The organism is candidate division Zixibacteria bacterium HGW-Zixibacteria-1 (assembly GCA_002838945.1).
Lineage (GTDB): Bacteria > Zixibacteria > MSB-5A5 > GN15 > PGXB01 > PGXB01.
On record PGXB01000020.1, the window covers coordinates 1 to 57,671 of the forward strand.

At 48.7% G+C, this 57,671-nt stretch carries 53 protein-coding genes (1 of these 53 running past the window's edge); 12 read left to right on the forward strand and 41 right to left on the reverse strand.

What is annotated here, in order from left to right; translation table 11 throughout:
• Window positions 1-79 precede the first annotated feature (79 nt).
• From CVT49_08915 to CVT49_08940, 6 genes are all read right to left on the reverse strand, one after another.
• A complete protein-coding gene (locus CVT49_08915; protein PKK83312.1) occupies window positions 80-520 on the reverse strand; it encodes a hypothetical protein in 441 nt (146 codons plus the stop codon).
• 3 nt (window positions 521-523) lie between these two features.
• Entirely contained in the window at window positions 524-715 is a 192-nt protein-coding gene (locus CVT49_08920; GenBank protein PKK83313.1) for a hypothetical protein, read from the reverse strand.
• Between the two features lie 5 nt (window positions 716-720).
• Complete coding sequence (locus CVT49_08925) at window positions 721-912, reverse strand: hypothetical protein (protein ID PKK83314.1); 192 nt, start codon at window positions 910-912, stop codon at window positions 721-723.
• 236 nt (window positions 913-1,148) lie between these two features.
• Complete coding sequence (locus tag CVT49_08930) at window positions 1,149-1,706, reverse strand: fumarate hydratase (GenBank protein PKK83315.1); 558 nt, start codon at window positions 1,704-1,706, stop codon at window positions 1,149-1,151.
• Window positions 1,707-1,735: 29 nt separating this feature from the next.
• Entirely contained in the window at window positions 1,736-2,578 is an 843-nt protein-coding gene (locus CVT49_08935; protein ID PKK83316.1) for a fumarate hydratase, read from the reverse strand.
• A 53-nt stretch (window positions 2,579-2,631) separates the two neighbouring features.
• Window positions 2,632-3,942, reverse strand: a complete 1,311-nt coding sequence (locus tag CVT49_08940) for a hypothetical protein (protein ID PKK83317.1) — start codon at window positions 3,940-3,942, stop codon at window positions 2,632-2,634.
• 111 nt (window positions 3,943-4,053) lie between these two features.
• Between CVT49_08940 and CVT49_08945 the strand changes: the two genes are divergently transcribed.
• From CVT49_08945 to CVT49_08960, 4 genes are all read left to right on the forward strand, one after another.
• Complete coding sequence (locus tag CVT49_08945; GenBank protein ID PKK83318.1) at window positions 4,054-4,980, forward strand: EamA family transporter; 927 nt, start codon at window positions 4,054-4,056, stop codon at window positions 4,978-4,980.
• Between the two features lie 281 nt (window positions 4,981-5,261).
• Complete coding sequence (locus tag CVT49_08950) at window positions 5,262-6,308, forward strand: hypothetical protein (protein PKK83319.1); 1,047 nt, start codon at window positions 5,262-5,264, stop codon at window positions 6,306-6,308.
• Window positions 6,309-6,472: 164 nt separating this feature from the next.
• The gene (locus tag CVT49_08955) at window positions 6,473-9,082 is read left to right on the forward strand and encodes a hypothetical protein (protein ID PKK83320.1); all 2,610 of its coding nucleotides are present in this window, start codon (window positions 6,473-6,475) and stop codon (window positions 9,080-9,082) included.
• A gap of 317 nt (window positions 9,083-9,399) precedes the next feature.
• Window positions 9,400-11,412 carry a hypothetical protein gene (locus CVT49_08960; protein ID PKK83321.1) on the forward strand — a complete coding sequence of 671 codons (2,013 nt, stop codon included), beginning with the start codon at window positions 9,400-9,402 and terminating at the stop codon, window positions 11,410-11,412.
• Window positions 11,413-11,434: 22 nt separating this feature from the next.
• On the opposite strand, the gene CVT49_08965 is transcribed toward CVT49_08960, so the two are convergent.
• The 14 genes from CVT49_08965 to CVT49_09030 form a co-directional block, all read right to left on the reverse strand.
• The gene (locus tag CVT49_08965) at window positions 11,435-12,487 is read right to left on the reverse strand and encodes a hypothetical protein (protein ID PKK83322.1); all 1,053 of its coding nucleotides are present in this window, start codon (window positions 12,485-12,487) and stop codon (window positions 11,435-11,437) included.
• A gap of 273 nt (window positions 12,488-12,760) precedes the next feature.
• Window positions 12,761-13,012, reverse strand: coding sequence for a 50S ribosomal protein L27 (locus CVT49_08970; GenBank protein PKK83323.1), 252 nt, complete (start codon window positions 13,010-13,012; stop codon window positions 12,761-12,763).
• A 98-nt stretch (window positions 13,013-13,110) separates the two neighbouring features.
• Entirely contained in the window at window positions 13,111-15,570 is a 2,460-nt protein-coding gene (locus CVT49_08975) for a hypothetical protein (protein PKK83324.1), read from the reverse strand.
• Between the two features lie 62 nt (window positions 15,571-15,632).
• A complete protein-coding gene (locus CVT49_08980) occupies window positions 15,633-16,676 on the reverse strand; it encodes a protein arginine kinase (protein ID PKK83325.1) in 1,044 nt (347 codons plus the stop codon).
• Between the two features lie 5 nt (window positions 16,677-16,681).
• On the reverse strand, window positions 16,682-17,200 hold the full coding sequence (locus tag CVT49_08985) for a hypothetical protein (GenBank protein ID PKK83326.1): 519 nt from the start codon (window positions 17,198-17,200) through the stop codon (window positions 16,682-16,684).
• A 9-nt stretch (window positions 17,201-17,209) separates the two neighbouring features.
• Window positions 17,210-17,911 carry a lipoprotein-releasing system ATP-binding protein LolD gene (locus CVT49_08990; protein PKK83327.1) on the reverse strand — a complete coding sequence of 234 codons (702 nt, stop codon included), beginning with the start codon at window positions 17,909-17,911 and terminating at the stop codon, window positions 17,210-17,212.
• Window positions 17,912-18,009: 98 nt separating this feature from the next.
• Complete coding sequence (locus tag CVT49_08995; protein PKK83328.1) at window positions 18,010-19,314, reverse strand: hypothetical protein; 1,305 nt, start codon at window positions 19,312-19,314, stop codon at window positions 18,010-18,012.
• A gap of 8 nt (window positions 19,315-19,322) precedes the next feature.
• The gene (gene lysS / locus CVT49_09000) at window positions 19,323-20,882 is read right to left on the reverse strand and encodes a lysine--tRNA ligase (protein ID PKK83329.1); all 1,560 of its coding nucleotides are present in this window, start codon (window positions 20,880-20,882) and stop codon (window positions 19,323-19,325) included.
• A 13-nt stretch (window positions 20,883-20,895) separates the two neighbouring features.
• Window positions 20,896-21,414, reverse strand: a complete 519-nt coding sequence (locus CVT49_09005) for a pantetheine-phosphate adenylyltransferase (GenBank protein PKK83330.1) — start codon at window positions 21,412-21,414, stop codon at window positions 20,896-20,898.
• On the reverse strand, window positions 21,398-21,940 hold the full coding sequence (gene rsmD, locus CVT49_09010; protein ID PKK83331.1) for a 16S rRNA (guanine(966)-N(2))-methyltransferase RsmD: 543 nt from the start codon (window positions 21,938-21,940) through the stop codon (window positions 21,398-21,400). Before rsmD ends, CVT49_09005 begins: the two co-directional genes overlap by 17 nt.
• Window positions 21,941-21,943: 3 nt before the next feature.
• Window positions 21,944-22,795 (reverse strand): hypothetical protein, encoded by an 852-nt coding sequence (locus tag CVT49_09015; GenBank protein PKK83332.1) that lies wholly within the window; start codon window positions 22,793-22,795, stop codon window positions 21,944-21,946.
• On the reverse strand, window positions 22,789-23,160 hold the full coding sequence (locus tag CVT49_09020; GenBank protein ID PKK83333.1) for a hypothetical protein: 372 nt from the start codon (window positions 23,158-23,160) through the stop codon (window positions 22,789-22,791). Before CVT49_09020 ends, CVT49_09015 begins: the two co-directional genes overlap by 7 nt.
• A 55-nt stretch (window positions 23,161-23,215) precedes the next feature.
• The gene (locus CVT49_09025) at window positions 23,216-24,754 is read right to left on the reverse strand and encodes a hypothetical protein (GenBank protein ID PKK83334.1); all 1,539 of its coding nucleotides are present in this window, start codon (window positions 24,752-24,754) and stop codon (window positions 23,216-23,218) included.
• Window positions 24,755-24,759: 5 nt separating this feature from the next.
• Complete coding sequence (locus CVT49_09030) at window positions 24,760-25,626, reverse strand: hypothetical protein (GenBank protein PKK83335.1); 867 nt, start codon at window positions 25,624-25,626, stop codon at window positions 24,760-24,762.
• Between the two features lie 117 nt (window positions 25,627-25,743).
• Here CVT49_09030 and CVT49_09035 point away from each other — a divergent pair, with 117 nt between their 5' ends.
• Window positions 25,744-26,223, forward strand: a complete 480-nt coding sequence (locus CVT49_09035) for a hypothetical protein (GenBank protein PKK83336.1) — start codon at window positions 25,744-25,746, stop codon at window positions 26,221-26,223.
• A gap of 45 nt (window positions 26,224-26,268) precedes the next feature.
• Here the strand turns inward: CVT49_09035 and CVT49_09040 are convergent, their stop codons facing one another.
• On the reverse strand, window positions 26,269-29,034 hold the full coding sequence (locus tag CVT49_09040; GenBank protein PKK83337.1) for a hypothetical protein: 2,766 nt from the start codon (window positions 29,032-29,034) through the stop codon (window positions 26,269-26,271).
• A gap of 162 nt (window positions 29,035-29,196) precedes the next feature.
• Between CVT49_09040 and CVT49_09045 the strand changes: the two genes are divergently transcribed.
• The gene (locus CVT49_09045; GenBank protein ID PKK83338.1) at window positions 29,197-29,460 is read left to right on the forward strand and encodes a hypothetical protein; all 264 of its coding nucleotides are present in this window, start codon (window positions 29,197-29,199) and stop codon (window positions 29,458-29,460) included.
• Between the two features lie 3 nt (window positions 29,461-29,463).
• Here CVT49_09045 and CVT49_09050 read toward each other — a convergent pair whose 3' ends face one another.
• The 4 genes from CVT49_09050 to CVT49_09065 all read right to left on the reverse strand — a co-directional run bounded on the left by CVT49_09050 (window position 29,464) and on the right by CVT49_09065 (window position 36,089).
• Window positions 29,464-31,404 carry a hypothetical protein gene (locus tag CVT49_09050; GenBank protein ID PKK83339.1) on the reverse strand — a complete coding sequence of 647 codons (1,941 nt, stop codon included), beginning with the start codon at window positions 31,402-31,404 and terminating at the stop codon, window positions 29,464-29,466.
• A complete protein-coding gene (locus tag CVT49_09055; protein PKK83340.1) occupies window positions 31,301-34,717 on the reverse strand; it encodes a hypothetical protein in 3,417 nt (1,138 codons plus the stop codon). The genes CVT49_09050 and CVT49_09055 overlap by 104 nt, the downstream gene beginning before the upstream one ends.
• Before the next feature lie 13 nt (window positions 34,718-34,730).
• Window positions 34,731-35,399: a hypothetical protein gene (locus CVT49_09060; GenBank protein ID PKK83341.1), complete on the reverse strand. Its 669-nt coding sequence runs from the start codon at window positions 35,397-35,399 to the stop codon at window positions 34,731-34,733.
• Between the two features lie 300 nt (window positions 35,400-35,699).
• Window positions 35,700-36,089 carry a hypothetical protein gene (locus tag CVT49_09065; protein PKK83342.1) on the reverse strand — a complete coding sequence of 130 codons (390 nt, stop codon included), beginning with the start codon at window positions 36,087-36,089 and terminating at the stop codon, window positions 35,700-35,702.
• 136 nt (window positions 36,090-36,225) lie between these two features.
• On the opposite strand from CVT49_09065, the gene CVT49_09070 reads away from it, so the two are divergent.
• Genes CVT49_09070 through CVT49_09090 form a run of 5 tightly spaced genes read left to right on the forward strand, consistent with a single transcriptional unit; the run spans window position 36,226 to window position 40,811 of the window.
• A complete protein-coding gene (locus CVT49_09070; protein ID PKK83343.1) occupies window positions 36,226-36,462 on the forward strand; it encodes a hypothetical protein in 237 nt (78 codons plus the stop codon).
• A gap of 5 nt (window positions 36,463-36,467) precedes the next feature.
• Window positions 36,468-38,207, forward strand: coding sequence for a hypothetical protein (locus CVT49_09075; GenBank protein ID PKK83344.1), 1,740 nt, complete (start codon window positions 36,468-36,470; stop codon window positions 38,205-38,207).
• 41 nt (window positions 38,208-38,248) lie between these two features.
• Complete coding sequence (locus CVT49_09080) at window positions 38,249-38,428, forward strand: hypothetical protein (GenBank protein ID PKK83345.1); 180 nt, start codon at window positions 38,249-38,251, stop codon at window positions 38,426-38,428.
• A gap of 3 nt (window positions 38,429-38,431) precedes the next feature.
• The gene (locus tag CVT49_09085; GenBank protein PKK83346.1) at window positions 38,432-39,553 is read left to right on the forward strand and encodes a hypothetical protein; all 1,122 of its coding nucleotides are present in this window, start codon (window positions 38,432-38,434) and stop codon (window positions 39,551-39,553) included.
• Between the two features lie 49 nt (window positions 39,554-39,602).
• Window positions 39,603-40,811 carry a diaminopropionate ammonia-lyase gene (locus CVT49_09090; GenBank protein ID PKK83347.1) on the forward strand — a complete coding sequence of 403 codons (1,209 nt, stop codon included), beginning with the start codon at window positions 39,603-39,605 and terminating at the stop codon, window positions 40,809-40,811.
• Window positions 40,812-40,897: 86 nt separating this feature from the next.
• Here the strand turns inward: CVT49_09090 and CVT49_09095 are convergent, their stop codons facing one another.
• The 8 genes from CVT49_09095 to CVT49_09130 form a co-directional block, all read right to left on the reverse strand.
• Window positions 40,898-41,230: a DUF2914 domain-containing protein gene (locus tag CVT49_09095; protein PKK83367.1), complete on the reverse strand. Its 333-nt coding sequence runs from the start codon at window positions 41,228-41,230 to the stop codon at window positions 40,898-40,900.
• Window positions 41,231-41,491: 261 nt separating this feature from the next.
• Window positions 41,492-42,658: a hypothetical protein gene (locus CVT49_09100; protein ID PKK83348.1), complete on the reverse strand. Its 1,167-nt coding sequence runs from the start codon at window positions 42,656-42,658 to the stop codon at window positions 41,492-41,494.
• 24 nt (window positions 42,659-42,682) lie between these two features.
• Window positions 42,683-43,111, reverse strand: a complete 429-nt coding sequence (locus tag CVT49_09105) for a hypothetical protein (protein PKK83349.1) — start codon at window positions 43,109-43,111, stop codon at window positions 42,683-42,685.
• Complete coding sequence (locus CVT49_09110) at window positions 43,102-44,094, reverse strand: hypothetical protein (protein ID PKK83350.1); 993 nt, start codon at window positions 44,092-44,094, stop codon at window positions 43,102-43,104. The genes CVT49_09105 and CVT49_09110 overlap by 10 nt, the downstream gene beginning before the upstream one ends.
• A 67-nt stretch (window positions 44,095-44,161) precedes the next feature.
• Window positions 44,162-45,604, reverse strand: a complete 1,443-nt coding sequence (locus tag CVT49_09115; GenBank protein PKK83351.1) for a hypothetical protein — start codon at window positions 45,602-45,604, stop codon at window positions 44,162-44,164.
• A 115-nt stretch (window positions 45,605-45,719) separates the two neighbouring features.
• Window positions 45,720-46,649, reverse strand: coding sequence for an SPFH/Band 7/PHB domain protein (locus CVT49_09120; protein ID PKK83368.1), 930 nt, complete (start codon window positions 46,647-46,649; stop codon window positions 45,720-45,722).
• A gap of 51 nt (window positions 46,650-46,700) precedes the next feature.
• Window positions 46,701-47,132: a hypothetical protein gene (locus tag CVT49_09125; GenBank protein ID PKK83352.1), complete on the reverse strand. Its 432-nt coding sequence runs from the start codon at window positions 47,130-47,132 to the stop codon at window positions 46,701-46,703.
• A 213-nt stretch (window positions 47,133-47,345) separates the two neighbouring features.
• A complete protein-coding gene (locus CVT49_09130; GenBank protein PKK83353.1) occupies window positions 47,346-48,974 on the reverse strand; it encodes a site-specific DNA-methyltransferase in 1,629 nt (542 codons plus the stop codon).
• Between the two features lie 55 nt (window positions 48,975-49,029).
• Between CVT49_09130 and CVT49_09135 the strand changes: the two genes are divergently transcribed.
• Window positions 49,030-49,809, forward strand: coding sequence for a hypothetical protein (locus CVT49_09135; GenBank protein PKK83354.1), 780 nt, complete (start codon window positions 49,030-49,032; stop codon window positions 49,807-49,809).
• On the opposite strand, the gene CVT49_09140 is transcribed toward CVT49_09135, so the two are convergent.
• From CVT49_09140 to CVT49_09175, 8 genes are all read right to left on the reverse strand, one after another.
• Window positions 49,806-50,357, reverse strand: a complete 552-nt coding sequence (locus tag CVT49_09140; protein PKK83355.1) for a hypothetical protein — start codon at window positions 50,355-50,357, stop codon at window positions 49,806-49,808. The genes CVT49_09135 and CVT49_09140 overlap by 4 nt on opposite strands.
• Before the next feature lie 38 nt (window positions 50,358-50,395).
• Window positions 50,396-50,587: an FmdB family transcriptional regulator gene (locus CVT49_09145; protein PKK83356.1), complete on the reverse strand. Its 192-nt coding sequence runs from the start codon at window positions 50,585-50,587 to the stop codon at window positions 50,396-50,398.
• A gap of 176 nt (window positions 50,588-50,763) precedes the next feature.
• The gene (locus CVT49_09150; protein PKK83357.1) at window positions 50,764-51,150 is read right to left on the reverse strand and encodes a hypothetical protein; all 387 of its coding nucleotides are present in this window, start codon (window positions 51,148-51,150) and stop codon (window positions 50,764-50,766) included.
• A 2-nt stretch (window positions 51,151-51,152) separates the two neighbouring features.
• A complete protein-coding gene (locus CVT49_09155) occupies window positions 51,153-51,572 on the reverse strand; it encodes an osmotically inducible protein OsmC (GenBank protein ID PKK83358.1) in 420 nt (139 codons plus the stop codon).
• A 108-nt stretch (window positions 51,573-51,680) separates the two neighbouring features.
• Complete coding sequence (locus CVT49_09160) at window positions 51,681-53,837, reverse strand: thioredoxin domain-containing protein (GenBank protein PKK83359.1); 2,157 nt, start codon at window positions 53,835-53,837, stop codon at window positions 51,681-51,683.
• Window positions 53,838-53,892: 55 nt separating this feature from the next.
• Window positions 53,893-55,377 (reverse strand): hypothetical protein, encoded by a 1,485-nt coding sequence (locus tag CVT49_09165; protein ID PKK83360.1) that lies wholly within the window; start codon window positions 55,375-55,377, stop codon window positions 53,893-53,895.
• Entirely contained in the window at window positions 55,378-56,973 is a 1,596-nt protein-coding gene (locus tag CVT49_09170) for a sugar transferase (protein PKK83361.1), read from the reverse strand.
• Between the two features lie 15 nt (window positions 56,974-56,988).
• Window positions 56,989-57,671 carry the 3' portion of a hypothetical protein gene (locus tag CVT49_09175; GenBank protein ID PKK83362.1) on the reverse strand. It continues 448 nt past the right edge of the window, so the window shows 683 of its 1,131 coding nt (coding positions 449-1,131); its start codon lies off the right edge, out of view — the gene reads right to left on this strand; its stop codon occupies window positions 56,989-56,991.

Below are 57,671 nucleotides of genomic sequence, written 5' to 3' on the forward strand. Positions count from 1 at the left end.
CGTCATTCGAGCCTGGGTTTTAAAAATCCAGTTGACTTCGAACGGGCGGCTACCCTATCTTAACTATGTGTCCATTTTTTTAGGGGAAGACCAAATCGATATCATCTATTGTTATATGTTCGGTCTTTGTCCTATCACGTGGCAGCTTAACCTGAATAATTTCGCGTGGCATTGGATTTCTTTTTGTAGCTATCTGGGATATTTTGCTAGGTGTTTCTGTCAACCTTAAAATCTGTTCCTTATGTGCGGCAATATGCGAAAGTTTCTCGTATCCGATCTCTTCATCTACTCTGACCTGTTTTATAATTTGGCTTTTGACCAACTTTATTCCTTCTTCAAGAATTCTCTTACGTGGCAAATCTGTCAATTTCATCAATTCAGTAACACTTTTTGCGTTCTTTTTACCAAAGTAAATTTGACGGAATACTAACGTTCTTTGTGGCGATCGGGACAACGACTTTGCGACCCCCGTTATTATTTCTTCCCTATTTGATGAAAGGTCCACAACCTGTTGTGGCATAACTTATTTCTTCCTTTTTGATTCACCCAATATTTGACTTACACGCCCTTGACTTATACCCATTGCCTTTCCAATTAATGTAACATTGACGCCGGCATTTTTTAATTGCAGAGCCAGGAGGTGCTTAATTGCCTCCAGTTCTTTCTTTAAATCTTGAAAGTTTTTTAAAATTTCTTTGGCATCTTTTTCTTCCATTTTAATCAACTCCTCTTTAATTTCTTCATGGGCATCATATGCCTAATCGTGCTTGCATCAATTTCCAGTATATCGCCCAATAGACTGGAATCGACACCATCTCTTATTAAAATCACCATTAACAGTTTTCTTATCTTCATCAACTCCTCCAGCTCTTTTGCAACTTTTTTCTCATTTCCTTTTTTTACTTTTACCATCTAAACCTCCAATCATATTTGGCGTTTGAGAATTATCTAAGTCCAATTCTATTCGCATCTATGAACCAATTGCGCAACCGACTATAAAAATATATAGATACATTATTCCTTAATCAACAAAAAATTTAACAAAATAGGCAGGATCGATTTCCCTCCGTTGACGGGATTGCGGATCCTGCCCTATTCATTAGATTCCCGTCTGCACGGGAATGACAAACTTGGATTTTTATAAAACGCTACTTCTTCCCGTACTTGGCGATGCCCTCTTTGTACAGGTTGCCGCCGTGGCAGTCGAGGGCTACGATGGCCGGGAAATCTTTCACGGTCAGCTTGCGGATCGCTTCGGCGCCAAGGTCATCATAGGCGATAACTTCAGCGGCGGTGATCGATTTCGAAATCAGCGCTCCGGCGCCGCCAACGGCGGCAAAATAGACCGCTTTGTGTTTTTTCATCGCCTCGACCACTTCGGCGCTCATCTCGCCCTTGCCGATCATCCCCTTTTGGCCGACGCCGATCACTTTGGGGGTATAGGCGTTCATGCGGTATGATGTCGTCGGGCCGGCCGAGCCGATCACCTGGCCCGGTTTGGGCGGGGTCGGACCGGCAAAATAAATAATCTGACCGGTGACGTCGAACGGAAGTTTCTCGCCCTTGTCGATCAGATCGACCAACCGCTTGTGGGCGGCATCACGGGCGGTGTAGATGGTCCCGGTTATCAGGACATTATCGCCGATTTTCAAATCCTTGACCACTTTATCGGTCAGCGGCGTGGTGATATATATTTTCTCTGACATAGTCTGTATCTCCAAATCTTTACTGGCTGTTAAAGGATCACTTCTTTATGCCGCGCGGCATGGCACTGCGTATTGACCGCGACCGGCAGGCTGGCGATATGGCACGGGTGCACCTCGACATGCACGTCGAGCGCGGTGGTCGTTCCACCCAGTCCCTGCGGGCCGACACCCAGCTTGTTGATTTTTTCCAGAAGTTCCAGCTCGAGATCGGCATAGAATTTATTGGGATGGCGGTCGCCGACTTTGCGAAGCAGTGATTTTTTGGCAATCATGGCGCATTTTTCGAAAGTGCCGCCAATGCCGACGCCGACAATGACCGGCGGGCAGGGATTACCGCCGGAACGGAGAACGCGATCGATCACGAATTCCTTTACGCCCTGAATACCGTCGGATGGTTTCATCATTCTCACTTCGGACATATTTTCCGAGCCGCCCCCCTTGGGCGCTATCGTAATTTTCATTTTGTCGCCGGGAACGATCTGCGTATGAATGACGGCCGGGGTGTTGTCGCCGGTGTTCTTGCGCTCGATCGGATCACTCAGCACCGATTTGCGCAGGTAGCCGTCCTTGTAGCCGCGGCGGATGCCTTCGTTGAGGGCATCTTCATAATTGCCGACGACGATGTGCACATCCTGCCCCAGTTCCACGAACAGCACGGCATAACCGGTATCCTGGCACATCGGGGCTTTTTCGTCATAGGCAATTTTGGCATTGTCGATAATCTGCTGCAGAATATCTTTTCCAACCGGGGACGCTTCCACTTTTTTGGCAGACACCAGCGAATTAATCACATCCTCGCCAAGATCGGTGGCGGCATCCATAGTCAGTTTCCTTACCGCATCGATAATCGTGTCGGTCTTAATCTCACGCATATACTTTCTCCATTATTCTTAGTACACAAGCAATATTGCATTCATATATTATTTTACACGCCGGAGCGTAATTGTTCACTGTACTTTTCAATATTTTTGATTCTCTTGCTTAAAGCCGGATGATCATAGAACCAGAATTCGATAAAAGCGGGCGGTTCCGGATCGCTCAGGTTGTAGGCGGTCAGTTTCTCGAAAGTAATCCGGGCCTCATCGACCGTCACCCCGGCCAGGCGAAAGCCATATTCATCGGCATTGTATTCATGAAAACGGCTGATGCCGTTGGTGACCGGGTTTAGTAAAAAGCTGAAGACAATAATAAATAAAAATAATAACGGCAGGCTGGAAACACTGCCGAACCGGTCAAAACCGAATCGCCGGCTGTTCTTTCGAATTAGGCCCGGCAACAGCCTGTTCGCCAGATATGCTGCGACAAATATTATTATGATGGCGATAAGAAGACCCTTCCAGATATGAAGCATCTTGTAATGCCCGATTTCATGGCCCATGACATATTTCAACTCACCGGTGGTCAGGGCATTGATCATATTGTCATATAGGACAATCCGCTGCGTCGCAAACATCCCGGTAAAATAAGCATTGAGTTTGTTCGACTGTTTTGAAGCATCGACCTCATAAACATCGGGATCTTTGATGCCGGCCCGATTCGCCAGTTGGATCATCTCCGTCTCAAGATTCTTATCCTTGAGCGGTTCGAATTTGTTGAACATCGGTGAGATGACAACCGGGACGATGACAATCAGCAAGACGGCGAAGGGGACGGCAAGGATGGAAAAATAAAGCCACCATCGCCTTGATTTGTTGATAAGCCAATACAAAACCGAGACTATGATGAAAATCAGGACAAAGGCAACCGCCTGTGATTTCAGGCCGTCAATGAGCCATTCGGAGAAGGTTTGATTGGAAAAACCATAATTATGCTCGACGGAAAACTCGATATAGTAGCTGACCGGGAAATAGATGATGTACATGACGATCATGAAAAAGAGGACATAAAAGAAATATGTAAAAAACTTCTTCCGCGAGATTGCCTCGGCCCATCGGCGCATCCGGCCCGAAAGTCCGGAATACAATATGGCCAGGAGGACAATGATATCAAAAAAGAAGCTTATAAAGCGCCAGATATTCTTGTGAAGGGAGTATGAGGCCAGGAGCTCTTTCCTTTCCGGTGACATCGGGTAAACCGGCTCGGATGATTCGGCCGTGGTCGTGATTTCGGCAGCAGCCGGGTTGGCGACAGCCGATGAGTCGATATTTTGGGTTTCCGGTCTTTCTTCGGTTCCAGTGGCCGGCCCTGCCCCCAGGAAGACCAATAACAATAAAGCTGCAAATACGACGATTTTCATGGCATTGACTCCTCGAATTTAACAAAGCGATAATAGTCAATGGAGGGCATAAAGTCAACCGGGTGTCGGGCCGAATAATATTGTCCTCATCAGGAAATTCTCTTTTCTTTTTTGGGGCAAACATTATATTGGGCCATGAAATACACCGGTGAATTCGCCGCCCTGACCACAGCCGTGCTGTGGTCGTTTACTTCGATCTTTTTCACGTCAGCCGGCCGAAGAATCGGCTCCCTGCACCTGAACAAATTCCGAATTCCTTTTGCCGCCGTCTTTCTGGCCATAATGCTTTTGATAACCAGCGGCCGGCTTCTGCCCGGCGGCATCAGCGGTCAATCATATATGTATCTGATTGTGAGCGGCATAATCGGGCTCTCGCTTGGCGATCTCTGCCTTTTTTCGGCCTTTATCTCGATCGGAACCAGGATGACACTGCTGGTTTTCTCGGTCTCTCCCATCATAACGGCCGTCATTGCCTGGTTTTTGATCGGTGAAACACTGGGATTTTACCCTATAGCCGGCATTGTTCTGACTATTTCGGGAATCGCCTGGGTAACGGCTGAAAGACAGCCGGTCAATAACCGTTCGATACAATCGGACGGGAAAAAGGGATTTGGAATCTTAATGGCGGTTTGCGGGGCGGCCGGCCAGGCTATCGGCCTGGTTTTGGCCAAAGCCGGGATGGCCGGGACATTGGATCCGCTTCCGGCGACTTTTATCCAGATGATAGCCGCGACCGGGGCAATCTGGCTGATTGGGATGTTTCGGGGTGATAATATCGAAACGATTAAAAAAGCACGCGATCGTCGTGCCATGCTTCTGGCGCTGGGCGGATCGATTTGCGGCCCGTTTCTTGGGGTCTGGCTGTCGCTGGTGGCCATAAAATACACAGCAACCGGCATTGCGGCGGCTATCATGGCGACCGTTCCGGTTTTGGTTATCCCTTTGGTAATCTTAATATACCATGAAAAGGTAACTATCCGGGCGGTCCTCGGGGCGGTCATTACGACGGCCGGAGTAGCCCTTCTTTTTCTTACATGATTTTTTTGTATAGAAGACTATATTTATCCAATTTATCCATCAGGTTTTTCCAACAATCCGTATAAATAAATGAAGTCACCTAGACTTCCTTTAGCTTGCCTCTCTAGTCAACATGGCCGCCGGTTTTCCGGCGGCCTTTTGCATTGTCTTCGTTCGTAATCGAACAAAATCCACTATTCCGACCAATCGAAATTGGTAATATCAATTATTTACTTTTGATGAAATCATATCCCGGGCGTCCTATTCTTAGACATTGAAATTTTCATTTTCCGGGAGACAATATGCAGTTCGTTAAACGACTTATTGTTATCCCCTCATTGATGTTTGCACTCATGCTTATCCTGACAGCCTCGGGATCGAGCCGCGAAGCTCTTGATGCCGCTGATGCGTTCACATCGGTCGGCAAATATATGACCGATGTCCCTTATGTAACCGTGGGGGTGCATAATGTCGGGAAGATCGGCCTGACCATTACGAATCAGGGCAGTTTTGGCACCGGTTTCATCGATCGTGGCGGCAATGTCAATGATCCCCTGACCGGATTTCGAGCGCCTTCCTGCACTTATCCTTTTCCCGGCAACCAGCAATATCTCTTTGCCGGGGCCTTCTGGATCGGGGCCGTTGTCGGCCGGGATACACTGGTTTCGACCGGAGCGGAGGGATGGATATTTATCCGCAAGATGTGGCGCGACACCGCGAGAATCCATAAGATATATCCCGACCAGCCGCCGCCGGGAACTCTCGATCTTGATTCGGCAGCGGTTTATTTTCCCGATGATCTGACACCGGAGGGAGAGCTAAAATATTATGAATACGAGTTTGTGCTGGATAATATTCTTCCATCGCAATTGTATTATGTTTCGGTGACCGCTTTTGACTATGGCGCCCCCGGAAGCGGGCTGATGTCACTGGAAAGCAGCCCGACCAAGAATATGGTGGCCGAATATGCGCAAAATCAAACAAGCAAGGTCGAGTCGGAAGGATTAAGTGTTATAGTGTATCCAAACCCTTACCGTATTGACGGCAATTATCGAAGCGCTGGCGGGGGCTTTTTCGAGGGGCGCGGACAGGAGACATTGCCCGATGACCGGGTCAGGGCCGTTCACTTTACCAATCTGCCGCATAAATGCACTATCAGGATTTTCACGATCGACGGGGATCTGGTTCGGGAGATTGATCACGATTATCCGCCCGACAGCCCACAAAGTATGCATGATATCCGGGATATAGTCACCCGCAACACCCAGTCTCCTGTTTCGGGAATATACTATTACTCGGTTGAATCGGAATACGGGAGCCAGATCGGCAAAATGGTGCTGATAATGTGAAGGATTAATATCATATTATAAAATGACTTCCTGTCGAAAAAGGCGGCCCGGGGCCGTCTTTTTCATTTAACTGTCACTCATAAGTTGACATCTCTCAACAAAAAGTATATTTATAAGGGACGAGCTTGTTGCAATAACCCATCTTATGAGGCAGCCGAAAGAATATGTCTCATCTGCAAAATAAGGCGCTGTTAATATTACTGCTTTTGCTGATATCCATACTCGATTTTTCAGCGGTCTCGGCCAGAAATCTTTACCGAACGGAAAGGCCGACTGCTCCGACTACCCCGGTCGGGAAAACGGCTCTGGATGCACCGTACGTATCTTACGCCATACATGATATAAATAAACTTGGCCTGACAATTACTAACATCGGAAGTATCGGGACCGGTTTTATCGGTGAGGAAGTGGTCGGCGCCGCGGCGCCATCGGGAATATACCTGTATCCGGGACGTCTGAAGCACATCTTCGGCGGCGCTTTCTGGATCGGGGCGGTGGTCGGGCGCGATACGCTGGTTTCGGTCGGTGCCGACGGCTGGCAGCTTACCCGCGAGATGTTCCCCGATCCATATCCCCGGGGGGAAATCAAAGAAGCATCCATTCTAAATACGGACGATGTTGAGGCGCTCTCGGAGCAGGATTTTATCGCCATTTACACCGATACCCTGACCAATCCATCCTATGTGGAAATCGATCCGACCGACGGGCGGCCCCATATCCCGATCAATGTCGAAATCAGCCAGCGTTCGTACGCCTGGAGTTATGCCTATGCGGAAGACTTTATTCTGTTTGATTACTCTATTAAAAATATCGGATATCGGGAAATAAAGAAAGCGTATCTCGGCATATACCTCGACGCCGAGGTTACGCCGCGCAGCGGCAATTATGATGATTTTACCGATGATATCTGCGGTTTTCGGCGTTATGCCGCCTCCGATCAGGGATGCGGCTTTATCGATACGGTCAATATCGCCTGGCTGGCCGACAATGACGGCCGCTCGGCGCCGCCGCCGGCCTGTCCCGGTGGGTTTGAGCTGACCTCGGTGACCGGTATCAGGGTGGTCCGAACACCTTCCGATTCGCTCAAGTACTCCTTCAACTGGTGGATATCCAATCCTGATGCCTCGCTCGATTTCGGCCCGCGACGGATAGGCACGCCGAATGATCCGTTTCGCGATTTCGGCGGGTTTCTCGGCACTCCCGAGGGGGATAAAAATAAATATTATGTGCTGAGGCACGAAGAGTTCGATTATGATCAGCTTTTCAGCGCCGTCGATCAAACGGCCGCCGGCTGGCTGCCGCCATCGGCGCAGGCTCCCGATTTTTCCAATGGTTATGACACCCGCTTTTTGCTGTCATTCGGGCCGTTCGATATCAGCCCGGGCGAGGTGCTTCCGGTCAGTTTTGCCTATGTCGCCGGTGCTAATTTTCACCGCCGCTGCGAAGATTGGGACCAGTATTATCAGCCGTACAATCCGCAGCCATATTCTGACCGGCTTGACTTCACCGACTTTGCCAAGAATGCCATGTGGGCGTCGTGGATCTATGACAACCCCGGCTATGACAGCGACGGCAACGGCTACTTTGGGAAGTACCGTATTTGCGTCTATGACTCAACATTTGTTTTTGATACGGTGTCGATCGATCCGGTTGTGATTGAAACGACCATGGTCTATACCCAGGCCGATACGCTCTGGTATGAAGGTGACGGTGTTCCCGATTTTCGCGGGGCGGCTCCTCCCCCGCCGCCGGTGCTTCGGGTTATGCCGAGTATCGATGAGTTCAATCGCGGGGAATTGCGGGTCCGCTGGAACGGGCTTCGATCGGAAACCGAAAAAGATATCTTCAGCCGGGTGGCCGACTTCGAAGGGTATCGTGTCTATATATCGCTGTCGCAACTGCAATCCGACTTTGTTCTGGTTTCATCGTACGACCGGGATGATTACAACAAATATATCTGGAACGAATCACGCGGCATCTGGGAACTGCGCAACCCGCCTTTTACACTTGATTCACTCCGGGCGCTGTACGGCAGTAATCTCGACCCCACGAGCTTTTCGATCGATCACCGGTTTTACTGGATGGATTCGATCTTTTATTTTGCGGCGCAGGACTGGAACCAGTCGGAATTGAGAGATACGATGGGTATCTACAAGCGGTTTCCGGATCAACCCCCGCCCAGTACACTCATTGTCGATTCGGCGGCGATATATTACCCTGAGGAGTTGACCGAAGACAGCCTGTTAAAATATTATGAGTACGAATATGTTTTCAGAAACCTGCTGCCGTCACAACTGTACTATGTATCGGTGACCGCTTTCGACTATGGTTCACCGACCAGCGGCCTGCTGTCGCTCGAATCGAGCCCGTCGGTGAATATGGTGGCCGAATATGCCCAGAACCGAACCGGTATCGTCGAGGCGGAAGGGCTGAATGTCATTGTTTATCCCAATCCTTATCGTATCGACGGCAATTACCGTTCGGCCGAAGGAGGCGGTTTTGAGGGGCGCGGACAGGAAAGTATGCCGGACGATCGGGTCCGGGCGATTCATTTTACGAATTTGCCGCATAAATGCACTATCAGGATTTTCACCATCGATGGCGATCTGGTTCGCCAGATCGATCATGATTACCCGCCAGACAGTCCGCAGAGCATGCATGACATCTGGGATATGATTACCCGGAACACGCAGGTGCCGGTTTCGGGGATTTATTACTACTCAGTCGAGTCGGAGTACGGCAATCAGGTGGGCAAGATAGTGATTATTATGTAGAGGCGCTGTCGGGGAAATAATCTGCCTTGACAAAGCCCGGGACATCTGTATATTTATGTTATAAATCAGGTTTTTACCTGTCTGGGTTCTGAGCATATCAAAAAGAGCACATCGGAGAAGCCAGGGGACTATGCTCACGATACCATAATATGATGCTCGGAGAAACCATAAACATTGTAATAGTGATTTGAAATCTTATTGGGAAATTACTGGCTTCAGTCGACACTTTTACGGGAGAAATCGGGGATTTTCAGAGCACATCCCTAATGTCGACTTTACACATTAAGAACCTTTACTCTGAACAAGGAGGAAAATCAATGAAAACTCAATTAATGGGCTGTCCTCCATGTGCATTAGCGCTCATTTTCGCCTTAGCTTTTCCGCCGGCTCATGCCGAAATAGCATTATATTGGAATACCGGCGATATCGGTCAGGTCCAAGATATAATAGTAGCGGATGCAAACATGGACGGGGTGAAGGAAACAATTGTTGGTTGCCAGCTTGGATATACCGGAGTAAGCCCTTTTAGGGTCTTTAATGGGGTAAGTAAAATCTTGGATACCTCAATTATGCTCGATACTGGATACCCAAACAAAATTCAAGTGACGGACATAGATGGAGACGGCGACACAGAAATCATCGTCGGATCGACTACTTCTTGGGAGGAAGGCGCAGAGGGACATATATATATTTACGATGGAAGCACTTATAGCTTGGAGTGGAAAAGTGAAAACATTGGTACTGTGGTGAGTCTCCATGTAGCAGATTTTGATCTTGACGGTGTCAATGAGATATTCGCAGGGATATGGAGGGCAGCGGTTCAGCAGGATTTCGGCAGGATTCTTATTTTTGATGGGATTAGTCATGCCATCGAATTTGACACTACATTAGAAACCCACTATTTTTTCAGTGAGGGTTCCACAGTCTGCGACTTGGATAATGACTCAGCTCTGGAAATAATCTTTGTGGAAACCGATGTTGCTGTCTCCGACAGTTCCAAAGTATTTATGGTGGACAGAACACCCAATTCGGTAGAATGGAAGTTGGGAGCATCAAGTGTATTTCGGGGAACCGCATGCGGTGATGTGGATAATGATAATCAGATTGAATTCGTTATTTGCCATACGACCGGAACCTCCCCGACAGATATTAGACAGGTTAAGGTATTCGACAGTAATTGGGTAGAAGAATGGTCTTATGATTTTTCTGATGAGCCTTTCTGGGGGCCGACAACATTGGCAATGGGAAATGTAGATGGAGATCAGATACCCGAGATAGCAGTTGCCGTCACCACTATGACATTTGGTGGCTATGCTTGCTTAATAGACAGACAGACGGATTCAATTATTTGGTCTACAGGTCCGGGCGGGAGCATCGACGTAGTCACATTTGCAGACGTAAATAACGACGGATGGCTGGAGTTATGCATTGGGTACACAACATCCTTTAGCAGCGGTTATATGGAGGTATATGAGATTCTGGATTTGGATGATGATGGTATCCCCAATACCACTGACAATTGCCCGATGATGTCCAATCCCGACCAGATTGATACTGACACTGACGGTAAGGGCGATGCCTGTGATAATTGTCCGAATATTGGCAATGCTGATCAGATGAACTCCGATAATGACAGTTATGGCGATATTTGTGACAATTGTCCAACTGCAAATAATCAGGGTCAGGAAGATAGTGATGATGATACATTTGGTGATGCTTGCGATAATTGTCCCAATATCGCAAACAGCGGGCAAGAGGATTCCGATAGCGATAACAAAGGCAATTTATGCGACAACTGCCCCGATCAATATAACCCATTGCAGGAGGATTATGACCTTGACGGTATCGGCGATTCGTGCGACCCCTGCAATAATTTCATGTTCACCATGGAGTCACCGGGCGACACAGTGCTGGTTCAATTCCTACACGAATTCAGCTACTATCCGACAATCACTGACCCGGATGATGCCAGCCACAGTGTTATATATCCAGAAATGCCCCACTGGTGCACAGTTATCAATGATACACTAAAAGGAACCGCCCCCGATACCGCTTTTGTCGAACCGGTCACGGTTATTGCTATGGATGCCTGCAATGTGGACACGCTGTTGTTTGTCACGGTCATTTATCTCTGCGGCGATGCCAACGGTGACGGATTTATGAATATTCTGGATATTACGTTTCTTATAAATTACCTGTATCGAAGCGGCGCGGCCCCTGACCCGATTGAATCAGGCGACGGCGACGGCGGCGGATCGATCAACCTGCTGGATATTGTTTACCTGATAAACTATCTCTACAAAGGAGGCCCGGCGCCGAATTGCCCATAGAAACAGAGCGCGACCTGACTCGCTATAGTTTTACCAGAAGCGATTCAGAGCAAAAACCGGGACCGAGGGCGGATATGATGCCGTAGCCCGGATTTCTCAGACCGTGCTTTTCAAGATATCGCGCGATGACGAAAAGCACGGTCACCGAGGACATGTTGCCGTAGTCATGCAAAATATCGCGGGAGAGGGCAAAGCTGTCGCCATTGACGTGGTACGCCGTTTCGTAGGCTTCGACCACTTTCATTCCGCCCGGATGATATAAATAATATAAGATATCTTCTTTGGACAGGCCGCATTCGGACAGAAAAGTATCCATCTCGGTCGCGGCATTGGCCAGGATTATGTCGGGAATACGTTTGTCAAAAACCACCTGCATGCCGCGTGAGACGATATTCCAGCCCATCACGCTCAGCGAATCAGGATAAAAGGTCGAGCGCGTCGAGACGATTTCGAGGCCATCGCTTTTGACATTGTCACCGGACACCAACGCAGCCGCGGCCCCTTCGCCGAATAAAGCACAGGCAACCAGATTACTTTTTGAAAAATCATCACTATTGAAGGTAAGGCCGCACAATTCGACCGCGACCAGAAGGACGCGATGATCCGGATGTCCCAGCAAATAATGGTAGGCATGCGACAAGCCGGCGGCACCGCCGGCGCATCCCAGGCCCCAGATCGGCGTGCGGCGGATATTGTGGCGCAGGCCCAGGACATTAATGAGCCGCGCATCAATCGAAGGTGTCGCCAGCCTGGTCGTATTTATGTAGATGATGTAATCAATCTGATCGGCATTAGTTCCTGTCATTTCCATGACTTTGCGGGCGGCTTTCGCGCCCAGATCGGTCGCGGATTCGATATAGATATTATTTTTTTCGGCAATATCATGTTCCTGCTCAAACCATTGGCTGGGGACGGAGAAATATCGGGTCCCGATTCCGGCATTGTCAAAAAGAGGCATAAGCCGGTCAACATCGGTTCGGTGTGTCCCGAACAGCCGCATTGTAAAGGCTTTGGCTTCGTTTTGAGCGATACTATATGGCGGCACGGCGGTCGCAATGGCTGAAATTCTTGGCATATTTCTATCCGGTAAAGGTTTAAGCTTATAACATTGAAAGTCGCTAATATGTTCAATTCGATCAGAGTCGGGCCTACGACCGGAAATTACTTTTGGCGAGCATGGATTTTTTGGAAACAATTTGTAAGATATCGGTTAATGGATAAACGTTATAAATGAAGCATGCCCGCCTCCATTAGGTCCGCTTCTCCGGAGGCGGATCAGGGCATAGCGCAAAAAAGCCCGCATCTTTAATGATGCGGGCTGGTTTTTTGACAGGGCCTGAAGCCGGTCTTATTCAAAGACGGAAACGAATTTCTTGTCGCGTCCCTTCTGCTGGAATTTAACCACGCCGGTGGCCTTGGCATACAGCGTGTCATCCTTGCCGCGGCCGACATTGAGGCCGGGGTGGAACTTGGTGCCGCACTGACGGACAATAATCGTTCCAGCGGTGACCGCTTCGCCGGAATAGGCTTTGACGCCGCGCCGCTGGCCGTGGCTGTCGCGGCCGTTGCGGGAGGAACCTACGCCTTTTTTGTGAGCCATAACACTACCTCTTATCTCAAAACATTATATTCAAAATTACGGCCCGGCTTTCACCGGGCCGTGTATTATAATAATTATTTTCAAAAAAGCAAGCGTTTTTAATTGCGGACCTGCTGCGGTTTTTCTTCAGCGGCCGGCTTCTCATTGAAGGTGAAAAGCAGTTTTTCTTCATCGGCGCTGATATACAGGTTGCAATCGCCCGCGTACTGGCCGCGCAGAAGTTCTTCAGCCAACGGATCTTCCAGGTATTTCTGGATCGCCCGCCGGAGCGGTCTGGCACCCAGCATCGGCTCGTAGCCCCTGGTCGACAGGAAGGTTACGGCCTCTTCGGACAGCGTGAAACTTATTCCCTTCTCCGCCAAGCGCTTAGCGACATCGGCAGTAAGGATCGCAACGATTTCCTTGATATGATCGATGCTCAGTGAGTGGAAAATGACGCTTTCATCGATGCGGTTAAGCAGTTCCGGGTTGAACAGCTTTTTCAGCTCCTCGATCACTTTCTTCTTCATCGAATCATGTGAGGATTCTTCCGCTTCGGAGCCAAAGCCCATGGTCTTGCCGTCCTTGATCCTTCTGGTTCCGATATTCGAGGTCATAATGACCACGGTATTGCGGAAATCGACCTTGCGGCCGAAGGAATCGGTCAGCGAGCCGTCGTCCATAAGCTGGAGCAGGATATTGAAGACATCCGGATGCGCCTTTTCGATTTCATCGAGCAAAACCACCGAATACGGCCGGCGTCTGACTTTCTCGGTCAACTGGCCGCCCTCCTCATAGCCGACATATCCCGGAGGAGCGCCGATCAGTCTTGAGACGGCAAACTTCTCCATGTATTCGGACATATCGATACGAATCAGCGATTCGGCATCTTCAAAAATGAATTCCGCCAGCACTCTCGCCAGCTCGGTTTTGCCGACACCGGTCGGACCCAGAAAGATAAATGATCCGATCGGGCGTCGCGGATCGCCGAGCCCGGCCCGGGCGCGGCGGATGGCGCGTGTGACGGTGTTGATTGCCTCATCCTGGCCGATAATGCGCTTGCGCAATTCATCTTCCATACGGAGAAGACGTTTCGATTCTTTTTCTTCGAGGCGGAAGAGCGGAATACCGGTCATCTGCGATACGATATGGGCAATATCATCTTCCTGCAGGACGATTTTTTTCTCTTCCCGTTTCTGGTCCCATTCCTTTTTCAAATCCTGAAGTTTTTCTTTTTTGAATTTCAATTCGTCACGCAGTTGGGCCGCAGTTTCGAAGGCCTGATTCTTGACCGCCTTTTCTTTTTCTTCCTGCAGCCTGGAAATTTCATTTTCGATATCATTGAACAAATCCGGTTTGGCAAAAGTGGCCAGGTGCGCGCGGCTGCCGGCCTCATCGATAACATCGATTGCCTTATCGGGCTGAAAACGGCCGCTGATATAGCGATTGGACAGCTTCACCGCCGCCGTAATCGCTTCGTCGGAAATGGTCAATTTATGATGCTCTTCATATTTGGGCTTGAGACCCTGCAAAATCCTGATGGTATTTTCTTCGCCCGGCTGCTCGACCATAATGGTCTGGAAGCGGCGTTCGAGGGCGCCATCCTTTTCGATATATTTTCTGTATTCATTCAAAGTTGTCGCACCGATACACTGCAGTTCGCCGCGTGAAAGAGCCGGCTTGAAAATATTGCTGGCATCAAGCGAACCTTCGGCGCCGCCGGCGCCGACGATGGTATGCAGTTCATCGATGAAAATAATGACATCTTTGGAATTGATGATTTCAGTCATAACCGCTTTGAGACGTTCTTCGAACTGCCCGCGGTACTTGGTTCCGGCAACAAGCGACGCCATATCAAGCGTCACCAGCCGTTTGTTATCGAGTGTCTGCGGAACCTTGCCCTCGACAATGCGCTGGGCCAGCCCCTCGGCGATGGCAGTCTTGCCGACACCGGGTTCGCCGATAAGAACCGGATTGTTCTTCTTGCGGCGGGATAGAATCTGGCTGACACGCTCGATTTCATCGGCCCGCCCGATAATCGGGTCAAGCCGGCCGCGGCGCGCCAATTCGGTCAGATCGCGGCCATAATGGTCAAGAGCCGGGGTCTTTGATTTTTTGCGTTTGCGCTTGAATGAAGATGGTTTGCCGGTCTGGACATTTTTCAGCTCTTCATAGACTTCCTTATAGTCGATTTCATACATCGAAAGGACCTGTGCGGCAACCCCTTCTTCATCCTTCAGAAGCGCCAGAAGGATATGTTCGGTGTCAATATCTTTGGATTTAAGCGCCCGTGCTTCCTGCCCGGAGACTTCCAGGGTCTTCTTAGCCCGCGCCGTCAGGGGCAACTGGCCCATGGTCATGGTCCCGCCCGCAGGCTGAACGACTTCCTCGATGGAAGTTTTGAGATCCGTGGTTTCCAGTCCCAGATTATTTATGATCTCAACCGCCCGACCTTCACCAAGCCTGATTAATCCCAGCAGGAGATGCTCGGTCCCGATATAGTCATGCCGAAGCCTTGCAGCTTCTTCCCTGGCAAATTCTATGGCCTTCCGGGCTAATTCCGTAAACATCTCATTCATTTTTTATTACCTTTCTATTATTTTCCTACTCTGTAACGCTTCTTCAGGATTATTTGTGCCTTTTATTTTAATTTTTCTCTTACCATTTCCGCCCTGATTACATCACGCTGATCCTGCGACATCTCTTTACCGTAATATTTCTGGAGATGAGCCGGTTGAGATAAAAGCAGGATTTCATTTATCATTGATATCTTGACACGGTCAATAACGTTCAGGGCTATTCCCAGCCTGACGGCCGAAAGCAGATTCATGACCTCTTCGGACGTCAGCACCCGGGCATTTCTTAAAATTCCATAAGCGCGCCAGATTTTATCGCTGATATGATCCGGAGCCTCACTCATAAGTCTTTCGCGTGCATGAGCTTCTTCGGCGATAATCGAGCGCGTGACGCTCGCAATCATCTGCAGTGTTTCCGTCTCGGACACGCCCAGCGTATTTTGATTCGAAACCTGGAAAAGATTCCCCAGAACGTCACTTCCTTCGCCATAAAAACCACGAACAATAACGCCCATTTTGGTAATTTTTGATATAACCCGGTCAATTTCCTTGGTTATTACCAGGCCGGGCAGATGAATCAAAACCGAGGCTCTGAGGCCGGTGCCGACATTGGTGGGGCAGGCGGTCAAAAAGCCAAAATCGGAATCATAATCGAATTCAAGGTGCCGGCCGATTTCATTATCGTAATTTCCCGCAATTTCAAACGGGCTGTCCGGGTTGAGACCGGCAGACAGGGCCTGAATCCGCAGATGATCCTCCTCATTAATCATGATGGAAATCTGCTCGTCAGCACTGATAAAGAGGGCCCGTGATTTATCATCCTGCATAAAGCCGGGCGACATCAGATGTCGCTCCACCAGGAAATCACGATCCAGCGGAGTCAGGTCGCTTCCGCGCAACAGGCTGCCTTTGGAGAGCAAATCGGACCGCTCGACCGCCGATTCGAAATAGCCGACCACCTTTTCCCTGGTGGCGGAATCGGCCGACGACGGATAAATACACCCGGCGACATTTCGGGCCAGGCGGACTCTTGATGACAACACAACCATGTTATCATCACCTTTTCCGGAGAGCCACCCGGTTAAATTTTTGGCCATGTCTTCAAACATTGCGCTCACTCTTCATCCTTTGTAATCAAATGAGCCTCGCGGACCGCTTTTAATTTATCCCGTAGATCGGCGGCGCGTTCGAAATCTTCACTTTCGATGGCCTTTTTGAGCATTTCTTCCAGTCTTTCTTCTTCCCTGACGGGAATCGGTTCGCCCTCACCGGCGACAGGCATCTTACCTTTATGGAGCGAAGAGCCGTGAATCTTGCGCATAATCGGCTCGAGGCGTGAACGAAAAGCACTGTAACATTCACCGCAGCCGAAGCGGCCCTGATGGGCGAACTGTTCGAAAGTCAAACCACATCGTGAGCATGTGATATCGGGAATATCGCCCGGTTTCTGGGGCGATTGCTGTATCAAGCCCGATATCAGATCGCTTAGTGGAAACGGGACATTATCCAGCGGCGAATGAAAGCCTCTTTTGGCGGCACAATCCTTGCACAACGAAACAACCAATTTTTCGTTATTTATAATTTGCGTGAGATGGACCGTAGCCGTCTGCTTTTTACAATCCTGACACACCATAATTTTATCCTAACTTTCGGCGACCTCGCTGACAAGGCCGTTTTCTAATTTTACAACTCGGCGGCACTTTTTGGCCAAATCAATATTGTGCGTGGCGATGAGGAAGGTGATACCCCTGGTCTGGTTGAGATGGGCCAGCAGTTCATGAAGTTTTTCACCGGTTTTTATATCCAGATTACCCGAAGGTTCGTCGGCGATAACGATTTCCGGCTTGTTGGCCAGGGCCCGGGCCACCGCCACCCGCTGCTGCTCACCGCCCGACATCTGGTTGGGCATATGATTCATCCGGCCGGTCAGCCCGACATCGGCCAGCAATTCTCTGGCAATATCGGCGGCTTCCGAACGACTTTTATCGGCGATCAGGCTCGGCATCATGACATTCTCAAGCGCCGTAAAATCCTCGAGAAGATACTGCTGCTGAAAGACAAAGCCGATGTGGATATTACGAAACCTCGCCAGTTCCGATTCGCTCTTGTCTCCCAGCGTTTCGCCGTTCACTTCCACCATACCCTGAGTGGGCCGATCCAGGCCTCCAAGGACATGCAACAAGGTCGATTTCCCGACACCTGATTCACCCACGACCGCAAGCATATCACCCCTAACCACTTCCAGATCAATGCCTCTCAAGACTTCTAAAATACCTTCAGTGGTTTTAAAGTTTCGGTGGATATTCCGGGCCGCGAGGAGATGGTTTTTGCCGGTTGCTTCCAATTCAAATATTCTCCCTATCCCAAAGTCAATCTATTAGTATATAACTATTTTCGCCAAAATCGTCAAATAATTTAGGCCGCGCGATTATTTCGCATTATTTACTTACGCAGTACATCTATTACGGATTGATTCGAGGCTCTGACAGCCGGATATAAGGCGGCCAGAAAACAGATAATAATTGTAATGCCTCCGGACAGAAGAAAATCAAAGGGGTTGACTTGGATGGGGAGGTAATTTATGAAGTAAAGGTCGCCCGGAAGCGAAATCAGAGCATATTTGTTTTGAATCCAGGCGGCGACCAAAGCTATTGTCCAGCCAAGGAATATGCCGATAAACCCAATCACCAGACCGTCATAGACAAAAATCCGGCGAATCGATCCGGCGGTCGAACCGAGCGTTTTTAAAATACCGATTTCCGTGCGTTTTTCCATCGCCAGCATCACCAGCGTCGAAATAATCGAAAAAGCGGCCACCAGAACAATCAGAATAAAGCCGATAAACAGCAGTTTTTTCTCAAGAGAGATCCAGGTGAAAAGATTTTTATGCAATTCGTTCCAGGGAACGATTTGAAAATTAAATCCGACCGCGGCCGATATAGCCGGCGCAACCTGCTCGGCCAGATAGATATCGGTTAATTTAAGATGCACCGCCGTCACTTCGTCGTGCATCTTGAAGAGATCCTGCGCGGCCGTCAATGAAATATAGCCAAGCTGGGCATCAAATTCGTACATTCCGGTTTCAAAGACACCGGTTACATAAAACTTGGCCACGCGGGGCCGGGTATTGCGGCGCAAGTCCTCGCCCCTTAATGAATACAACACGATCGGATCGCCCACAGTGACACCCAGCCGGTCGGCGAGAGTCACACCCATTATTATACCATAGGCTTTTTCGGTGCTGTCGAAAGCCGGGATTTCAAAATTGTATTCACCGCGTTTGATATCATCGGCGATATTGGCGGTTCGCCTTTCCATTTCAGGGTCGATCCCCCTGATCACGATACCATCGCCGGCCTCTTCCGATGAAATCGCCGCCTTGTAATAGATAAACGGCGAAGCGGCGACAACATCATCGATGGCTTCGACTTTTTCGATTATCTCCCGGTAATCGGTCATGGTCATAGAATTGCGGGGGAAGATCGTTATATGCGAGGTCGTTCCGAGCAGGCGGGTTCGCAATTCGGTTTCGAAACCATTATGCATCGACATGACGAAACAAACCACGGCCACTCCGAGCGTTACACCGAGAGAGGTGATCCAAGTCGAGACTGAGGTAAAAAATCGGCCGGAGCGCAGGTACCGGCCGGCTATATATCGTTCGTATTTCATTCGCTTTTTATTATACTCTTCGCGTGTCAGATCACAATTCCCCGATTGATATCGGAAAATCAAGACCTGGCACAACGAGAATTTTACTTATTACTTTTGCCCTTAAAAATATTACCTCTATCAGCACCAGCTTCCAACTCCGGGCGCATCTGCGGAAATAGAATTACATCCCGGATTGAATGGCTGTTGGTCAGAATCATCACCAGCCGGTCGATACCGAAGCCCAGCCCTCCGGTCGGCGGCATGCCGTACATCAACGCCATGATATAGTCTTCATCGAGCTGATGCGCTTCCTCGTCGCCCGCCTCGCGTGCTTTCCCCTGGGACTCGAACCGGGCCCGCTGGTCATCGGGATCATTCAATTCCGAGAAGGCGTTGCCCGTTTCCAGACCGGCGATAAAACACTCGAACCTTTCGGTCAGTCGCGGGTTGCCGCGGTGGATCTTGGCCAGCGGCGATATATCCAGCGGATAGTCCTTGATAAAAGTGGGCTGGACCAGTTTCGGTTCGACTATTTTTTCAAAGAAGCGCTCGACCACCTTGCCCCAGTTGATTAAATCTTCAGAATCGATTTCGAACTCCCGGGCTTTGTTCTTGGCCGCTTCAAAATCGAGCAGCAGGAGATCGACGCCGGTTTCCACCTTGACGGCATCAACCATCGAGATTTCCTTGAAGTCCGGTTCGAAATCAAGCTGCATGCCTTCATATTCCAGCTTGTATGAACCATGCAGATCAAAGACCACCTTGCGCATCATGTCCTGAAACAACGCCATGATATCCTTGTAGTCGGCGTAGGCCCAGTACAGTTCAACCATCGAAAATTCCGGATTATGCAGACGATCCATGCCCTCATTGCGGAAATCTTTGCAGAATTCCCACACTTTTTCGAAACCGCCGACAATCAAGCGTTTGAGATAAAGTTCGTCGGCGATGCGCAGGAAAAGATCGATGTCGAGCGTGTTATGATGCGTCTTGAACGGCCGCGCCGCCGCCCCGCCATAAATCGGCTGAAGAATCGGCGTTTCCACCTCAAGAAAACCGCGGCTGCCCAGGAACTCCCGTATGGACCTGATGATGGTGCCTCGCTTTACAAACGTGTCGCGAACTTCGGGATTGACGATCAGATCGACATAGCGCCGGCGGTATCTTTGTTCCTTGTCAACCAGCCCCGAATGTTTGTCGGGAAGCGGATGCAGCGACTTGGAAAGCAATTCGAATTTGGTCACCGATACCGTCATCTCGCCGGTTTTGGTGGTGAACAGCGTTCCTTCGACACCGATGATATCACCCAGATCTATTTTTTTATCGAACAGTTTGAATTCATCTTTGCCGACATTATCGATTTTGACATATATCTGTAATTTTCCGGACAGGTCATGAATGTCCGAAAAAATGACTTTGCCCATTTTCCGCTTGAGCATAATGCGCCCGGCCAGCTTTAGCGCGGTTTGACCGGCTGCAAGCGTGTCATAGTTATCCCTGGCCTCTTTGATTATATGGGTCCGCTCATAACGGTAAGGATATGGATTGATATTTTTCTCCCTCAGGTCGGCCAGTTTCTGTCGTCTGGTTCGGATAAGATCTTCCAGCGGCACCTGAGTTTGTTCGATATCCTCCCGGTCTTGTTCAGGATTATCTGCCATGGATAATTATTCCTTATTTGGATATGTTAAATTTTTTGTGCAGGGCCGCTTTCACCACAGGCGGCACCAGGGTATGGATATCCCCGTTATGCGAGGCGACATCTTTGACAATGGTCGATGATAGATACACCCATGAAAGAGCGGGCATTAGAAAAACGGTTTCGACATGATGAGCCATTTTACGATTCATCAGGGCCATCTGGAATTCGTACTCGAAATCCGAAACCGCCCGCAGACCCCTGATGATGGCACAGGCTTTCAGATCCCTGGCAAGATCCGCCAGCAGCCCGTCGAATTTAATAACTTCGACCGGATTTTCCGGATTTATTTCCTTGAGACTCTCCCGGACCAGTTCGATCCGTTCCTCATGAGAAAAAAGAGGATTCTTGCCGGCATTCATGGCGACAGCGACAATAATATGGTCAAAAAGCTGGGTCGCTCGTTGCACCAGGGACAGATGCCCATTAGTAATCGGGTCAAAGGTTCCCGGATAAATGGCGGTCCTGACAACGCTGTTATTCTTTGCCGGCATAAAATGAAACCTCGGTCTGTCCAAATTTCCTTTTTTTCAATAATACGATATTATCCGAATTTATACTCATTCCGGACTTATGCTCAATAATAAGTAATCCTTTATTTCTAAGCAAGTTATATTGCGCCACCGTTTCCGCCACTTCCTGGGGGGTTATTTTTTCATACGGCGGATCGGCGAAAATCAGGTCAAATTGTCTCCCGCTTTCGGCAAGAATCCGGCAGGCTTCACGATAATCCATGGTCATAACCCGGGCCTCGAGCCCAAGTGATTCCAGATTCTGTTTAATGACGGTGACCGGCTTGTACACCAATTCCACAAAGACGGCCGATTGGGCTCCCCGGGAGACCGCTTCAATTCCCAGCGCCCCCGAGCCGGCGAATAAATCAAGCACCTCGGCGTCCTCAATTTCATGCATCAATATATTGAAAATCGACTGGCGGACCTTATCGGTAGTCGGCCGGGTCGCCATCCCGGGTGCGGTGGACAACCTTCGCCCCTTCAATGTTCCGCCTGTTACGCGCATGGATCACTCCGCTGTAAGGCCGAGGCCGACAAGATACTTGTGTGATTCCGGAAAAACTTCGGGTGCAAATAATTCTTTGCGCATTTCCGGCAGGACAGTCTTAATGCCCAGACCCTTTTCTATCCCGACGGCCAGTTCCTGATTGCAGCGTTTGCCGGTTATGATTATAACCGAGAGCGGCACCGACTGCGATAGTTTATCATAGGTCAGCATCTGGTACTGTATGGTGGCGATGATATCAAGAAGAAACGCCTTCGATCGGCCCGGGTCGCTGTCGTTTATTCCGGCATTGCTGATAACCGCGCCCAGGTGAATGGGCCGGCCGTTTTCGACAAAGCAATACGATGCCAGGCTATCGGTAATGTCGATCAGGCAGATCAGGCGTCCTCCGCCGGGCCGGCAGTAATGCGTATATCCGGCCGCCATCGCCCATGAGCGCAATTGAAAACCGGACGGCTTGATAAAATGATCCCTGAAGAAATCGAGTTTACTGTCGATCTCGCTTCGCTTATAGGCGACGGCAAGTCTTTCCCGGCCGCTGTTGATTTCGAATGACTCGAGATAATAGCGAATCTGGTCATCGAGCAATGAGGCCACCAGTTCAAACTGGGCCAGTTTATCGGGGTCGAGACTTCGGTCAGGGCTGATCTTTACGCGCTTGATAATGGCGCTGTTTTCGGACACCGCCATATACAGGCTGCCGCCGGCGTCAAGGGATTGCGTCGCGATCCCATCGGTGGAGATATCCATCAGCATATCAACCGTCTTTCGGCCGGCCGAGGTCGAGACTCCCACCAGGCGAATTCTGTCATCATATATTTCGGCGCCGTATTTCCTGCCGGATAGCTCTACCACTGTCTGACCTCGATGTATGATTTTATTTTTTCATATGTGGCATAGCCGATGCCATTGACACGCAAAAGGTCCTCCGGTTTCGTAAAGGGAATACTGTCACGCATGGCCACGATTCGCCGGGCCAGAACGGGACCGATACCGGGAAGTAATTCCAGGGAATCGGCCGGGGAAAGATTAAGATCAACCTTTATGACCGGAGCATAGCGGCTGTCGGTTTCGGCGATTTTCACCGACAGCCGGAGCGAGTTATCGTCCAATCGGGAATAGCTGAATAAAAACCGATAAGCGGACAGAATAACAAGAAGCGCGGATAGAAAAACAATCACACGCAACTGGGCCGGCGAAAATTCGAAAAAACGATTCATCTAATAAGCTTTATTCATAAAGATTCGAAGCAATATATAAAACCATCGCAAAAAATCAACCGCCTTCACGCGGTGGAGTATTAATTATCTCTTTTTTATAGACCCGGGCTTCATTGAGGTGATTGTGCTTCGGATTCATGAAATGCAATACGGCATCTATCAAAGAGGGAGTGGAATGAAAAACCGGCTCGATCGAGCCGAAATACTTCGTCAGCGAGTCGGCATGAACCGAAGCGCTGTCATCGGAAAAGATGATAAAGTAATTGGCGCTTTCATATACCGGAGAATCATTTTTCCGAAGTGACAAATCCTGCCATCGGTCGATATTAATATAATCGGGCCGTTTAAATCCGGCATAACTAATTGCTGTATAACGCCGGCGCTCGATTCGATCGATAATTATGGAGTCGACATCATCTTGCCGGGAAAGATATACAAAGGGTTCAACCATCCCCTTATGCGCATAATTGAAGGTGAAAAGGGGCAGGATGGCCAGATTAACCGCCACGGCAAAGCCGGCCGAATATTTGAATATTTTTCGCAGTACCGAAGCCGGGTTGCTGTTTTCGAACCAGACATATATTCCAATCATGCCAAGCATTACCATCAGCGGGAAAATCGGAATCATAAACCGCTCTTCCTTATGCCGGATCAGGCTGTGAATAACAAAAAATGTGGCGGCTGATGAGAATAAAATCAGATTATTCATTATCACTTTTTTCCGGAAAATATTGAAAACAAAGAACAGCGAAAAAGGCGGAACAAGAATCGCCAGAATCAATCCGGCGAACATGTAGATCGGTTGAGGCAATGGCGGACTTTTTGTCACATATAAGAATGAATTAAAAATATTATAAGTCGAGCGGCCGAAGGTGCCCAGATAAACCGCGTCCAGGCTGGCTCCGAAAATGGCAATCAAACAAAATCCGGTACAGAAATAAAAGGCGGGCCGGAGCTTTTTGGTAAGAAACCAGATCGCAAACGGAATTGGAATTACGGCCAGTCCTGTATTGAAGCGGATCAGCCAGCTCAGGGCGCCAAGAATTCCGGCAAGGATCAGAAAACGGCTGTTTTTCTCAATGGCGCCGCGGTAAGAAAAATAGACACATGGCACCAGAAGATCGGCCGAGACGACCTCGACCAGATTTCGGACGCTCAGATACGGCATGAGAAAATGCGCTGAGACAATCAGCCCGGTAATCAGGGCATAATTCGTGCTTTTGGTGACAAGGAGGACATACTTGTAGCCGTAATAAACCATCAATAACGAAAGCAGGGTATGCATCAGCCGAACCAGATACATCATCGCGTCGAGGTTGTAAATCCCCAGCCAGGTCATGACGGTCATGATACTGTAGTTGAAAAGAGTGTACAGCGGGGAACGGCCGACATCGGTTCCCTTCATGGCATTCCAGTTTAGATATCCTTCATCCGACAATAGGCTGGTCTGGACGGCATTATAAGCTATCTGCACCGTCTCGAAATGATCGTCGTTGGCCATGAATCCTTTGGAAAAAACGACCGAGCCAAGCCGTAAGGTCAGAGCCAGCAGCATACAGAAAAGAAGTGGATGTTTTCGAATTATTTTGAGCAACTTTTTTACTTCCTTACAACCATAATTACGCCGCCAATGATAAGAAGCGAGCCGATGATTGTAAAGAAATTAAAAGTCTCGAAACGAACCAGATAACCCAGGGCGAAGGCCACAAATGGTGTGATAAATGCTATTTGGGCGACTTTAATTGCCTCGATTTTTTTCAAAAGCCAGTAATATCCCAGAAAGGCAATAATGGATCCGAAGACAGCCAGATACAACAGCGCGGAAATAGAGTTAGTGGTAATCTTGAAGGAACTGATCGGCTCAAAAATAAGAGCCATAATGACAATCAAAACTGCGCCGGCCAGCATCTGAAGTTCAACCAGAAGAGCTATCGGATATTCGCGGAGATAGGCGCGGATATATACGGTGCCGAAAGATGCTACGGCGGCCCCCAGAATTGCCAGAAAAACACCCATAGTCACAAAGCTTGATTGCGCCAGCGAATCATAAAAAACGAGAAAAATACCCAAAAAGCCGATCATTAGGCCGACCCATCCGATCGGCTTGAGCCGCTCCTCCTTAAGCATAAACAGTGAAAATCCGGCCACAAAAAAAGGAAAGCTGGCAAATAGAAAGGCGGTCAATGAAGAACTGATATAAACTTCCGCACGATAAACCAGCATATAACTGAAACCGTACATGAAAAACCCGGGCAGCGCCACTTTGAATATCTCTCCGAAGCCTTTCGGATATTGGATATTACGGAACCGATTGATAATGAACATCAGGCCGCCTGCAATGACGAATCTCAGGCCCGATGACCAGAAGGGGGGCGAGTCTTCAAGTCCGATTTTGATAGCCAGCCAGGTTGAGCCCCAGATAAGGCATAGAACGGTATAGATGAAATAGGTCATATCGTCACTCAATAAATCCGGTTATATGGAAAAGTCAACCTTAATTATCCGAGAATATATAAATAAAGTACTTGACAATACTGTATACTACGTTATACTATGTAATAGTATTAACAAGGATGATATAATATGGAAAACAATATGATTTCTGACCAGGACCCGGTCATCCGGTTTTTTACCACGGCCGAGGTGGCCGAAATTCTGAAAATGAATGTTCAGGTAATCGCCCGCAAACTTCAGCAGGGCGAAATACCCGGCTACAAAATAGGTAAAGACTGGCGGATTGCCGAAAAGGATTTATGGAGTTGGCTGGAGAAGCATTCCAACCAGAACCAGCCGAGTCCCGCGGAAAAGGTCATTGCAAATTTTATCAAGAACGGGCGGTTTCGAACATTGCCGGCGCAACGAAAAAAACGCAATTATATTCTGGAATATATTCTTCGTCAATTCGAATTCAACCGGGTTTATAACGAGCCGGAAATCAACGCGAAGATTATGGAATTCCATGATGATTTTTGCACCGTCAGGCGGGAATTCATCATGGAAAAAATGATGACGCGGTCTCAGGGGAAATATCAGCGCAACAAGAGTTATATCTTCATCGGTTGATAAATAAAAAGGCGGCGGATATTTAATCCGCCGCCATCGTTTTGTTTACCAGTCCTCGCTTTCCGGCGGGGGCGGTTCCCCGGGGCGGTCAAGCTGCAGAACCTGTCGAACCAGCGGATCATTCCGATTATTCTTATAATCAGCATGCAATTGAGTCGCCCGGACAAGATCGGTATATCGTTTGGACTCAATCAATGTTCCGGCCAGTTTACGATAGGCCGGGCCGCTGCTCTGATTAATATTGAACGCATCCCAGAGGAGCGTCAAGGCTTCATCATTTTTACCCTGGTAAAACTTAAGTAATCCCAGGTCGCCGACATAGAACTGGCTTTGCGGGTCCTTGCTGATCAGTTCGGTCACAATCGGCTCAAAGCTGGCAAGGACACTGTCGGCTTTGGCGGTATCCCCTATTTCCTTCAGGTAATCATGATAGGTGACATAGGACTGCAAAAACTCGGGATATTTCTCAATTATAAATGAGAGCATGTCGAAGGCCCGGTCGCGCTGCTCGGTCTTCCAGAACTCACTGGCCAGACGGATGGCATTAAAGCCGAGTGCCAGCATGACCCCGGTAGCGTTTTCATCACGATAAATATTGGGATTATCCAGCCCGTCGTAGCGATAGACTTCTTCATAAAGCCGGTAGCCTTCCTCGGCATTGATGTTTCGATCATATTTGGCAGTATCAAGCTTGTATAATAAACCGGTGGTGACGGCGATATCGCGAAGTTTCAGGGGTGATTCGGAGTATGGTTCGGATGAGAAGTAAATCGGATATTTCCACCTGTTTTCGATGACCACGTCATCGACCATCATGTCCTGAAGTTTCCAAATTCGGCCCTCAAAAGGCGCCGGAATAAGATAGGTTCTTCGCTTTCGCGGCCGATCGACAAAAGTGGATTCCGGCCGTCTGATCGTGCGCCCCTGATACTCATAGTCATTCCACACTATCTGGTTGTCGGACAGCGAGATCGGCACACCGTACTGATTTTTCATCTGGGCCACGTACCAGTCGGTGTTAAAAAGAGAGAGATTGACCACCCGGACATCCTTGCGGACTCCATAAACTTCCTGCAGGCACCAGAGCGGAAAGGTATCATTATCTCCCGAAGTGAATAATATGGCATCTTTCTCACAGGTATTCAGCATATTCTCGGCATAAATCTGCGGGTAATAATGTTTTGAGCGGTCGTTTTCGAAGTAGTTTCGGCCCAATGCGAACATCGGCAGAAGCAACGTCAATGACATGGCCATCATAACGGGGCGATGCAGACCGGAGCTGAGGGTTCTTTTTCTGACAATATCCAGCAATGCGGCGGCACCAAGTCCGAGCGCCAGGCCGAAATATGCAAACCCGGGAGTGAAGAAATAATCACGATTGCGGACCTCCAGATAGGCGTCCCCGGTTTGGGCATTATACATGATTCCGTCGGCAAAATTCATGTATAGAACCAGGCCAACGGTCCCCAGCAGAAGCAAGATAAGAAAAGGCAATCCTATTTGAGCCCGCTTCCGTGAGGCATAATATACTCCAAACAGGCCGAGCAGAAATACCAGCAGGAAAATCGGCCTGAAACCGTACTGGGTCTCAAAATAACTCCAGAAGCCCATATGCGGATGGCGGCCGAACTGGTGAGCCCAGGTCCCCCGCCGCTGGAAAGACCTTTCCACCATCAACTGGCTGCCATACTGCTTGCGGTCAAGATAATTAATAAACGGCTGATTTTGGGTCTTGTCGAAAAAGGCCCACGGAGCCAGGCTGAAATTTCGCGAAGGATTGTTTTCATCGATTCGTGGATTCAATCCGGACCGAATCGGGATAAAGAGATGCAGCGAAAAGCCGGTGACCGCGATCAGGATAATAGCCAGACCGGTTTTCCAGTCGAGTTTTTTGGCAGCCGAAGCTATAATCAGCATCGCTATAATACCGGCAATTAATCCAAACTTGAAGGCTGTAAAGCTGACCATGACCATCGCAAAAGCGGCAATGCCGATAAGAACCGGCCAGTTGATATACTTATAAACCAGAAAAACGGCCAGCAGGAGAAAAATCACCGTGGCAAAAATAAAGGCCTGGAAGCCGCTATTCATATTGGAAAAGGCAATCATGCCGAGCAATTCGACCACAAACAGGGCGCACAGGGTAATCCATGCCTTGACCGGGGCATCCTTCTTAAGAATAAAAAAGATCGCCGCAACGGGCATTATCAGAAAAGTGGTCAGATGGACGCCGACGCCCAGCATGCCCAGATAGCAGGCAATAATAATGAGTTTGGTTCCCCTGGCCGTCCCCTGAACATTATAATAAATAAGCATCAGCCACAAAATCATGGTCATGATCATCATGGCCAGCCCATAGACCTCGGCCTCGACCGCATTGGCCCAATAAGTGGTTGCAAAAGCCATAAATAAAGAGCCGATAAAACCGCCCATATAAGGGATGTATTTGCTCCAGCCCGATATTTCGGAGTCGTCATACCAATATCTGATTATTCTGACGACAACCAGGTATCCGAATAGAACAGCGGCCGCCGATGAAACAATCGAAAGAATATTAATTCTGAAACAAATATCGGAGGTAATCGGAAGAATCGAGAAAATTCTTCCAATCATAATAAACAGCGGCGACCCCGGGGGATGGGGAATGCCCAGAATGTATGAACTGGCAATAAATTCGCCGCAATCCCAGTATGAGAAAGTCGGCGCCATGGTCAAACGATAGATTATCAGCGTAAACAGGAAGACAAACGCCCCGATATACGCATTGGTTTTATCAAAGCCTTTTTCGACGGGATCTATTCTGGTCTCCAAAAGAACCTCCTAAAGCTCGCTTATCCAACACCCGATAATTAAATTAATCATATAGTTTTACAACATTGATAAATATTGGGTCAAATATAATTATTAATGAGCAATTCACAACCAAAATTTATACCCGTTTTGTCGCAAACGGTTTAAAAATCAGGAGGATTTATGTTTATTTGGTGCGCCATAATGTTTTTCCTGGGCATAGCGGCCTTCATGGACTCCCTGTTCAATTACGGTGAGATTTTCCGACAGATTAATTCTGTTCTGTTTTTGCTTATTTCTCTGGGCGTACTCATAAGGACGACTATCAAAATGAAGGCTGCAAAAATGGAAAACTATGAAAGTAGGATAGAAAACCTCGAAATGCAGCTTCGGGCCATGAAATCGGAAATACAGCGTGAAACCGAATTGGAAGAGGCCGAATACTAAGAACTAGCTGGCCTGCTTTGTTTTCTCGATTTTTTGCAGCGCCTCCCTTACCTCGCCGATAAAGGGATAACTGCCATAGTTCTGCAATAAATCCCGGTAAATTTCCGCGGCCTCGTCCACCCGGACGAGGTCCGCCGCCAAAATATCGCCTTTTAATTTAAGCGTATATGGAAAAAAGTAATCGCCGGCATAATTGGCGGCCATTTTGTCAATTACCGTCAGGGCCGCCGTGGTATCGTGATACTGACAATAATGTTCGGCCAGACGAAGCATGGTCAGCCCGGTCAGCGATGATTGCCCCATGTTAATTATTTGGTTGAAACGGGCCACCACCGAATCCGGCATCAGTCGGGCATCGAAGTAGATGGCGTCGGTATAAAGATCGAGGGCGCCCGGCGATGAGGCCTGGGCCTCACGGATAATCAGACTGTTTATCAAGGCGTCATTAGTAAAATAGCCGCGCGAGAAATCGTTTATAATTTTACGGAAAGCCAGATCGGCTTCTCCGAATTGTTTCTTATAGAACAAAATCATGGCCAGATTATAGGAAATCAGCTCACGGCGCTCCTCGGCATCGCCGTCGATTAAAAGACGCGAATAAGCCGTTGCGGCGGAATCAAGCTGGTCATAGATGACATACAATTTGGCTATTTCGAGCCATGATGAAAAGCGGACGGGGCTGAAATTATAGGCGGCAGCGGAATCATAATAGATGCGCGCGGTATCATATTCCATGAGATTGTATCTATAGGCATTAGCGATGGCCAGAATGGCCATGGCCCGATCGCGGGTCAGCGGATATTGTCCGATGATTTTACGATAGACCTCGATGGCGTCACGAACTCTTCCGACACCAATCAGAGCTTCTCCATAATGAAACCGGTATTGAGAAATTTCGTTCTTGGGAAAGTCCTGCGTGTCGATATATTCGGCCATTTTTATGACCTGTTCGTACAATTTTCGCAGGTAGCAATTTCTCAAATATCCATAGAGTTCACGGCCCTTGGTTTCGGACAGCGAATCAAGTTTCACGCTGACGTTGAAAGCATCCCCGTATCGGTCTGAACGGATATATGCCTCCTGCAAGACTTTAAGAATATAGGTATTGTTCGGCAGCGAATCGAGGAGATGGTCCAGCGCCCGAATTACTTCATCGGTCGCGCCGGGATAGCGGATTAAAGCAGCCAGTTTTCGGTCGGCCTCCGTTCTTAGCAGAGAATCCAGACCGACGGCGCCATAATATTCCATGGCGGCATTATAGTACTCGCCTTTATTTTCAAAAAGTGAGGCTCGTTCGAGTGCAAACAACGAATTATTGGAAAATTCCCTGCGGCCGTTTTCGATCATTTGCAGGGCTTTGTCGTTAAAGCCATATTCGATCAGCTTTGTGATAATGGCTCGATACATGTCCGGATTTCCGGGAAATTTGCCCAGCATATTGCCGATTTGCAGGCTGATGGTGGAATCGACGCCGGATTTCAGGTAAAGATCAAGAAGGCGCATATGATAAGGATACTCGAAAGGAAACCGCTCGAGTATTCTTTGCAGCAAAAGTTCCGCCTTGGAGTAGGCCTTCAATTCGAAATAACAATTCAGCAGAAGATTGACTGTCTCGCGGTTTTCCGGGTCGGCCGCATAAAGATCTTCAAGAAGGCCGGCGGCACTGATAAAAGCGCCACGCGACATTAACTGCCGCGGCAGGGTCAGATCATCATCCACCAGGGCGGTATCGGGCCGTTCCTTTTCCATAATTATCCGCGGTGCTACTCTATTCTGATCGGACTGACCATAAACCGCTCCGGCTTCGGCAAGAATTAACAGAATTATGACGGAGATGATCTTATTCATTTTCCATTGCCGGTGGGGGTGACTGATAAACCGATTCCAGGAGCGCCTTGAAATATGCCTTAATATGCTGTTCATATTCCTGGGGATAGCTTTCATTGAGGAACTGCCGCAGGCGGTCCTCGATATTCAGCCCGCCCTGCAAATTATTTCCGGAAAGAGCCCCCGGCGACGATCTCAGAACATCAAGCCCGACCGAGGCCTTGCGCTGTTCCGTAAAGTCTTTTCTTTGCATGGTCCTGGTGGCATCGAGCATGCGTGAATATATTTTGAGCTGTCGGTCAAGGGTTTCCTGTCCGACTTCGCCGTTACTGAGCTGGTCCACCACTTTTTCCATATCCTGGGCGACGGCATCGAGCCGCCCCAGAACTTCGCGGCTGCTGCCGAATTCCTTTTCCAGCTCGGACAGTGATTTTTGAATGGCGCCCTGCTCGGCAGCCAGGCGCTTAAGAGCCTCCTCCCCGCCGGGGCTCATATTATTCGGGTTATTGCACTGTGATTGCGTTTGCATATTCAATTGCTGTTGCTGCATGCACAGCGATTCCATCTTTTGTGATGGCTTGTCGCAGCTGCCGCCCTTATTGCACTGACTCTGCTGTTCCAGGGCGTCCAGCATGTTCAGCGCCGCCCGGTTAAGGCTCCAGAGAGCCTCACGCTGATAGCCGAGGGCATCATTGCTGCGCCGGTCGGAAAGCTTGTCTATGGCCAGATCAAGATTATTCATGGCATAGTTGGCCAAACCATGCAGGTTGGCCGCGAGAAACGGGGATTCCTTGCCAAGTTCTTCGATGCGTTTTGACAGGCCGGTAACCGACTCCCTGACTATCTGCTGCTCCCCGGCCAGATCGCGGAGGACATCCGAACCGCTGCGAATCTCGCCGGTTCGGTTAATCAGATCCTCCTCGTTATTGGAGAGGTAGTTGATATCATCGATAGCATCGCGCATCTTCTGGGCCACTTCCGCTCCGCCCCCCTTGCACATTTTGGCCTGACCCTGCTGAAGCTGATCGAGCAGACTCAGGAGCTTTGACAGCGCCTGCTCTCCTTGCTTGAGTGAGGTCTCTTTGTCCTTTTCGGACATACTGCTTATCATATTTTCCATATTTTGGGCGGCATCATTGGATTCAACCGCTTTGCAGAATTTGTCGGCCTCCTCAGCCATCTTGTAGGCGGTTTCTTTCAACATATCGCGAAGTTTCTGGGCCTCATTCTTCAAGCCGTCCATGCCATCCCTGACTTTTTGCTCCGACGGGGTCAGCGACGGCAATTTTTCCGGGTTCGAATCGGTTGTATTTTCATTCACCTTGGTCTGCTTTTCGGCCAGTTCACGGGTCATCTCGGTCATGGCGTCGATTTTCTGCTCGATCTGCATTTTTTTCAGGAGGGCGATGGTCCGATCAAGGCGGCGCATCATCTCTTCCTGCGACATCTGATAATCCTTAAGCGCCTGGTTCAACATATCCTTGTCCATCTGCTTGAGCGCTTCAAGAAGTTTAAGGCGCGCCTCCCGCATTTCCGGAGTCGCAATCTCCTCGAACAGCTTCTGTATTTCGGCCAGCTTTTCCAGCAGTTCGCGGCCGGCAAACCGGCTCTCCTGCATCTTATCGATCAGGTTATTCATCTTGTCGGCGGTCTGCTCCAACTGGCGCGAGATATCCTCTTCCTTCTCGGCTATATCCTGCAGCTCCTTCTGATGCTGCCAGGACAGCTTATTATCGGAATTGGCTTTTTCCTGCTCGAGTTTGCGCGCAATGCTCTTCATCCTTTCCGACAGATCCTTTTGCTGTTTCAGGTATTCCTCGGTCTTATCGACATTCTGGTTGTACTCTGCCTCGGTCTGGGCAATGATTTCCTCGAGCGAAGGGAGCCGCGCAATATAAATCCTCGAGCTGGTGATTTTGGGCCCGCTGACCGCATCATTGTCGGCCAGGTCGAAATGGTACTCGATGTAGTCGGACGGCATCAGGCGAAGCGGCTCGATATCCCAGTTGAAATTGATCTCGCCTTCGGTCTTTATTCTGTCTGAAAAATTAAGCACCGCCACATTTTCTTCGCCGCGGCGGCCGTCGGAGACGATATCGTATTTCAGAACCAGCGACGAAAAACCGTAATCATCGGAAATCCTCAGAAGAATCGGTACCATCATTTCTTCATTGAGATTGATATCCACTCCGGGGCGAACCACCTCGATAACCGGATATTCATCAGGTATCGCGGTTATGTGATACTCGATCGGGTCGGGGTTTTCCTCGCCCTGTTTGTCAACCAGGTGAATCAGGTAGCTTCGGTCGCGGTCGATACGGAACGACTGCTCGGCGGTCTGCCCGCTTATTTCGAATTTCGAACGGGAAGAATCTTCAAATATCAGTTCGGCGATATCGACCCCCGTATTGGTCTCGATCTTCATATTGACGCGGGTTCCGACCACCGCCGACATCGAACCATCGTTTTCGTCGATCACGGTCGGCGCCAGGCCGGTATATCCGGGATAAAACAACGACAATTTTATTCCGGTAACGCGCGGACGATCAACCACGTCGATATGAGCGACCGGCGTCTGCTCCCGGCCCGCCTCGACATAATAATCAAGCGAGCGGCGGACCTGCTTCAGGGTCGTAACAAACAGCAGAGAATCGCCTATGGCAGTCCGGATCCCGGCGCGCCCGGTCAGGTCGATCTCCGATTTCTGCCAGATGCCTTCGCTGAATTTATAATATACGGTTGCCTTATCGGGGAATTTTTCGCCTGTCAAAACACCGCCCAGGTCAACATCACGATATTTAATGGCTATCTGAGATCCGGGATAAGCCTTCAGTTTATATCCCAGCGGCTGCGTTACCAATTCGGTCGGCCGTGAATACACTTTGTATGAGTAGGAGAAAAATCCGGGGAATACCACCAGCAGGGCAACCGCCAGCGCCGCCATTCCGGCAAAGGTTCGAAAATTGCGCCAGACCGGGTAACCGGAAACAACCGAGCCGAAATTCAGACTGCGGGCATTCTCGGCCGCCTGAACCAGCGTGGCTTCGATAAGATCATTTGAGTAGTAGCGGCGGTCTTCCTCGGCAAAAACGGAAAACTGAATGGCCGCGATCAGCCGCCCCTTCAATTGCGGAAATTTTTTCTCGAGCCTGACCGCAATGGACTCTACCGAACCGGAAAACAACCGGGATAGGGCCAGTTTCCAGAAAATATAAACCGAGGCCAGACCGGACATAACCAGCAGGCCGACTTTGAGCCAGACCGGCAGAATGATAATGCCGGCCATAAGTGACAGAAGAATCGATACTACCAGCAGCGCCGTTATAGTCCCCAGCAGTCCAGCGGAGAACAGAATCAGCTTTTCCTTCAACAGAACCGATTTGATTCTTCCGACCAGGACCGTAATTTTGTCATTATGATTCATTGCCATTATTTGCCCCGCTTTAGTTGGTCATAGCATATACGAGAATATTCATGCCCATTTTCAGGGCCGCTTCCCTTTTTTCGGGAGGATCATTGTGCACCTGAGAATCTTCCCAGCCGTCACCGATATCGGATTCAAGTAGGTAGTAAAGCACCACCCGCCCGTCGATTACAATGCCATACCCGCGAGCCGGTTTATTGTCATGCTCATGAATTTTCGGCGGGCCGTTGGGAAAATCATAGTAACTGTGATAAATCGGGTGGTCGAAGGGAAGCTCGACCAGTTCCCGCTCAGGAAACAGTTTTGATATTTCCTGGCGAAGGCTCTTTTCCATGCCGTAAGAATCATTTATAAAAAGAAAGCCGCCATTGGCCAGATAGGTTCGAAGCCGTTCTTTTTCATCTTCTGAAAATTTCATAATGCCGTGCCCCGTGGCGAACAGGAACGGGTAGCGAAAGAGATTGTCATCCATAATCTGCACGACTTTTTCATTAGTGTCCACCGGGAAATTGCTGTTTTCCCGGATAAAGTGAAGAAAATTCGGTATGGACGAGCTGCCCCAGTACCAGTCACCGCCGCCGCTGTAATGAAGTCTGGCCACCGATACCGCCGACGGGAAAACCGGTTCGTTAAGGCTTCGGTTCGGGGCGGCTGTCCGCGACAACAATCCTTCCATGGTCTGCGCCATGGAAAAACCGCCTGATAACAATAATATTGTTGCTACCAAAAGGGCAGGTATGCGGGATTTAATCATAATCATTACCCAATTTATAATAATATACTACTTTAATCGGGTGTTGGCTGAAAAAATGTTTATAAAATCCTCAATTACATGCAAAAAAATACCTCTCGGCTAACAAGTAGTCGAGAGGTGGGAGGGATTATGTCTAAGGATACTGAAAATATATACGGTTTTTGCACCTTGTCAAGAAAAATCAAGACGGCCTGATATTTCGCGGAAGCCTGTCAGGCGGGCATTTCCGGCCGTTTAAAAGGAAAATCTCAGCCCGAATTGGTTAACCGGCCTGTTTTCAAAAGTGGAAATAATACGCTGATAATTAACCGAAAAATTATACCCGACCGGTTTTACCAGCGATAATTCGATATAATGATCCCATGTTTCGGAGGACATATCCCAGTTAAAATCACCGGTGAATTCGAAGTTGAATTCGGTCCAGACCTTTATGGTGTTGATGGCGACTATTTGCAGAGTCTCCCCGCGGTCGGCGCCGTCATCATCGACATTTTTATAAAGTGAGACCTCATTGGTGATGGGCATAATTCCAAACACCTGCCCCTCGACGGCAGGAAGTGAATGCGCCGCGGTGGCGAATAATAATGACTTGAAAATAATGATTGCAAAGATGAGCTTCCGCATTATTGACTCCATATCTCTTAATTATTTCAAAAAAAAGAACTATCCCGAGAAAACCAATAAAAGGCATTATCGGAGTAAAATCAATAACTTCTCTAAGGGCTTGTAAATATGCAATTATTGAGTTAACTTTCAGTCGATGAAAAAAGCATTTTCCAAAATCCTGCAAAACTGGAAACGATTTGCGCATTTTATCGGCAGGGTTAACACCGGGATCATTTTATTTTTATTCTATTTCCTGATTTTTGTCCCTTTCGGGCTGATCCTGAAATTGTTTGGCTATGATCCGCTCAGAAAAAAGATTAAAAGCGATAGTAACTGGCAGGATGTCAAAATCGGCGAGTTCGACCCTGACCGGACCTCGCATCAAAGCTGATTATTATGAAGATCCTGGGAATATCATGTTTTTATCACGATGCGGCGGCCGCCCTGGTAATAGACGGCAATCTTACGGCGGCGGCCCAGGAAGAGCGCTTCAGCGGCATCAAGCATGATGCCGCTCTGCCGCGAAAGGCGATCGGCTTTTGCCTCGACAAAGCCGGTATAGCAATCGATAATCTCGATTACATCATTTTTTATGACAAGCCGTTCACCAAATTCGACCGGATATTGGGCGGCTATATGCAGACTGTTCCGAGGTCATACCAGGCTTTCAGGAAAGCTATCCCGGTCTGGCTTCGCGAAAAGCTGTGGCTGCCGCAAATTCTGAAAAAGGAACTGAATTATCACTGCAAGACGCTTTATATCGAGCACCACCTGTCGCATGCCGCCGGGGCTTATTTCAGTTCCCCGTTCGATCATGCCGCCATCCTGACCATCGACGGCGTCGGCGAGTGGGCGACCGCTTCGATCGGAAAAGGCTCCGGCAATAAGATCGAAATCTTCAAATCGATGAATTATCCTCACTCGGTCGGCTTGCTCTATTCCGCTTTCACCTATTTCCTCGGATTTGAAGTAAATTCGGCGGAATACAAAGTAATGGGTCTGGCGCCGTATGGGAAACCGAAATATGTCGATCTGATCAAAAACAATATTGTCGAGATTTTCGAAGACGGATCCATTCACCTGAATCTGCAATATTTCAAGTATCATTATGGTCTTGAGATGACCGGCGGCAAATTCGAGACATTGTTCGGCCGGCCGAGGCGGCGTTCGGAATCGGCCCTGACCGATTCGGACCGAGATATTGCCGCCTCGATCCAACATATTACCGAGGAAATCATTTTCAAGATGGCCGCTCATGCCATAAAATTAACCGGCGAGAATAAGCTCTGCCTTTCGGGTGGAGTGGCCCTCAATTGCGCCGCCGGTGGCAAGCTTTTGCAAAGCGAATTATTCGATGATATCTATATTCAGCCGGCTTCATCGGACAGCGGCGGCGCGGTTGGCGCGGCACTGTACGCGCATTATTCGCTTACGGACGAGATGAAAACCGACAATGGGTCTTATTTCACTTTCGGACCGGCCTATAGCGAGGAAATCGTCGAAAACTCTTTGAAGGAAATCAAGGCGCCCTATAAAAGGATTGATGAAAGCGAATTGCCGAAGTTTATCGCGGATAATCTGGCCAATGACAAAATCGTGGCCGTATTCAGTGGCCCGATGGAATTCGGGCCGCGGGCACTGGGCTTTCGGTCGATCCTGGCCGACCCCCGAAAAGCCGAGATGAAAGAGAGAATCAACCGGGCGGTGAAGTTCCGGGAGCCGTTTCGACCCTTTGCGCCGGCAGTAACTGAGGAAAAAGCTGACGAGTATTTCGAGGGCGCCCGGAGATCGCCATATATGCTTTTCAATTTCAACGTCAGGCCCGAAAAACGCGAGAGGATCCCCGCGGTCACGCATGTCGATGGTACCGCCAGAATTCAAACGGTTAATCGCAAAGATAATTGTCTGCTGTATGACATACTGGTTCAATTCGAAAGACTGACCGGCACAGCGGTTTTGCTTAACACATCCTTTAACCTGAGAGGCCACCCGATTGTGCTCTCGCCGCGGGACGCTTTCAGGACCTTTATATCCTCGGGCATCGATATTCTGGTGATGGAAAACCATATTATTATAAAAGATGAGATCAAACCTGGCCTCTTCAACGCTCTCAAAATTGCTGTCGGAAGCGACTAAAAATCGGTTGCGCCGATATTGATCGTGAGTATATTTAGTATATGGGAATTTTTCAATCCTCGAAAGATCGCCTTAAAATTTTCGGCGAGTTCTGGTATTTTCTAAAGACCTCCAAGCGGTGGTGGCTGGGACCGATTTTTGTTTTTTTGTTACTATTGTCTCTTCTGATAGTCTTTACCGAGTCTTCGGCCCTGGCACCTTTTATTTATTCACTCTTTTAGCCCATGAACCTCGACGATCCAAAAAACGGAGCGCGGCCGTTTCTATCGAAAAAAACGCAAAGAGTAGTACTTCTGATATTATCCATTCCGATATTTATAGGGTTTACCGAGCTATTATTCACGATTATTCCAATCGACAGCTATTTCCAGAATCGCTTTTTCCTGGTCAACCGGGCGCTTGATTATCCCGAGGTATTCAAGAAGGACAGTCAGCTTTTCTGGAAATTGCGCCCGGCGCAGAAAATCAGTTCACGTTTTTTCGAGGGAAAGGAATATAATATTAACTCCGCCGGGCTTCGCGGCGAAGAAATTCCCCAAAAATCAGATCTGCCGCGAATAGTCGCTATTGGTAATTCATGTACATTCGGCTGGGGAATCCCGGAAAACGAAACTTATATCAACCGGCTGGGCGCCCTGATAAACAGCGACCCATCGCTACCGAAGGTCGAGGCCATTAACGGGGCGGTCCCCGGTTACAGCTCATTTCAGGGACGAAGATTTTTTCTTTCGGACATTTTGCCGTTGAAACCGGATGTCGTAACGATCATGTTCGCCTGGAACGATCAATGGGCGGCGGCCGGAAATATTACCGATAAGGATCAGCAGATGCCGCCGGAAGCCATAATCAATGTACAAAATTTCCTCTCGCGGCTTAAAATTTACCGTCTGGCAAAAAAATTAATTTTATCCGCGGTCGAAAAACCGCTTGAGGAAAAACTCGACAGAAAGAATCCGGTCTATCGGGTGAGTATTCCTGATATCTATGACAATTTGAATGTTATTGTACAGCAATGTCGCCGGGAAGGAATCACGCCGATTTTGCTGACATCGCCGATACCATCTCTCGATAAGTATTACCCGCCGGCAAAACAATCATTGATGCATCTCTATCACCAATACTACAACCAGCAGATACATTCGCTGGCGCGTGATACAAAGACCGCCCTGATAGACCTCGCCGCCGAGTTCGACCGCTATAATGACCTGTTTGATAACGCTTCAATGGATCCGATTCATTTCAATGCCAGGGGGCATCAGGTCGCCGCCGACATGATTTTTGACTATATCAAAACCCACCCGGAAATTCTGCGCACGGCATCAGATTCGTTGACTCAGAATAATTGATTATATATATTTACTCAGCCTCGCAACAATTTTGAAAGGATTTCAGGAAATGAGGCTTATTGACGCGGTATTGAATAAACGCGCCCGGATCGGAATCGGCAGGGAGCAGATTCCCCCGAATTTGTCGGTCGCTGCGGCCGAGGAAGCTCTCAGCTTTCATGGAATTATCCCGCAGTATTACCCCACACCGCTTTTAAAACTAAGTGCGGCTTCCTCCAAAATGCAGGTTTTGGAAGTTCTTATTAAGGATGAATCCAAAAGATTCGGCTTGAATTCATTCAAGGTGCTCGGCGGGATTTATGCCATAGCGAAATATATTTATTCACGAATCGAAGATCATCCGGCCAGGCTCGATTTTGCTTACATTCAATCCGAATCTGTCCGCCGGCAACTGGGGACCATAACTTTCGCCACCGCCACCGATGGCAACCATGGGCTGGGTGTTGCCCGGACCGCGCAAATTCTGGGACATAAGGCAGTGGTGTTTATGCCGGCCGGGACGGTTCCGGCCAGAATAAGAGCGATCGAGGAAACCGGTGCCGAAGTGAAATTGACTAAGGCGAATTATGATGACACGGTGGCGCTTGCCGCGGAAACGGCCTCCAAAAAAGGGTGGGTGCTGATTCAGGATACCGCTTTTGAAGGCTACCAGAATATCCCCGAATGGATCATGCAGGGTTATCTGACTATAATCTATGAAGCTCTGGTGCAAATGAAGACCATTGGGCTTGATAAACCGACCCATATTTTTTTACAGGCTGGCGTCGGTTCGATGGCGGCGGCGGTCCTGGGATATCTGGTCTCGAAATACGGCGAATTATATCCCTATACGGCGATCGTCGAGCCGCATCATGCCGCCTGTTTTTATGATTCTTTTGTCATAGGTGACGGCGAACCATACCGGGCCAAAGGTGATTTGAAGACGATTATGGCCGGGCTGTCATGCGGTGAACCCAATCCGCTGGCCTGGGATATTATAAACGATTACGCCGATATTTGTCTGGCCTGTGATGATGCGGTGGCGGTCGAAGGCATGCGGCTTTTGGCCGACCCTTCAGGCAAAGATCCCAAAATTATTTCCGGTGAATCAGGGGCGGTAACCGCCGGTCTGTTGTGGCTGCTGACGAGGGATAATCAATATGCGGATATCCGGGACATGATGAAGATCGACACGAAGTCGGTTATCCTGCTAATCAATACCGAAGGCGCCACCGACCCGGACAATTATCGGAAGATTGTCCAGGACAACAAGTTATAATCTGATATTGTTCGGTGTCATACAAGTGAAAGGGGACAGAAAATCTTTCTGTCCCCTTAATCAGAAGCCAGTAATTGCGCTGTCAATTATTCCGCGGCGGCGATTTTGAAAGGTACTACTTTCATCTCTTTGCCGCCGGCATCGGTAATCTTGACCTCCCAGTTGCCTGTCCATGACGGCAGTATCTGTTTACTGCTCCAGGTGCGCCAGGATGAGCTGCGGACCGGAAGCTCGACATCGGCCATCTGCTCGCCGTTACGATACCAGACATGATGAATGACGGTCGTATCCATACAGCCGGTTACCTTGCACCACAGGTACACTTCGCCGACATCAGGCATAAAACTGTCGGCCATGCCGCTCGGCATCCGCTCCTCGATAGCACTGCAAACCTGAGCCTCGACCATTATGACCGGCATTTCCGCCGGTTTCACCACTTCGGCTTTCACTTCGGCCTCGGCCTTTTTTTCCACAGGCTGTGCCGGTGTCCCTTCCTGCGCCGCAACTACGGCATAAGCCGCAAAAAGAAATACGACAATTAACAGTGAAGTCAGTTTCCTCATGGTTCCTCCTCTCCCTGATTAAAACGCTCGCCCGAAATTTATGGTAAGGCGATCTTAATTCAATAATATGATTTTAATAATTATACGCAATACCGCTCGAAAGCGACATTGAAAAAATCATGACTCGAATCTTTTCAGAACCGATATAAGATGTTTTATATCCTTTTCATTATTATAAAGATGCACCGATACCCTGACGGCCCTTTCTCTCTGAACGCAGATGATTTTCTCTTTCAATAGCGTTTGGTGCACGGCTTTGACATCGGGGCAGGCAAAAGCCAGAATCGATGAGCGATGTTTCTTCTCCAGGCTCGAAACAATATGATAATAGCTGCTTGCCTTAAGATATTCAATGAGAATATCGAGCAACTGATGATTATGCGATTGAATATTTTTCACGCCGAGGGAATTGATTATCTCGAGCGCCGCCGCCATGGCATGGACATGCGCATAGGGATAAGTCCCCATCTCGAAGCGCCGGGCCGAATCGAAATAGGGCAATTCATAATGGAACAGGTCGGTGAAATTGAGCTTCCAATCGACCGACAGCCAGCTTGTGAAGGGCGTTTTCAATTGTTTTTGAAGATCTTTTCTGACATAGAAAAAGCCGGTCCCAAGAGGCGAAAGCAGCCATTTTTGGGCCCCCGATGAAAATATGTCGATCAGGCAATCATGAACGTTTAAAGTCTCGACGCCGCATCCCTGGATACCGTCCACCACGAAGTACAACCCGTTATCCTTGCAGATTTTTCCGATTTCCTTCAGGTCATTCTTGTAACCGTTGAAAAATTGCACAAAGGAAAGGGACAGCACTTTACTTTTTTTGCCGATGGCTTTTTTGAAATTGTCGATATCGAAAAAACGCCCGGAAGATTTGATAAATTTCACTTTGATACCACGTTCGCGCAGGGCCAGCCAGGGATAGACATTCGAAGGGAACTCGATATCGGAGAGAAGCACCTCATCACCCTTTTGCAGCGGCAGCCCGAAGGCGGCAACGTTCAACCCGTAACCGGTGTGGAAGCCGAAGCCGACTTCATCGGCCCGGGCGCCGATCATGTTTCCGCCCAGTTTGCGGATTTTATCGAGATCGGCAAAGGCGGCATGATCGGAGTTTTTGTCAAGGTACTGTGTCGATTGATAGTAATTATCCAATTTTTCTTTCACCGGATCGGAAAGCGGCCCGGTGGAAGCGGCATTAAGATATGTTATACCGCGGCCATTGCCGGTGACCGGAAACAGTTTTCGTGCGACTCTGAATTTATTTTCGATGTCACTGTTCATATTGTTTTACCAATTTCCCAAAAATTAAAGTGAGTACAAATAGCCGATAATGGCCAGTGTCCCGACGATCCGGATCAGCATTCCCGTCATTTTGTACAGCATATAAACGGCCGGAATTTTTATCCTGAAGAGAATTAAAATCGAGAGGGGGACCATCCCGAACAGAAACAGGAACAGTCCGATGGATATTCCGCCGCGAATTCCCGAGAACGGGAGGACGGTGTAGAAGCGATCATATATGACCGCCGGCATCAACACGAAGAAAATGAATTCGATAATCAGACTGGAAAGAAACCAGCCGAAATTTTTTTGTTCCACCAATTCATTGGGGAAATTTTTGAACGTGGGAATAAACGATTCCAGCCGGTTCCAGATCAGATCGACCAGCAGGAGATAGGCACCGCCACAAACAAGGCAGTACATCAGCAATTTAAAACTTAAGATCAAAGCCATCCCTCTTCCCTGTACCAGTAAGTTGTTTCCAAGGCCCCGTCGGCAAAGGCGATCTCCGATTCAAAACCGAGCTCATCGCCGGCTTTCCCGACGCAGAATTCCCAGTTGCCGAGAATTTCGTCGGCCTTCTCGACCGTGAACATCGGTGTTTTCCCGAATATCTTCATGACGCTTTCGGATAAGAATGCAATCGCTTTAACGAACCCGCCGGGGATATATAACGGCAGTCCGGCGCGTCCGACAGCATTGCGAAGATGCCGCACCAGTTCCTTATAGCTGTAACTTTGCTTTTCGCCGATAAAATAAATCGCGCCGGAACTGGTCCTCGCCCTGAGCGCTATCGATACGGCCCGCGCCAGATCATCCACATGCACCAGTTGGATGCGGCGTTTCAAACTGCCCAGGTACGGTTTAATGCGATTATTGAGAATATTGAAAAAGGCGAACATTTCTTTATCACCGGGACCATAGATGGCGGGCGGGCGGATTATTACCGAATTTATTTTATCGGCAAACTTAAGCACCTCTTCTTCCGCGGCCATTTTTGACCGGCCATAAGCGGTAATCGGCATCGGCGGCATGGCTTCGGTTCTCGGAAGACCCGGTTCCGACGGCCCCGAGGCGGCGGCCGATGAGATAAATATGAGTTTTTTCAGGTTCGCTGTCGCGGCGGCGGCTTCCAGCAGATTTCTTGTCCCGGCCTGGTTGACTTCGAAAAACATTTCCTGTCTGGTTACTTTGACGACACCGGCGTTGTGAATGATATAATCGACGCCGGCGACCATTTCTGGAAGTGTTTCGGGCTGGGTTATATCGCCGAAGCGATACTCGACATCGAGCGGGACCAGATATGTGCCGTCACACCCCTCTCTGACGCCGGCGATGACATGAAAACCATCCGCCAGCAATCTTCGACACAGGCGGCTGCCGACAAAACCATTGGCCCCAGTGACAAGCACTTTTTCTTTCAATTCGCCGGACATAGGAGGAATCTAATGGAAAGCGTACATTAGTTCAATATAATTTCAGACTTATGATTCGCTGAATGGTTTAAAAAACCTCGGCGGTAAAGCGGTAAATCTGGGCCGCTTTATCCTTGTAGCTGCTTTTCGGCAAACCTGCTTTAAGGCAGGTCTGTTCAAGAAAGGTTGTCCGATCCCAGTTGTTTTCGGTCGCCACCTGCGGCAGAAGAAGCCCGGAATGCATCTGCATCACAATCATCAGTCCGTCGCGGCCGACCTGTATCTGCTCCGGATCTTCCACTCTTTGCAGAGGCGAAAGAGCCGATATTTCGATTTCAATATGATCCAATTCGTCCTTAGTAAGAGGCTCAAATCGCGGATCTTCAAATGCCGCCGCCTGGGCCATTTCCATTACTGTCTGATAAAGCGGCTTGGCTGCGCGGATCATGCCGATACAGCCGCGAAGCGCCCCGCGTATTTTCAGGGTTACGAAGGCACCGCTGTTTTCCTTGAGAACCCGTGCGGACGGTTCCGAAACACTGAATTTTTCTTTATTCATCGCGGCAACCACGGCATCTTTGGCCAGCTTGAGAAGATACTCCTTGTCTTCCTTCACCAGCCCCTGATATTTCTTTTTAGCCGGACTGCCCATGGCGGTATCCCGTTTCGGCACCGCTTTGCTGGATACAATCAGCGCAGAGAGATAGCCGACTACTTCGGAAAAATCACTGGTAGTTTCGCCCGAGGTGGAATAACCGGTGATGATGACTTCCTCGCCACCCAGCTTTTTGGAGGCAATAATAGCCGCGGCTATCGGGCCGCCGCCGCAGGCCTCTCCCCGGCCGGACATCAGCGCATTCAATAATTTGTCGGCATCATATTCTTCAACCGCCCGCTGGATATGGCCATCCAGCTTGCGGGCCTCTTTTTCTTCATGAAAATGGGAGAGATCGGATGAGGCGACAATAAGACTGTTTAATCCGCCCAGCGCCGAGGCCAGAACCTCTCCCAGAACCCGGCAGGTGGCTTCCTCCTGATCGCCGAGGACAATTGCGACCAGTTTGAATTTGCCGAGAACCTGTTGCAGAAAAGGAAGCTGCACTTCGAGCGAATGTTCGCCGCGAATCGATCCGCCGGTATGGCCCTTGTTTGACAGATAGATCGAGGGATGCATGGAGCCGATTTTACGGGAAAGTTCGGTATCTATTTCAACCGTTCCCAGCGGGGTCTGATAAGCGTCGCCGTCATAGACCGATGACCCCTGGAAAAAAATAGTATGTGACGGTGAAATCACGACGACAACATCATATTGCTGCCCTTCGAGATGCTTGTAGGCCATAGCCGCCGTCTTGCCGGAATAGACATAACCGGCATGAGGCGCAATAATGGCTATCGGTCGTCCGGAAAGGGGTTTCTTCTTGGCTTTGGCAAAAAATTCGGCCAGCATTTTGGTTAGAGCCATCGGGTCGGCCGGATAAAACGCGCCGGCGACAGCAGGATGCCGGACCTCATTGTCATTGTCTTTATTCATTTTTCAATATACCCCTTTCAGGGCTCAATTTAACCAAATAACTTACACTTGTAAACAGGATAACAAATAAAAAAGCGGGATGTTCACATCCCGCCTTAATCAGTCAATTATTCTATTATGCTTTCGGGACCGCGGTTTTATCGGTTTTGATGCCTTCCACCATTGCCGCCAAAGCGCTGATTATGCCGCTGGCTTCATACGGCAGGAACAGCTTATTGGCGGAACCTTCGGCCAGTTTGGGAAGCATCTCAAGGTATTTCAGCGTAATTAGCTCATTATCCGGTTTTCCGGCATGAATCGCCGTGAAAACATTGCCAATGGCCTGGGCCTCACCCTCGGCGACCGCAATCTGGCGATATTTTTCGGCATCGGCTCTCTTGCGAACCGCTTCAGCCTGACCTTCCGCTTCCAGAATGGCCGACTGTCTGTAACCTTCCGCCTTGGTAATTGCGGCTTGCTTGAGGCCTTCCGCTTCGAGGATGGCGGCACGTTTTTCGCGCTCGGCTTTCATCTGCCGGCTCATGGCTTCGGTGATATCGACCGGCGGATCGATGCGCTGGATTTCCACACGATTGACCTTGACACCCCACTTATCGGTGGCGGTATCGAGGACATCACGAAGCTGGGAATTGATCAGGTCGCGCGACGAGAGTGACTGGTCGAGTTCCATTTCGCCGATGACATTACGCAGATTGGTCTGCGCCAACTTGGTCGAGGCCATGATATAATTCGATATTTCATAGCGGGAACGGACCGGATCGGTTACCTGACAATAAATAATGCAGTCCACTTCCACGCCGACGTTATCTTTTGTTATCACCAGTTGCGGCGGGACATCCAGAACGATTTCCCGCATATCAACCTTCTGCACCGTGTCGAAAAACGGCACAATCAGGTTGAGACCGGAGCCAAGCGTTCGCTGGTAGCGGCCCAGCCGCTCCACCAGCCCTTTCTCAAAGGGGCGGATAATCCTGATCGACATACCGCCGAGAATAAAGGCCAGAACGATAACAACCCCGACAAAGAAAAAAGGAGTTAAATCCATTGTATCCATCCTTTCCGACAGGCCTGCCTGTGACGGGCGTGCCTGCCTTCCTTATGATTCATCCTTAGTAACATACACACGGGCGCCCATAACTTTGTCCACCTTTATTTTGGCGCCTTCTTCAATAACTTCGCTGGCGACCGCCTGCCAGACCTGCCCGTCAACCCTTACCTGGCCGATATCCTTGGCCGGATCGATCTTCTTCATAACCAGGCCGGGACGTCCGACCATGGCATCGACATTGGTCAGCTGAGGCGACGGTTTGGTGAGTTTGTTCGCCAGCGGACGGGTCAGCGGTATCAGAATGATCGAAATCCCGGCAAATACTCCGGCCTGTATCAGGTATGAATCGGTCATGGTCGAAGTTACGGCACTTCCGATCGAACCTATGACAAAACAGGCAAAGACCAGTGTCGGCGTCGAGAGCTCGATAATCAGGAAGATCACCGCCGCAGCCAGCCAGAACCAGAATATAGTCGGCATATATGCTCCTTTCTATTCAAAACTTGTTTGTTTTTGGCTTTATAATAGTGCCCTACATTTGTATTATATACTTTCGATATAATTTGCTTATTCGAGAAAATCGGTGTTCCCTAATGAAAATCGTATAAGTGTCTGTTTGTCAACAAGAAACAAGGGAAATGATATTAATAAAAATGGAGGGAAGAATTTTGATAGATTAGACAGAATTGCCTTTCAAAGAAATTTTTGCTGTTTTTCTTTTTCGCGAATTTCCCTTTTCGCTTTCTTTAAGGTGCTGCTTGTGTCAGGTAAACGAAGGTCTTTACCCGCAAATAATTCTTCAATCGTAACTATTTGAAGTACCGGACATTTTCTATTGGTGCCCGGAACTTCCCATTTGCCCAATGCCGCGGCTTCCTTTTCCATTCCACCTGTCGGCTTATGAAGGGCAATTAATACGCCTAGAGGGGCATTTTCTCTATCCATTACGGCTTTTAAAGCTCTGATATCTTTGGGTTGATATTTGCCACCCTTTACTTCTATTATGATTGGATAATATTTTTTATGAATATCATGAAAATATAGGAAACCATCTATCCCAGTATCGCCGCCACCCGTTGATTTAAATGGTTGGCCGCCCATCAATGAAACCGCCCAGCTTTCAAATTGGAATGGTGATTGATTGAATAACGCCCTAGCATCCTCCAATGATCTAGGCTCCCCAATAACTTCAAACTTGGCGTCAGGGAAATGGTCATTTATCCTTTTCTTTATTAATGCTATAGCTAGAAATGTAATGTCTATTCCAATCCAATTTCTACCTAATTTTTCGGCCGCAGCAATGGCGGTTCCGCAACCGCAAAATGGATCCAAGACCATACCACCTTCTTCTGAAGAAGATTCAATAATGCGTTCCAAAAGCGCCACTGGCTTCTGAGTAGGATATCCCATCGATTCATTATGTGATCCGTGCAAATGCTCAATATCCGACCATAGGTCGGTTACGGAGGATCCCGACATTTCGTCCAAATATCCTTTTTCGCGTATGATTTTGCTATTGGGTTGCAATATAACCCTTCCGTCTTTCCATGCTTTCAGCATGCGTTCCTTTGTCCACCGCCATACTCGAATATTACCACTCCCTGGAGGAAATTCATATGTCAGATTAGGCCGATTTTTATTAGGATTGGTAAGATCACCCAACTTATATCTGCGTCCTGTGCCTTCTTCGATATATTTATAAAATTTTTTTAAATATTCGGGATCATGTGCGATATAGAGCGGTTTAAAATATGCAGATTGAGATTTTGTATAGGTGAGAATTACATCATGTGAGTTTGAAAATCTATTTTTTATATGTGATTTCGGTTGTGAACGCCTCCAAATAATTTCATTCCTAAAATTTTTTATATCGAAAATATGATCCATCAGAATTTTTATATAGTGACTTGCTGTGGGATCACAATGTAGGTAAATCGAGCCCGTTGATTTTAGAATCCTATGCATTTCTGTAAGTCTTATAGCCATCATTGTCAAATATGCCATTAAATTACTTCTACCCATAAACTCAACGAATGAACGCATCATATCTTTTAATTCTGCGCTGTAAGAACCGTTCATTATTTCATCAAAAGCATCCTGGGTTTCTTCCTTCCAGTACCAGGTATCCTCAAAGGCTTGAATTTGGGAAGCTGATTTTTTCCCTGTTTTATCTTTGAAAATAACATTATATGCCCGATCGGAATTAAATGGCGGATCCAGGTAAATCAGATCAACACTCTCGTCTTTTATATATTTTTGCATTATTTCGAGATTGTCGCCGAAATATAGCTTATTCATATTTGAATCCACAGGGCTTTTCATTTTTCAAAAATAATATAGTGTTTTTAAAATAACAATATTAAATTCCACTATAAATATGGCTTCCAAACAAAAACCATACCAGCATATGGCGGCGCTTTATGACAGCATGTATATGGATCGATTTGCGGTCAGGATGATCGACTACACTTTTCGGATTCTCCGAAAATTCAACCACGACCCGCAAAATGTTCTTGAGATTTGCTGCGGCACCGGGACCGCCGCAACCATGTTCGCCGAGCGCGGCCTTGAAGTGACCGGGGTCGATGGCTCGCCGGAAATGCTGAAAGCGGCACAGAAAAAGGCCAAGAGCAAGAAACTCAAAATCGATTTCGTGCGTCAGGTTTTGCCGAAATTGTCTATCAAAGAAGGCAAGAGCCGCCAATTAAAAAAATTTGACCTGGCCACCTGCTACTTCGACAGCCTGAATTATCTGCTGAGCGAAGCCGATCTCAAAGAGTGTTTTGTGCGGGTCGCCGCGCATCTCAATCCGGGCGGTTATTTCATTTTCGACATGAATACATATCACGGTTTCAAAGCCGTCTGGGCCAAAATGACCAATGCCGGTGTCCGGGATGATCTGGCCTGGGTCTGGAAAGCCAAATTGCACGAAGGCGAACCGATGGCTACTTTGAGGGCGGTGTTCTTTACCAAAAAGGGCCGTCATTGGGAACGGACCGAGGAACTGCATACCGAGCGAGCCTATCCCAACAGTGTTATACAAAGGCTTCTTAAAAGCGCCGGTTTTGAGATCAAAGGATTTTATAAGGCGTTCAAATTACGCAAGCCGGACAGAAAGAGCGGCCGGATCGCGGTGGTGGCGAGAAAGAAAGATTAGAACTTTCCGAGGACCGTATCCATCTCGGCTTCAGGCATTGACTGGAAGGTGCCGAAATCATACTTGGCGACATATCCTTCGGCCATATATTTCAAAAGCTGTTTGAATTCGACCAATTGAATGTACCCGGTTCGCGCGCCGACCAGATCGCCGGCTTTGTCGAAGAAATAGTGCGACGGCAGCCCATCGACCCTGAGGGCATTAAGTAATTCGATCTTAGTCAGGGTTTGTCCGAGAAACTTGACCGTATCCAATTCCTCCGGAATGATCGCGATACTGCTGAAATGCCGGTTCATGTACTTGACAATTTCCGGCCTTGAAAAAATATTGTCCATCATGGCCTTGCACGGCTGACTCCGTTCGGAGTAAATGAACATATAAATCGGATTGGTTCCGAAGGGAAACACCGGAAGGGCCGATTTGGCATCGAGCCAGGCGACGGTGCCCTTAATATCGGCCGGGGTTTTGTAATCATCGCCGCAACTGCCGACAATGACAACCACTATGGCCAGAATTATGATTGATCGGAAATAGCTCATCACCAACATAACTATGCGGGCCGACTGGTCCGCTACTTACATGAAGCTCAGCCAAAACCGACCGATGGTTTGCAGGTCCCGCAGGCATCGCCTTTGATGGCGTTCGAGGCGAAAGTCGAGAACTGCTTGACGGTTTTATCCGAGCCGCATTTCGGGCACTTTACTATAGTATCCATCGAGGAAACCAGTTCCTCGAATTTATCACTGCATTCCAAACAATTATATTCGTACAACGGCATTTTATTTAGCTCCACCAACCGACATAACCGTACCGGCTATCATCCCCAACACCATCGCAACCATGGTGTTGCACATCAGCGGTCACGTGGCGCCGAGATGTGAATAAAGGTAACTGACGCCGATTCCGGCCAGCCCTCCCAATATAAGACCGGAGCCCATTTTGACAAAGAGCTTTTTATTTAATTTCATCAATTATGCCCGAAAGCTGTTTCTCGACATCGATGGCGAGATCATCGAGTCCCGAATCAGGAAGCATTTCCGCGATCATCGACGGACGCACCAACGTCATAACGGTGCCGCCTTTTTCCTCGCGCACCACGATTTTGCAGGGCATGAACATCGCCACATTGACATCGCTCTTTATCGCTTTGTAGGCGAAAGCGGCGTTACAGACTTCGAAAATTTTCATCGGGCCGATTTCAAATCCTTTTTCGGCCAGTGTCTCCTGGACATTATGCACTGCCAGCACCCGGAATTTGTGCTCGGGGACAGCTTTGCCAATAAGGATCGATATTTCATCAAATGGCTTTTTGCTTTTGACCGTGTATGCCAGTTTATCCATTTTCACTCCTCGATTATTTCAATGCTCGTTTTAATATTGGCGACACCCTTTAAAGTCAGACTGACCGCGCAGTATTTCTCCTCAGAAAGAGTTATCGCCTGTTCGACCTTATTGCGGTCCAGATTTTTGCCGCGGAGGATATATTTCACTTCGATCTTGTGAAAGGGTTTGGGATATTGTTCGGGCTGAAAAGCCTTGACCTCGATTTCCAGCCCGGTCAGGTTCTGGCGCATTTTCTCGAGTATTTTGACCACATCCATGCCGGTGCAGCCGGCCAGACCAAACATAACCAGTTCGGTCGGTTTGTATCCCTGTTCGCCGCCCCCGGCGACTTTGGCACCGTCGGCTGAAATCGGCAATCCATAGGCCGAGGTCCCGTCAAATTTGAGCCCCCCGCTCCATTTCAATTTTGCTTCCAGCATATTGGTATCCCTTATTGTTTATCACTTAGTTAGATAAAAATTAACTGAAAACGATTCAGAAAAATATAGACTTTTTTTGGGGCAAGCGAAAGCTTGAATTACAGAAAATTACAGCTTTTCCAACTGTTTTCTGAGTTCCGCCGGGCTCGCAGCCGGAAGCAGGCAGGCGGAGTTAATGCAGACATAGGCAACCGTTTCCCCGATCGATCTTCTCCCCTCAAGAAGATCGATTTTCTCCTCACCGCGGTCGGAAACCACGATAATTCGATTAGGGAAATAACGGTTATAGATTTCATCAAGAAAATCCTGGCGATACGCCTTGCCCACCAACACCAGTTCAATTTTGTCCGAAATAAGGTAATCGAGGGCGGTTACGGCCGAGATCATCCCATAGGGCGCTCCCGAAATATTGCCCGAAACAGCCGCCAGCGCCTTCTCGGCCTGCTCCTGGAAGAACTTATCGCCGGTGATTTGCGACAGTTTCAGTAAAACCTGCATCATAATCGAGCCGGGGGCCGGCAGGGCGCCGTCGGCGATATCCTTCGGGCGCATATAATGATCGGCCTGATTGGTCGGGGCCAGATAGAAATTACCTTCATCATCGGCGAAATCAACGACAGCATCGCGGGCAAGCTTTGAAGCAAATTCTATCCATTCATAGCCATGGACAATTTCATATAGATCTATCAGCCCGGCCGTCAAATAGGCGTAGTCTTCAAGAAAGATGCCTTCGGAGGCTTTGCCGTCGCGATAAGAATGAATCAATTTCCCATTGCGATATAAAGTATCCCTGATAAATGCGGCCGCGCTCAAAGCGGCCTCGCGGTATTTTTCATCACCCGTTATCTGATAACCGCGGGCAAAACCCGATATTGCCAGACCATTCCAGGATGTCAGTATTTTGTCATCGGTAAACGGTCGCACGCGCCCGGAACGTTTGTTAAAAAGAATTTTTTTGCCATCTTCCAACATTTGTTCGAACTGTTCGTCGGAAAACCCGGATTCTTCACGATACTTCTTTGAAGATGAATCAATATTGGGAATATTGCTGTTGTTTTCGAAATTACCCTGTTTCGTAATATTATAATACTTGCAGAACATCTCCGAACGCTCGCCCAGCAATAAATCGACTTCGTCCTTATTCCAGACATAAAATTTGCCTTCTTCGCCCTCGCTGTCGGCATCAAGGGCGGAATAGAAGCCGCCGTTTTGATGGTGCATCTCGCGCAGCATGAAATCGAGGGTTTCTCTGACCACCCTGCGATACGACTCATTACCGGTCAATTGGAAGGCCTCGCTGTAAGTCACGGCCAGCATGGCGTTATCGTAAAGCATCTTCTCAAAATGCGGCACCAGCCAGCGGGCATCGGTCGCATAGCGGTGAAAACCACCGCCGATCTGATCATATATGCCGCCATCGGCCATCTTCCGAAGCGTGTGCTCCAACGCCTCCAGAACGGCCTTGTTTTTGTTGTCGGCATAAGCTTTCATCAGGAATGACAGATCGATCGGATGCGGAAATTTGGGGGCATTTCCGAACCCGCCATTTATCGTGTCATAATTTCGCATCAAACCTTCGGCGGCGGTTACCGGGATATTTTTATTCAGAGGGATACTTGCACCACTGGAATCATAGGCCGCCTGAAGCCTATCGACAAAATCTTTTGAGTACTGTTCGATGTTTTCGCGGTCATTTTTATAGGCCTCGGCAATCTTTTGAATCAGGCTCAGAAACCCGGGCCGGCCATAGCCATCATGAAGAGGGAAATATGTCCCGGCATAAAACGGTTTCAGATCGGAAGTTAGAAAAACCGACATCGGCCACCCGCCTGAGCCGGTCAGCGCCATTGTGGCCGCCATATATATCTGATCCAAATCGGGCCGCTGCTCGCGGTCGACTTTTATGGCTATGAAATTTTCATTCAGGATTCGGGCGACTTCTTCGTTTTCAAATGATTCATGCTCCATGACATGGCACCAGTGGCAGGCGGCATAACCGATCGACAGAAAAATAGGTTTATCCTCGGACATGGCCCTGGTCAGGGCCTCTTCACCCCACGGGTACCAGTTGACCGGGTTGTGAGCATGCTGAAGCAGATAGGGTGAGCTTTCGTTAATCAAATGATTGGTGAATTTATAGTCGCTTATGTTATCGGTCAAATTTCTCATTTTTGATTCCCCTTGCGCCTTGTCCGACGAACAGCCCGCCGTTTGAATCAATATTAACAAAAAAGTCAGCTTAAATATAATAATATGGACTCGCATTGTCCCTGATACAACAGAGAAAGCGGAGATAAGGTTCCAGCTGATCGGTAAAGACTCAATCGATTTTAAGAAGATGGTGGAAAATGAGTGAAAATCTCAGGTTCACAAAGGGGACCGTCCGGTTTTCACCTGATATATTGTCGAAATTTTCGATATGTTCCAGCCCCGCTTCAAAATTGACAAAGGCGAGATCCTTGCAGAAACCGGCTGCCTGCAATGATGATTTAAGACGTTTTTCGATCACACCCGTCGGAAACGGCTCGGTGTAGTCGCCGTTATAATCTTCCCAGGGCTCGGTCCAGATATCGTTATATCGGCCCTCGCCTTTGCGCTGATAAGATAAATCAAGCGAGCATCTCTGATCGATACCAAACCAGCGGGTAATTGCCACTTCCAGCCGGTCGCCATCGGGGCCGAAAGCATGGCCTATCAGCGCTCCCCTGTTTTCATAGCGATTGCGCGGCTGTTTCTGGTTGTATGTCCGGTTGGTGATTTTCAAATACTCGACCCGGATATCGAAACGCCGGAATAGATCAATCGAATGAAAGCCGATCTGATACCCGATTTCATCCGGCTCCTGATCGCCGACCGCTTCATTATCCACCTGTATGTCATCGACCATCAACTGCCCGTACAATTTATGACGGTTGTTGATATACCAGTCGAAATCAAATCCGAGAAAAGTGTTATCATCGACATTTTCGTTTAACTGCACGGCATGATAGAACATAATCGGATTTAAATATGTCAGATCGACGGTCCGCCCCGGCCCGCCGAACACGACTGTTTCAAAAAGCCCGATCCGAAGATTGCCGAGCGGCCGGAAGTCGATACGATGTCCGGCAAAAAAGCGGTTATCGAAAGCGCCCGAAGTATCGGTGCGGCTCAACTTGCCGAATTGATAAGTAAAAAGAATTTTTTTCCATTGGAAGCGAAAGCTGAGGGCATCCATCGGCCGGGCCGTCGATGAAAATATCAGCGATTGAGCGGCCGGGCCCCAACAGGATGAGAATCTTCCAAGCAGAATATCAAGATTCCCGGCATTATATGCAATGAAGCTGTTTTCGATTTCTCCGGCCAGACCGCGCCATTTTTTGCCCGTATAGCCGGGGTCACCATGCATCTTTTCATCAAGCAGGAAATTAGTGTAAACAAAGATCCGATCATGCGGGCGGGCAATGACACCGCCCCGAATTGATTCATAGCTCCGGGCGCGTTCATTTTTGGCGGAGCGGAAGTCATCGGAAAAAAAGGCAAATGTACTGATATGGCTGTTATCCGTTCCGAAAAGCAAGCCTGACAGCGGGTAGTTCGGATTCGCTTTTTCAAGGTTATATGGCGCCACGCTGAAGAAATAATCATGATGCCGGCCGGCAATTTCGGCGCGACGGCTCAGATCATAAATAAATTGATATTCCGGTTGATTCACCGGGAGAAAGACGGCTCCCGGTGAATCAAGGAAAGATGCAAAAAAGAGAGTTATCCAAATTGCTAATATTCTTTTTGATCTCATCGGCTGTCCTATGCCGATTGGATGCAATCATGAGGCCCCGTCGCCTCTAAGCACCGCCGGCAGGGTCTTCAGCAAAATCCGGGCATCTTCCTTCAAAGACCACTGGTCTATATATTGCAGATCCAATCTTGTCCATTCCTCGAAATCGATATGGTTGCGGCCGTTTATCTGCCACAGGCAGGTTGCGCCCGGCTTGACCGAGAGTCTGCGGCGCTGCCACGGCTCATACTGGGCAACTTCCGCCGGAAGCGGCGGCCGCGGCCCGACCAGGGACATATCGCCCTTCAATACATTTATGAATTGCGGAAACTCATCGATGGAAAATTTCCGAAGGATTCTTCCAACCCGCGTGACACGCGGATCATCCTTTATCTTGAACACCGGCCCCGTCATTTCATTCAGATGCTGCAACTCATGCTTCTGCCGTTCGGCATCATTGACCATTGTCCGAAGTTTCAGCATTTCGAACACCCGGCCGTTGAGGCCGGAGCGTTTCTGTTTGAAAAGAATCGGACCGCGCGAGTCAAGCTTGATGGCAATGATCGAGATCAGGAGTATCGGCGCGGAAATAATCAGGCCGGCCAGGGCGCCGGCTTTATCCATAATATTTTTAAGTATCTTTTCGGGCACGCCCTGCTTGATCGGCTGATAAAGAAGCATCGACTGCCCGTTTATCGATGAGGCACAGCAGGACGATATTTTTCGGTTATAGATGAAGGGCGGGACATAAATATTGACACCCATATTTTCGACAAGATCGAAAACATCCTGGCTGGCCGGATAATCTTCGGGTTCCGGCGCCATGATAACCGCATCAACCTGGTTATTGTTGATTATTCGATCGAGTTGATCCACCCGGCCCATCAGCGGGACATCACGATACCGCCAGAGGCCGCTTTTATGAAAATCGACAAAACCGAGGACACGAATGTTTAAATCGGGATATTTCAGAAAAATATCGGCCGCTCGTTTCCCCCGTTCGCCGGCTCCGAAAATGATTACATTTTTTTCCGATTTTGACGCCGGTCTGAAGTTCTGCATTCGGGAATCACGAAGATTGTACCATCGCCACAAAATGAAGAGGGCGATTTGAACAGCCAGATTGACGCCAAGAAACAATCCGAAGGCAGTGACTGGAAGATCCATACCTGCAAAAAACACCGTAAATGTCGCCAGCAATACAAATCTTAGCTCCCGCGACCAGAAACGGTGATAATCGGTCCGCTGATGTCTCAGTGGAACCAGATTCAGTATCGGCAGCCGCAGTGATGACAGAAGATAAATTGCCGCCATTGCACCGGCTGCCATCAGACCGTACGGAGTACCGAGCGGTGATTGGCCCTGTATATTTATCAATGCAAAAACCGAAATCATGAGACCGACTGCGGACAACCGGTAAATGATTAATTCAAGTCGAAAACGGCTCAAAATAACTCTTTCGGCCTGATTCTTGGATGTCTTTGTTCGAGGATGTCGGGCTGGTACAGGCTTTTCACTGCAATCATCTGCAGTCAAATTCATAAAATAATCAACCCCTTTTAAATTTACCCCTTCAGGACTATTTTCGTCTTCAGCCGACATATCTTTAATCCGGTCGAGGGGTATGTGTTTTTCCTGTATCATGGCTCGCTGTTTCCATCACCGATTTTGAACGGTTAAATTCCCTTGGGTCGTCTCGATTTGTTCCGCGCCCGGTTCTGTTGGCCGTCGCAGTGTCAGGCGCTGCCGGCCGGAAGGTCGTTCCTTAAAATAATACCGAGGCATTTTTTCAAGCAGATCGACCGCGCCATGTGCCGCGGCGTCATCACTGACGGTGATCTGCAAATAATTTTCAAGTTGAGGCAAATGGCTCAATGATCGCGCCTTAAGACCGGCTTCATTCAGAACGGAAGCCACTTCATCTGGATTGATCGCCCTGACTATGACAAAATCAGCCGGAGTCAATCGACAGGATATTCCCAGACTGCACAGCCTGACCGAAAGATATATCATCGCCTCATGGATATTATCCGCCATAGTTTCGCTTTTTGACATGATGTTCAGCACTGCCGGACCTGACAGCTTCTTCATGAACATCGGGGGCTCTTCGACCGCAAATTTTTCCAGCCTCGACATTGTTCGGTGGCCGGACAGGATATAGTTAAGCGAAAATTCATTCTCGGGAATCGATACCTGTACATTTCTGAGAATTATCAGATTATCATAGCTTGCCGCAAGACCGGCGGCATCCGAACCGAAATACTCGTAGAACGATTCGTTGAGTAAAAGAGAAACATTTTTCGAGGCATTCAACAGCATCTCAATTTCATAGCGGCTGTACA

Bases quoted from the DNA above. Each gene is read 5' to 3' on its own strand.
- CVT49_08915 (PKK83312.1), bottom strand. From the start codon at position 520: ATGCCACAACAGGTTGTGGACCTTTCATCAAATAGGGAAGAAATAATA.
- CVT49_08920 (PKK83313.1), bottom strand. From the start codon at position 715: ATGGAAGAAAAAGATGCCAAAGAAATTTTAAAAAACTTTCAAGATTTA.
- CVT49_08925 (PKK83314.1), bottom strand. From the start codon at position 912: ATGGTAAAAGTAAAAAAAGGAAATGAGAAAAAAGTTGCAAAAGAGCTG.
- CVT49_08930 (PKK83315.1), bottom strand. From the start codon at position 1,706: ATGTCAGAGAAAATATATATCACCACGCCGCTGACCGATAAAGTGGTC.
- CVT49_08935 (PKK83316.1), bottom strand. From the start codon at position 2,578: ATGCGTGAGATTAAGACCGACACGATTATCGATGCGGTAAGGAAACTG.
- CVT49_08940 (PKK83317.1), bottom strand. From the start codon at position 3,942: ATGAAAATCGTCGTATTTGCAGCTTTATTGTTATTGGTCTTCCTGGGG.
- CVT49_08950 (PKK83319.1), top strand. From the start codon at position 5,262: ATGCAGTTCGTTAAACGACTTATTGTTATCCCCTCATTGATGTTTGCA.
- CVT49_08955 (PKK83320.1), top strand. From the start codon at position 6,473: ATGTCTCATCTGCAAAATAAGGCGCTGTTAATATTACTGCTTTTGCTG.
- CVT49_08960 (PKK83321.1), top strand. From the start codon at position 9,400: ATGAAAACTCAATTAATGGGCTGTCCTCCATGTGCATTAGCGCTCATT.
- CVT49_08965 (PKK83322.1), bottom strand. From the start codon at position 12,487: ATGCCAAGAATTTCAGCCATTGCGACCGCCGTGCCGCCATATAGTATC.
- CVT49_08970 (PKK83323.1), bottom strand. From the start codon at position 13,012: ATGGCTCACAAAAAAGGCGTAGGTTCCTCCCGCAACGGCCGCGACAGC.
- CVT49_08975 (PKK83324.1), bottom strand. From the start codon at position 15,570: ATGAATGAGATGTTTACGGAATTAGCCCGGAAGGCCATAGAATTTGCC.
- CVT49_08980 (PKK83325.1), bottom strand. From the start codon at position 16,676: ATGTTTGAAGACATGGCCAAAAATTTAACCGGGTGGCTCTCCGGAAAA.
- CVT49_08985 (PKK83326.1), bottom strand. From the start codon at position 17,200: ATGGTGTGTCAGGATTGTAAAAAGCAGACGGCTACGGTCCATCTCACG.
- lysS (PKK83329.1), bottom strand. From the start codon at position 20,882: ATGGCAGATAATCCTGAACAAGACCGGGAGGATATCGAACAAACTCAG.
- CVT49_09005 (PKK83330.1), bottom strand. From the start codon at position 21,414: ATGCCGGCAAAGAATAACAGCGTTGTCAGGACCGCCATTTATCCGGGA.
- rsmD (PKK83331.1), bottom strand. From the start codon at position 21,940: ATGCGCGTAACAGGCGGAACATTGAAGGGGCGAAGGTTGTCCACCGCA.
- CVT49_09020 (PKK83333.1), bottom strand. From the start codon at position 23,160: ATGAATCGTTTTTTCGAATTTTCGCCGGCCCAGTTGCGTGTGATTGTT.
- CVT49_09035 (PKK83336.1), top strand. From the start codon at position 25,744: ATGGAAAACAATATGATTTCTGACCAGGACCCGGTCATCCGGTTTTTT.
- CVT49_09045 (PKK83338.1), top strand. From the start codon at position 29,197: ATGTTTATTTGGTGCGCCATAATGTTTTTCCTGGGCATAGCGGCCTTC.
- CVT49_09050 (PKK83339.1), bottom strand. From the start codon at position 31,404: ATGAAAGCTATCCCCAGGAATATGAACAGCATATTAAGGCATATTTCA.
- CVT49_09055 (PKK83340.1), bottom strand. From the start codon at position 34,717: ATGGCAATGAATCATAATGACAAAATTACGGTCCTGGTCGGAAGAATC.
- CVT49_09060 (PKK83341.1), bottom strand. From the start codon at position 35,399: ATGGCGCAGACCATGGAAGGATTGTTGTCGCGGACAGCCGCCCCGAAC.
- CVT49_09065 (PKK83342.1), bottom strand. From the start codon at position 36,089: ATGCGGAAGCTCATCTTTGCAATCATTATTTTCAAGTCATTATTATTC.
- CVT49_09070 (PKK83343.1), top strand. From the start codon at position 36,226: ATGAAAAAAGCATTTTCCAAAATCCTGCAAAACTGGAAACGATTTGCG.
- CVT49_09075 (PKK83344.1), top strand. From the start codon at position 36,468: ATGAAGATCCTGGGAATATCATGTTTTTATCACGATGCGGCGGCCGCC.
- CVT49_09080 (PKK83345.1), top strand. From the start codon at position 38,249: ATGGGAATTTTTCAATCCTCGAAAGATCGCCTTAAAATTTTCGGCGAG.
- CVT49_09085 (PKK83346.1), top strand. From the start codon at position 38,432: ATGAACCTCGACGATCCAAAAAACGGAGCGCGGCCGTTTCTATCGAAA.
- CVT49_09090 (PKK83347.1), top strand. From the start codon at position 39,603: ATGAGGCTTATTGACGCGGTATTGAATAAACGCGCCCGGATCGGAATC.
- CVT49_09095 (PKK83367.1), bottom strand. From the start codon at position 41,230: ATGCCGGTCATAATGGTCGAGGCTCAGGTTTGCAGTGCTATCGAGGAG.
- CVT49_09100 (PKK83348.1), bottom strand. From the start codon at position 42,658: ATGAACAGTGACATCGAAAATAAATTCAGAGTCGCACGAAAACTGTTT.
- CVT49_09105 (PKK83349.1), bottom strand. From the start codon at position 43,111: ATGGCTTTGATCTTAAGTTTTAAATTGCTGATGTACTGCCTTGTTTGT.
- CVT49_09110 (PKK83350.1), bottom strand. From the start codon at position 44,094: ATGTCCGGCGAATTGAAAGAAAAAGTGCTTGTCACTGGGGCCAATGGT.
- CVT49_09115 (PKK83351.1), bottom strand. From the start codon at position 45,604: ATGAATAAAGACAATGACAATGAGGTCCGGCATCCTGCTGTCGCCGGC.
- CVT49_09120 (PKK83368.1), bottom strand. From the start codon at position 46,649: ATGGATTTAACTCCTTTTTTCTTTGTCGGGGTTGTTATCGTTCTGGCC.
- CVT49_09125 (PKK83352.1), bottom strand. From the start codon at position 47,132: ATGCCGACTATATTCTGGTTCTGGCTGGCTGCGGCGGTGATCTTCCTG.
- CVT49_09130 (PKK83353.1), bottom strand. From the start codon at position 48,974: ATGAAAAGCCCTGTGGATTCAAATATGAATAAGCTATATTTCGGCGAC.
- CVT49_09135 (PKK83354.1), top strand. From the start codon at position 49,030: ATGGCTTCCAAACAAAAACCATACCAGCATATGGCGGCGCTTTATGAC.
- CVT49_09140 (PKK83355.1), bottom strand. From the start codon at position 50,357: ATGTTGGTGATGAGCTATTTCCGATCAATCATAATTCTGGCCATAGTG.
- CVT49_09145 (PKK83356.1), bottom strand. From the start codon at position 50,587: ATGCCGTTGTACGAATATAATTGTTTGGAATGCAGTGATAAATTCGAG.
- CVT49_09150 (PKK83357.1), bottom strand. From the start codon at position 51,150: ATGGATAAACTGGCATACACGGTCAAAAGCAAAAAGCCATTTGATGAA.
- CVT49_09155 (PKK83358.1), bottom strand. From the start codon at position 51,572: ATGCTGGAAGCAAAATTGAAATGGAGCGGGGGGCTCAAATTTGACGGG.
- CVT49_09160 (PKK83359.1), bottom strand. From the start codon at position 53,837: ATGCGAGTCCATATTATTATATTTAAGCTGACTTTTTTGTTAATATTG.
- CVT49_09170 (PKK83361.1), bottom strand. From the start codon at position 56,973: ATGATACAGGAAAAACACATACCCCTCGACCGGATTAAAGATATGTCG.